The sequence below is a fragment of the Acinetobacter sp. NyZ410 genome, assembly GCF_022828975.1.
Lineage (GTDB): Bacteria > Pseudomonadota > Gammaproteobacteria > Pseudomonadales > Moraxellaceae > Acinetobacter > Acinetobacter guillouiae.
Genome location: NZ_CP094620.1, coordinates 3,573,116 through 3,630,786, shown reverse-complemented (window position 1 = coordinate 3,630,786; position 57,671 = coordinate 3,573,116). Strand labels below are relative to the sequence as shown.

Here is a 57,671-nt window from a genome sequence, read left to right as displayed (position 1 = left end):
TCTATTCAAGGTCAACTGGGTCAAAACAAGGATTATATCCGAACAGTTTATAATTCAGCACGTCAAGCACAAGGAAATGAGGTTAAAATCGGAGGCGCTGAGTTTGTCAGAGAATCAAATAAGATTTTAAAAGACAATTACGCTTCAATGAGCCTACCCTCAAGTGTTAAGGCAATTCTCAAAGATATTGAAAAAGATCCAGATCAATTTACTTTGGGTAAATCTGAAGAGATTATTAAACGTCTTAATAAGGAACACAATTCAAGTTTAAAACTTGATGGTACAGCTTCAAGTGAAACTTATGCTATTGGGCTAGTACGCGATGCATTGAATAATCGCCAAAACATAACACTTCAAAATCTTTCAAATCAAAACAATGCTGCTGCTCAACTATATCAGCTTGGACGTCAAGCGCATGGTTTCAATGCTCAACAAATTGAATCAATGCCATTGCTTCAAGATGCGATAAAAGGGGTGGAACCCGATAAATTATTTAATAAACGTATTCTGGGTGGAAATGTAAATGAATTAAGTAAAACGATTGATTTATTAAAGAATGTCAATCCCCAAGCTGTAAATGACATTAAGCAACAAGTCGTTCAATTCATTAGCCAAAAATCAGTTAATAGCAATGGGCAATTTAGCCCGGCGGGCATGAAAAGAGCTCTCGACAATTTAACTGATCGTCGAATGTTGACGATGTTTACACCTAAGGAGCTTGGTCAAATTAAAGATATTAGCAAGGCTGCCGATTACTTTATTACACAACCGCCCCATTCTTATGTAAATAATTCCAATTCTGGATCCGCTATAGCAAATTATTTTATGAGTTTATTAAAGCTTCCTGGTGCAAGAGTGCTTTTGAGCTCAGTTAAGGATGTTCCAGACAGTATGGCGGTTTCACAAGCAATGAAACCCTCGATTGCTGGTGAAGCAACTCCATCTCAGGCCAATCAAGATCTGATAGAGAGATTGACTAGAGCAGGCTTGATTTCAGGCTCAAACCTACCAAACCAATAACCGCCAAAAGGCGGTTTTTTAATGCAGGTTCAAAATGACAGCATACCCATTAACACCAGTGCGATATCGAGCCTTTGACAAAAACGGACAGCCTTTAATTGGTGGTCAGGTTTTTGCGTATGAGGCAGGAAGCACAACAAATGAAAAAGATACATATTCTGATAAGGGTATGGAAAGTTTAAATACATGGCCTGTCATTCTTGACGATATGGGCAGTGCATCGATCTATATTTCAGGGGATTACTTTTTTCAGGTTTTCGATGCTGAAGGTAATTTGATTGAGGAAGGTGACGGCATTGCTGATGCTGAGTCGATTGCACAAGCTTTGATTGACGGCAACTCAGGCAGTGCGAGCAATCTTGAGCAACGTGTGACCGATTTAGAGTCAGCGCGTGATGAGCATACAGATCAGATCAATGACCTACTTGACACAACCGCCGATCTACAAGAGCAAGTTAAATCAGAAGTTGAAACAGATCGAGACGCAGCGATAAAAGCTGCTGTTGATGCCGCAAAGACTGCTTTAGCTGATGTATTTCAAGGAAAACTTGATGCTTTAGAAGAGCAATTCGGTGAAGACCTTGAAAAAGTCAAAATCCCAATTGACGGCATTTACATCTCACTTACTAATGTTGATCCAAAAACGATACTTGGATATGGGTCGTGGCTGGCAATATCTAAAGGTCGTGCAATAGTCGGCTTATCCGATGTTGCTGCAGATCCAAACTGGACCAAAACTGTCGGCAGTACCTTCGGTGAGTATGACCACATACTAACAAAAGAAGAATTGCCAAAAATCACTGCCAAGGCGGTAAAGCTTCAGTCTATGTACTGGCAATATGGTCCGCAAAAAAGACCTGATGAAGGTTTTATTCCTAATTGGGATGAGGCTAATTCGATGTCTGGTGAAGATAAAGCGCATAACACAGTACAACCAAGTATGGTTTTTGCCATCTGGAAGCGAACTGCATAAAAATATTAGGGGGTTACATGTCTGAAACGCAGGCAGCAATTGAAGCGAGTGCGGTCGCAATTACTCAGAAAGTTACAGTTACAAGTGGTGCTACTTCATTCTTCGCATTCTTGGCCAAAGTTGATGTTATCGCTTGGGGCGGTTTATGCGTGGCATTGATAGGCTTATTTATTCAGCTGTACTTTGCGATAGCTAAAAATCGACGCGAAAAAGTAGAGCACGAAATGCGTAAAGCAGAACATCAATTACGTATCTTAAAATTAAAGGATGAATGTAATGTCAAAAACTAAAGTTTGGGCAGTTGGTCTAGCAGCTTCGGCTGCTTTTTTTACATCTTTAATTGGCTATGAGGGGTACAAGTCAAAGCCATATTTAGATAGTGCTAAAGTGGCAACGATCGGTATCGGGTCCACATCATATGAAAACGGTACCAAGGTCAAAATGACAGACAAGCCGATTACCAAAGAACGTGCGGTTCAAATTGCCAAGGCTCATATTGCAAAAGACGAAGTAGCTTTTAGAAAGTCATTATCTGGCGTGAAGCTTACTCAGACTGAATATGATGTGTACTTAGACTTCGTTTACAACTATGGCCAAGCCAACTGGAATGGCTCATCAATGCTCCGTAATTTGAAAGCGGGGCAGTATAAGCAAGCTTGTACATCACTTTTAAAATACAAGTACGTTGCAAAGCGTGATTGCTCAGTGCGTTCAAATGGCTGCTATGGTGTTTGGACTCGGCAATTAGATCGATATAACAAGTGTATAGGGGTGCAATGATGCAAGCATTTTTAGCGAAATTCTATGAAACCGTCATTATCGCAATGGCGGTTTTTTTATTGTTGGCCATAACAGCTTTAGGCATTCAATCATGGCGAGTAAATCATTTTAAAAGCGAATACACATTATTGAATGCAAAATACAAAACCGAAGCTGCTGAAGCTAAAGCTATGGTAGAACAAGCCAAAGCCTCAGCAGCACTTAAAGAGAAACAATGGTTTGAACAACAGTTAAAAGCGGAGCAAAACTATAATGCTAAAATTAAACAGATTAAGTCTGATGCTGATCTTGCTCAGTCCAGCGCTGACAGCTTGTCAAAGCAACTCAAAATTGCAGGCAGTCGCTTGTCCAGTAGTTCCAAAGAAACCATCGTTGAGTACACCATTGCCAACAGTGACATACTCGAAAACTGCATTACTGAATATCGAACAGTGGCAGAAAAAGCTGATGGACACGCAGCTGATGCAGAAAGATTGAGGGAGGCGTGGCCCTCTGAGTGAGGGCTTTGTTTAATTTAACTTCTAAGAAATAATTCAAGATTATGGGTTACAAATTTCAAAAATAGTTTTTAAAAGTTGTTTTACTAAGATATGTAGAATTTTAATTATTAAAAAACAATTAATTATAGTTAATGTAGTATCAATTAGGTCATCATGAATCACAGCGGTTAGCATAAAAGATACAATTAAAATAAAAATTAAAAAAAAGAATTTACTATTGAAATATTTTTTGTTCATGCCTTTACTCTGTATATAAGGGTTATATTATAATAATAAATTCTGAAAATTTATATATTTTGTGAGTAATAATAGAGTTTAGAATTTAATTTTAATTTTATTTCTCTATATTTTCAATAACTTAGATATTAAATAAAGCTTATTTATAAAAAAAATAAATATATATATAAGAAAACTTGATTATTTTTATTTTCAGTATATAATGAGCTTAACTAGAAAAAATTATGTTTGGTAAATCTTCTCTAAGTACCGCAGTATTAGTCATAATCCTTCGTTTTTTTCAGATTTTAAGCTCCATTCTTTATTATTTCGATGTTACAGATAGTCAATTAATTGGCTAAAATTTTTAAAAAAATAGGATTTATTATGTCTAATTCAAATATTGTGAAAGGTACTGTTAAGTGGTTTAACGAAGCTAAAGGTTTCGGTTTTATCCAACCAGAATCAGGTCCAGATGTTTTTGCTCATTTTAGCGAAATCGCTAGCTCAGGTTTCAAAACCCTTGCTGAAGGTCAACCTGTTGAATTCAGTATTGCACAAGGTCAAAAAGGACCAAATGCTGTAAATATTATTGCTGTATAAGCAACAATAAGCAGTACTAAATAAAAGCACTAATTAGTGCTTTTTATTTTCTCTTAAAATTATTATTAGTAATTTTATGAATGTCGATAAGATTAAATTTAGGATGTAAATTGTTAAAAATAAATGATTTAATTGCAAAATCTAAAAATGGTACAGAAATTCTTGTGTCTTTAATTCCTCTAAATAAAATACAAAGTACACGTGAAGGTTTTAAAACAGTTGAAGTTGGTAAAAGAGTTCTGCTTTCCTCTGGAATCGAAGTTGATTTAAATTTAGATGGACGTACCTTCTATGCGTCTATAAATCAACTATTTAAATTAAATGATAGAGTTATTTAAATAAAACTCAATAGTTTTTGGATACTTAGGTAGATCCATTATTTCTACCATAATTTTATTAGGATATCGCAATGCTTAAACAAAATATCAGTGTTAAAGATCAGTTTGGAATTAAATATCTCATTCAAGCAACAGTAGATAATTATTTTGCTAATACTCAATGTTTTTCAAATTTAAAATACATAACAGTTGAAGGTGAAGATATACGACCTAGCTTTGAAATGTTTTTTCAAAGTACATTAAGTGGTAAAATTTTTAAGATTGATAAAATTTCTTAAAGATTATTAAACCTTTACAGATGAATTCTGTTAAGTCGTTACAGATATTTTCTTTAAGAAATAATCTAACATTAAGTCTGGTAACAGGCTTTTTTTAATGGGTTGTTCATATGAGTGCAAAAAACTTCAAGTGAGGAGCTTTGAATGCTGCGAAGAATAGGGTCATTAATTAAGGTTTTATTCTTAGAAGAAATTTGGAATAAAAACTATTAAAAATACAAAAAAATTTTGCCAAAACAACAATAAAACTTGCGTATCGTGTATATAAAATTGAGTTTTAATAAAAAAAGCCCACCTAAGTGAGCAATGTTGGACATCATTTCTAATTATTGACCATTCTCTCCAATGGTCAAATTCAGTATATCTTGTTTTATTTTGGATAAAAACGCAGCGAAATGGTTGGTTATAGTCTTCGACCCTAGTTTAAAACTAGTCACGCAGTTTTATGACTACACTAAAAGGGTTGTGGAAATCACAACACCGGGTACTCACAATTCGAGTATCCGAAATAAATCAACTACGAAAATTTCGTAGTTAAATCTAAAAAAAAGGGGGGTATCCATTTTTGAATATACCCAATATCTGCATTGTGATTTCCACAACACAGGCATCATTCAACCATTGGGAAAATCACCATAGTTGGATTTTAAATATAAGAAAATAGTAGTAAGCCCAATATTTGCTACTACAGAATTTAAGTTTTTAAAGAGTGATTCAGGCAGTACAATGAAGGGTGGATATTGTTAAAATACGATTACTTTTAAATACTATTGAAATTAAAGTTCAAGCCGATTTAAAATAAAATGCAACAAGAATGCAACTTTTTGTTGTAAGTATTTGATATTTATAGTTAGTAAAGGCGCTCAATGCGCCTTTTTATTTGATAACAATAATTTAAGAGTTATTTTTTGAATCAAATTTGAAATACAATTTTTTAATGAAGAGAAACATTGCAACAGGATCAAACTTTTGCAACAATGTTAAAGCTTGAGTTCAATCACTAGAATTAAAACTAAGAAATGAAAAAAAGGTAACTTTAATCATAGTGAACTTAGAACTGTTATTAGAAGAATATCGAGATAATGTCTCAATAAACAAGAAAGGTGCAGATATATGTTTAGAAGAATAGTAATTTTCCTAGCCTCCTTATTATTTTTATTAAATTCAGCTTTAGTTAACGCTTCAATTGGTGGATGGACACTATCAAATCCAACCGCTGTTGGTGCATCAATTTTATATGATGGTACAAAAGGGTCGCTTACATCATCTGTGCTAATCTCACCAAATGCATCACAAGTAGCAAAAGTTTTACGTGGAGGTATTGCAGGCATAGCACTTAGTTATGCCGTAAAGCAGTTATTGGGTGCTGTAGATTGGGTGTTGGAACCTGCGAATAATCGGGTTACTTATTATGAGAAACCACCTGTATTAATAACTTTGCCAAAAATTTGGATAGCAAATCAAAGGACGGGTTCTTGTGAGGTTCGAGCATTTGCAACTTTTGAAGAAATAAAACCATACATTGAACAATGTATGAAGAGTACTTATCCTGATTATTCTGACTTACACAAATGTGAACTAACCTCACAGACTACTTTTGCTTGTAAAGTGGCTTTCCATCCAACTAATTTACAGACTGTCACTTATGGTTCTTACACTAATAACCCTGCATACAATCCAAATGTAAAACCTGAAGAAAAATACCTCTCCCTTATAACCGCTGCCCAACAAGTCATTGAGAATGCACAAAACAATAACCTTGATGCACAATTCGCAGTTTTAGCTGCGGCAACAAATATTTTATCTGAAGCTGAACAGGATGATGCTAAAGCTAAACCAATTGAAAAAGAATTAGAAGATAATGCTGATGATAAATGCCGTACACACAATGCATATATGAATGGGCAAGCACGGATTATTGAGGATAGATATAACGAGTTGTTTGTTGATTCTTATGATTTGTATAATAAGTATTATGCATTAAAAAATCCGCTTCAAGGTGTTGGTTCATGGGAGGGACATATTTATAGATATGTGCAAGTTGAACAACCAATTTTACGTCAACGAATTTTAGATGCTGCTTTAGAAGGGTGCTATGAAACTCCAAACGCGTCTAGATGGAAACAAAAATCCCCACCACCTAGACCAGGTATACATTCACCAGGGTAAAATATGATTAAGTTAAATATAGTTAAGCCATCAAAGGGCCAACCTGTTAAAACAATTTATTTTATTGATGAAATGGAATATTGTTTTCGAATTTCTCATTTTATTAGGGAAAAAATAGTTTTAGATCAAGTTCAGGAGTTTAATGGCTCTAAGCAAAAAACTAGCGAAACATTATACAACGAATATTATGAAGTAATTGCTTATCAAGAATATCTAATGGATGCTAATGGTAAATTTTATGGTACTAGAGACTATGAGGTAATTAATGGTCAATTTAAAAAGTTAAATACTGTGTTAGTTGAAGTCGTATCTAAAGAAAATAAACACACAAAACACAAATGGCTTAATGGTTCTGATGAATGTGTTTATATAACTGAGGTAAGTGATCAACAAGAATTTCGATACGTTAAAGCAAATGGAGAAGTGATTGATTATGATAGTCTTCCTGAATTTTTGAGTGTTAATAAACCATTAGAATTTTGTGAAATTAGGAATCAATACCTAAATCAAATCGTAAAAGAAAATAGTTAACCTTAGATAATTGAAATAAGATTTTTGTTTGTGTGCCCAAATTGCGTGCGATCAAATCTTAAAGTCATTTAGTAATTACAAGGGTATGTACAATCTGCATACTCTTTCAACATGGTAACCAACATTCACCATCTTCCCAACTAACACAAAGCTGGGCGAATTCAAACATGAGGTGCGACAGTTTCAAAAGCCTTATGATAATCAACAAGCTGAGCAAACTTCTCTAATGGTGTAAGCCAATCTAACGCTTTTCTAGGACGAGTATTCAGTGACATGGCAACTTGATTTAAATAATGCTGATCTGCCTGATTTAAATCAATCCCTTTAGGTAAATATTGCCTAATTAAACCATTCATATTTTCGCATGTGCCTTTTTGCCAGGGTGAATGTGGGTCACAGAAATATACATCTATGCCTAAATCTTCTTCGAGTTTTTTATGTTCTGACATCTCACGTCCACGGTCATAGGTCAACGTTTTACGCAGTTCTGCAGGTAAATATTTCAGAGCTTCAGTTAAAGCCTTGCGCACGGATTCTGCCTTTGCATCAGGTAATGTTGCCAAGATACAGAGCCGTGTATTTCGTTCAATAAGTGTTGCTATCGAACTTTTATTGTCTTTACCTTTAATTAAATCGGCTTCCCAATGACCCGGTATTTTTCTTTCTTGAACTTCGGCTGGGCGCTCATGAATAGTTTTAATATCCTGTAATATAGAATCTTTTTTAGGTTCACCGTTAGCTTTTCGCTTTTTATTTTCATGACGCAGACAGGATAATAAGTCTTTTTTCAACTCACCCTTTGGTAATGCTCGTATAGTTGAGTAAATCGTTGTATGGCTTACATTCATTGTTTGATCCAAATCAGGAAATGTCTTTAAACGCTTTGCTATTTGCTGAGGAGACCATAAACAACGGATCGCTTCAACAATAAATTTCCAAAGGATTGAATCGATTTTGAGTTTTCTATGACCACGTCTACGTCTAGCGAAGGTGTGATCAGAAGCATATCGGGCTTGATAAACGTCATTGATGCTATTTCTTTTAAGTTCACGATAGATCGTACTAGGATGTCTTTTAATAAGTTCAGCAAATTTTCTGGGTGAAAAGCCTTCTTTTCTTGATTCAAGCATTAATGCAGTACGATCTTCAAAGTTAAGATGATGGTATGACAATTTTATATACTCCATAAACCCTTTAAATTAATTAGGTGGTTTATGTCGCACTTCAAGTTTTACTCTGCCCTGGTTCCTGATTTAGGTCTATCCAAAAATGGCTATACCCAATATCTGTCTGGTGATTTTCACTATAATTTAACTGATACTCAGCTTGTGAGTATCAGATATAGAACTTATGTAGCTTTCTTAACAAAAGTACGGTCAATATCTAACTAAAAGGTGTCTACATAATCATTGGCTATTCAAGACATAGTTTTAATGAATGTTCTGTTTATTTTTAAGCGCAAAAACAAACGCCAAGCTGGCCAACAAGATAATCATACAAATATAGACATCTGCAGTAAAAATTAAGCCCACTTTATTGACAAAGTATCCAGCAATAATCGCAGGTATACTAAAGGCTAAATAACTTTCAACAAAAAATGCGGCCATTAAACCTGCACGTTGTTCAGGTAAAGCTAAGGGCATAACAGCACGAATTGCACCCATAAAACCTGTACCAAAGCCAATCCCAGTCACCACAGCACCAATAAACAATAAAATTGGTTGCACCAGATGAATGCCAAGCAAAATAACACTTGAACCTGAGACAATTGTAATTGCAGCAGTGACCAAAATTTTAAATGTTGGCGCATTGCGCAGGGTTAAAATCCCAACAGCCCCTGAAACTGATAGAGTAATAAACATCATGCCATTCAGCCATGCCGATTGCACATGGAAAGCTTGAGCCAGCAATGAAGGCATTAACGAGAGGAAGAACCCACTGACCATCCATAACGAGATATTAATTGGACTTACGATCAAGAGTGCTTTTCGGGTTTGTACTGGAACAGTCAGTTGCGGTTTTAATGATGCCAAAGCACCCACACGTTTAGTTGCTGTTTCAGGGCTAAAAATTGCGATAAATGTGGTAGATACAAACAGAAAAATGAGTATTTCAAAAATCAGTGTCAATGGAACAGTCGAAAACTCTAAAACAATGCAGGTCATTAGCATACCCGCAGCCATACCAAGCATTGGAGAAATACTATTAATTAAAGAACCCTGTGTTTTACTCAGATCAAGCAAAGCTGCTCCAAACGTAGATGCGGCTAAAGCTGTGGCAATACCTTGCAAACCTCGTGCGATAAACAGCATTTCGATATTGGATGCAAACAAGAAAAAGGCCATGGACAGAATTTCTAACATCAAAGCCACAAAAATAACCGGCTTACGTCCAATATAATCAGACAATGATCCTGCCACCAATAAGGTTAATAGCAATGCAAATGCATAGGTGGCAAAGATAAGCGTTAATAAAACAGGAGAAAAATGGAAGTGTTGTTGATACAAGCGATATAACGGTGTTGGTGCGCTTGAGGCTGCCAAAAAGGCCATTAGGGTAAAAGTATGTGTGTACAGTGCAGCATTATGGCTTAATTTATAGGAAGTCACTTGACGATTAAAATTAGAGTTGCGCATAATCAACATGTACATAAAAGCTATTAATTAGCTTTTATACCGTATTTTGGATTAAACACAAAGGTTTAGCTAAGATGATTTTTGATTAAAGCTGTTCTTCAAGCATTAACCCATTGATAGGTTTTCATTTATAGATTTGTAGTGATTTGCTGATGACGAAAGTGATTACAGGTTTGCGTCCCGGTGGGCGCAGTGCACGAATACAAGCTGCAGTTCATAATGCGGTGCAAACATTACAGCACAATGTTGCTGTGGCAGATTTGACGATTCCGATGATTGCTGAATATGCAGGAGTCACCCCCTCTACGATCTATCGACGGTGGGGAGATTTATCTCAACTGCTTGCAGATGTTGCCTTTAATATTTTACATCCAGACAGTGTACCAGCGGATCTTGGGAGTTTTAAACAAGACTTATATGCATGGATGGAGCAATATTTTGAGGAATATGCCTCACCCGTTGGGCGTACAATCTTAAGCGATATTGTGGCGGAAAATGATTCGCCGACCTCTGGTAAGTGTTATGACTTTTTGATTCAACAGTTAGACATTATTCAGCAACGTGCCCAGCAAAGAAATGAAACAAGCATCGACAATCAACTGATTATTGAAATTGTGATTGCACCCATGTTGCATCGGATTCTATTTACCGAACAAGAATCGAGTTTGGACTATATTCACCACTTATTAGCGCGTTTGTTTAATTTTGCGGATGTCTTAAAAAACACGACATCCGATTTTGAGTCGTAAACAGGTGCAATCATTTCGGCTTTGAGAAAAACTTAAAGCGCGCCTCGAATCAACGGATAGACATTATCGAGTAGAATTTTCTGTGCAGTTGCATTGGGATGGATCAAGTCTTTTTGCATCAAACTTTTATTGCCTGCAATTCCATTCATAAAAAACGGATGCATTTTTACTTTGTATTGTTGGCTTAGGGTTTGGTAATTTTTCTCAAAAGCTTGGCTATAAGCTGCACCATAATTTGGTGGAATTTTCATTCCCAATAAAATGACCGTGGCTTGGCTTTTTTGGCTTTGTTGAATTAATTGCGCAAGATTTTTTTGAATCATTTGTGGCGGTTGACCGCGTAGACCATCATTGCCACCCAACTCAATCACCACAATATCAGGTTTATGGCTTTGTAATAGTTTTGGAAAACGCGCCAAGGCACCACTGGTGGTTTCACCACTTACACTGGCATTTACCACAATATGTTGTTTGGGAAATTGTTGGTTTAAACGTTGCTGTAGCAAGAAAACCCAGCCTTGTTGAGGGCTAATACCATAACCCGCACTTAAGCTATCACCTAAAATCATGATCGTTTTTGCAAAACTACTAACGGGCAACAGACAGATTATGCTAAAAAATAAACAATGAATTAGATTTTTCATCATTTTCAAATTTAACAATTTTTTGATTTGCATATAAGGTACTTTATGATGTCTAAGGTTCAGGATGATTCAACTTCTCCCATCATGCCACAAGTGATAATTTCTGCACAGCAACTTACACAAAAGATAGAATTACCTCATCAAACGCTTACAATTTTTGAAAATCTAAATCTTAATATTTATACAGGTGAACAGGTCGCGATTACTGGACGTTCTGGTTCAGGAAAATCAACTTTATTGGGCATCCTTGCTACTCTCGATCAAGCCAGTGCAGGTCAACTCAGTGTTTGTGGTGAAGCGATTGAGCATTTAAACGAAGAACAACGTGCGTTGATTCGGCTTCAATATATTGGTTTTGTATTTCAATCTTTCCAGTTGCTCCCACATCTCTCTGCCTTAGAAAATGTGATGTTACCATTACGTTTACAGAAGAATTTTAACTATGCACACGCAGAACAAAAATCCTTAAGCTTATTGGCCAAAGTCGGTTTAGAACGACAAAGCCAGCAAACCCCGAAAGTATTGTCTGGTGGGGAGCAACAACGGGTTGCCATTGCACGAGCTTTAATTTCTGACCCCAAAATTATTTTTGCCGACGAACCTACAGGCAATTTAGATGAACATACTGCATTTGAAATTGAACAACTCTTGTTTGATTTAAATAAAGAGCTCGGTACAACCTTAGTGCTTGTCACTCACGATTCGCAATTGGCCGCACAGTGCCAACGTCATTATGAATTAAAAGATGGTCAATTGATTGAACATGCTCAAACGCCTCAATCGAATGAGGTGGTGTAATGTTGACCTTGTTTAAACCCTTATTTAGGCAAAGTTTTGCCAGTTCAGGTATATATCTGCTAATTATTGCATTGAGTTTAGCCATTAGTGCGACTACTGCATTAAAGTTTAGCAATGATCAAGTCAAACAAGCAGTGACCTTACAAGCTGCTAAAATGCAAGCTGCAGATTTACAGCTTAGTGATACAGATCCAATTGACCAACAATGGATCAAACAGGCTGATGATTTAAAATTAAAACAGTCCCATGTCACCATTTTTGGTTCAATGGCCTCTACACAGGACCAGTTTGTTATGGTCAATGTGAAAGCCATTGACACAGCATTTCCCTTACGTGGTGAATTAAGGATTGCGCCAAAACAAGCCTTACAAAGTGGTGGGGTTTGGTTAAGCAAACGCGCACAAGAATTATTAAAATTAAACCTAGGCGATAGCGTTCAAATTGCCAATGGTCAGTTTAAAGTTACTGGTATCATTGAACATGATTCAAATCAAGAATTAGGCTTTTCTGCCTTTTCGCCAACCGTGATTATCTCTCAAGCAGATGTTGCAAAAACGGGTGCAATTCAAGTTGGAAGTCGAATTGAATATCGTTTGTTGATGGCAGGGGATGCTGAGTCGATTGCAACATATCAGCAATTTTTTAAGACATTTAAAGCGCAAGAAAAGCAGAATGTGAATCCAAAGATTGCACAAAATTCGGATGCAGATTCAGCTTTAAGTGCATCAAGTGCCAATGCATTGACTGAAAACACATTGACTGAAAAGCAGCCAGCAACACACTCACAAACAGATCAATCCATACAAGATCAACAAAATGCGGATAATGAATTAGATGCACAAAGTAATTTAAGACTACGTAATGCAGATGAGGGCAATTCACGCCTACTTAAACCGATTGAAAACCTCGATACTTTCTTACAATTGGCCAATATTCTGACGATTCTTTTATGTGGTTTAGCCATCGCTTTAACCAGTCAGCGTTATGTACAGCAGAACCAAGATCATATTGCGCTGATGCGTTGCATGGGTGCAACGAAACGGCAGATTTTTCAAACCTATCTCGGGTTACTGAGCGTTGTTATTTTAATCGCCATTGTCATTGGCAGTATTTTAGGACTGATTTTAGGTTATTCATTATTGCAATTGATGTTGCAGATGATTCCGAACCTAGAGTTGCAATTTTCAATGTTGCAGATGCTGGTTGGTCCTTTACCTATTGCAATTTTTACCAGTGCAATTGTATTGATTGGATTTATTTTACCGAGCTTGTGGCAACTGTTAAATACACCGCCTATTCGGGTGATACGCCAACAAGAAAAGTCGGCACGTTCAATGTTGTGGATGATGGCTACAGGTTTAGTGAGCTTAATTATTTTTAGTTTGGTCTTGACCGAAAATCTGATACTCACTGCGTTGGTGATGGGTGCAGTCATTGTGTTAACAGGTTTGTTATATGCAGTGGTTTGGATGATTTTAAAGACTTTAAAATCAATGAAAAATAGGCTCTCAGCCTATATCCGAACCCCTTCGCAAACCGCTTTACAAATTACCGCTTTGGCATTGGGTTTAAGTCTGATCACGGTACTTGCTGTATTGAGAACTGATTTATTAGAGCGTTGGCAGCAACAATTGCCTGAGGGGACGCCTAACCAGTTTATTTATGGTCTACCACCATTTGAACTGGAGGCTTTTAAACAACAATTGGCACAGCAACACTGGAAAAGCACACTGTTATATCCCAATGTAAAAGGGCGCTTATTGGCAAAAAATGGTCAAGCTTTTCCTGCCAAATTGGTGAAAACCAATAATTCTTTACGTCGTGAGTTAAATCTCACCCAAGCAGATCATTATCCACAAGACAATATCATTGTTGCTGGAGAGGCTCAATTGACTCAAATTGGGCAGGTGTCTGTAGAGGCCAAACTGGCTGAAGAATTGGGTATTAAAATTGGTGATCGTTTAACCTTTAGTTTGCCTGAAGGAAATTTGAACGCGCAAGTTGTGAATTTGCGTACAGTGGAATGGCAAAGCTTTAGCCCAAATTTTTTCTTTATTTTTACCCCAAAGACGTTAGATGAAAACGCAGGTAGCTATTTAGGGAGCTTTTATGTGCCGCCGAGTGAAAAAATTAAGATGGTTAATCTGATTCAGCAATTTTCCAATACGGTCTTTATTGACGTCACTTTAATTTTTGATGAAATTAAAAACTTGGTTTCTGTGTTGGTTAAAATCATTACGGTTTTGGCAGTATTGGTGAGTTTATCTGGCTTTTTGGTACTGATTGCCTGTATCAATTTGCTGATGGATGAGCGTAAAAAAGAAGTGGCATTGTTACGTTCTTTTGGTAGTTCAAAGCGTCAGTTAAAAAATATGATGAGTTTTGAAATCGGTTTTATTGGATTATTGGCGGGAATCGTTTCCTGTTTCTTTGCGGAGGTGATTAGTGCCGTTGCCAGTTATCGTATGGAAATGGTGATGCAATTACATTGGGAAATTTGGTTGATTTTACCAATTTCGATGGCAGTGTTGTGTGCATTGATTGGGCGTTACCGATTGAGCTATTTATCTGAAATTCCACCATTGCAAAGTCTACGAGAGTTGAATTAAACCGCTTTGTTTAAGTGGTTTTATCTGGCTGTTTAATTTCAGTTGAGTCTTTAAAAGACTGCCCAGTGAAGACAGTAAATTAAAAAATGGCGACCTATAGGCCGCCATTTTTTATACTTTTGAATTGAGTGTACTCTGCAATGTTTTATTACGGCATAGACAAGCTATTTTAGAGATTAAAAGTTTAATTGCTCACGCATTTGTGCAATGGCTTGTTGCCAAAGTGGGCTAAGTGGTCCAACGAGATGCTGGCAATAGAGATAAACGCCATAGGTTGCTGCAATCCCTAAAATCACAATGATAATATTGGCAGCTTTACCCATTTTGGCACGTTGTGTTGCATACCAAGCCAAAGCCATAATCGCACCCATTAACATCCCACCGATATGGGCAGCATTGTTAATTCCAGAGGCTAAAAAGCCAAAAGCTAAGTTGATCGCAAGTACGGTTAAAAGTGATCTTTTATCTAAAATGAATCTTTGATTCGGGGTAGGTGGGAACAACGACAGGAGTGTCAGTGCACCACCAAGTCCCATTACAGCACCCGATGCACCTGCAGATACATGAGGAAAGAGTTTTTGATCAAAATTTTGCAGCAGTTCGTAGCTATTTCGAATATCCAAATAACCACTTAATAAACTTCCCATGAGTCCAGCAAGGATATAAAGTCCAAGGAAATAAAACTTTCCTAAAGTTTTTTCAGCAACATCACCAAAAATATACAGTGCCCACATATTCATCATTAGATGCAGGATACCAAAGTGAAAAAACATACTGCTGAATAAGCGATATGGTTCCTCTAAGAAGGTTAAAGGTGCATAATCAGCACCCCAACGCAACGCGTCCAACGTTGTCGGGTCAGTAATGTTGACACCTGATAAGACTTGGATGGCAAATAAACCGACATTGATGGCAATCAGCAATAAGGTTATTTTACCAATAGAATTGGGTTGGCTATAAGTTGAAAGATCTTGATATTTAGACATGCTATTGCTTAGCTTTTTATAGATAGATTCAGCTTAACATGAAACGTCAGAATTTTCGGAGTAAGCGGCTGACATGAAAGCTTTTATTGTTCGTGCTTTGTTAATTGTGGTCAGTATTTTGATCATGATTCAGCTATGGATTTTCTCAAGTTTAATTTATTGGCGTACTCATGATGTAGAAACCACCATGTTTATGCGTTGGACATATTTGTCTGATTTTGAGCCGATTCAACATCAATGGCGCGACTATGACAAGATCAGTGATAACTTTAAACATGCAATTGTCGCAGCCGAAGATGCCAAATTTCTCGATCATCATGGTTTCGACTGGGATGGTATTGAAAATGCACTACAACGTAATCTTAAAAAAGACAAAGTAGTCGCCGGTGGTTCAACGATCTCTCAACAATTGGCTAAAAATTTATTCTTCTATAATCGTCGCTCATTTATTCGCAAAGGTCAGGAAGCGATTGCCACCACCATGATGGAGCGGATGTGGACGAAACAGCGCATTTTAGAAGTCTATATGAACTCTGTTGAATTTGGAGATCATATCTATGGTGTTGAAGCTGCATCACAACATTACTTTTCTAAGAGCGCGGCAAGTTTAAGTCGTGAGCAGGCCGCATTTTTAGCAGTGATTTTAACCAATCCGAAGTATTATCAAAAAAATCGTGATGATTCTAAGCTTCAATACCGTAAGCGTTTGGTTTTGAAGTATATGCGTTATACCCGTATTCCAGATTGACGCTAAATAAATGAATTTAAAAAAGCACAAATTGATGTGCTTTTTTTATGAAGCGATGCTTTTTTTATGAAATTGTCACAAATTTGAAGCATACTAGAATTAAGACATTTTTTTTGATGCAGGTTTATTGCATGAATACCGCAGTGACGACAACAACGCCTACAGAATATTCTTATAATGAACGATATATAAATCGTGAGCTTTCAATTTTAGATTTCCATTTACGTGTTTTAGAGCAAGCTGTTGATCCTTTACATCCCTTGCTTGAACGTATGAATTTCTTATTGATCTTTTCTCGTAATATGGATGAATTTTTTGAAATCCGTGTTGCAGGAATGATGGAGCAATTAACTTTAGGGAATGAAAGTCGTTCACCAGATGGCTTGACGCCAAAACAAGTCTTAGACCAAATCTCTAAAACTGCACATGAAGCGATTGAGCGTCAGTATCGCATCCTCAATGAGGAAATTTTTCCTAAGTTACGTGAAGAAGACATTTGCTTTTTACGTCGTGGCGAGTTAACGCCTGCACAGTCTGTGTGGATTAAAAAATATTTCCAAGAACAAGTTGCACCAGTGCTTACTCCCATTAGCCTTGATCCTGCACATCCATTCCCACGATTGGTCAATAAAAGCTTAAACTTTATTGTGACTCTAGAAGGGAAAGACGCATTTGGTCGACAAATTGATTTAGCAGTTGTACCAGCGCCACGTTCGCTTCCGCGTGTAGTGCGTTTACCTGATGAGCTTACAGGCGGCAAAGAACATTTTGTGATGTTGTCTGCGATTATTCATGAGCATGTATCGGATTTGTTCCCAGGGATGACAGCTACAGGTTGTTATCAGTTCCGTGTTACACGTAATGCAGATTTGGCGTTGAATGAAGATGTAGAAGACTTAGCCAAAGCATTGAAAGGCGAATTGAGTTCACGTCGTTTTGGTCGTGCAGTACGTTTAGAAGTGACAGAAAACTGTCCAAAACATATTTATGAATATTTGCTTGAAGAATTTGATCTAGAACAAGAACAACTTTATAAAGTGGATGGGCCGGTAAATCTGGCACGTCTTGTGTCAAATTTTAAACGTCCACATATGCGCTATGACTCGCATGTACCCGCGATTCCAAAAGTATTGAAAAAGTCTGAAAATATTTTTTCAGCAATGCAAAAACAAGACATTCTTTTACACCATCCATTTGAATCATTTGCACCAGTTATTAACTTGTTGCGTGAAGCTGCACGTGATCCCCAAGTGTTAGCCATCAAACAAACCTTATATCGTAGTGGTGCTGACTCTGAAATTGTTCAGGTACTTGCAGAAGCGGCACGTAATGGTAAAGAAGTCACCGCTGTGATTGAGTTACGGGCGCGTTTTGATGAAGAATCGAATATCGCCGTTGCCAATGTATTACAAGAAGCAGGCGCTGTTGTGGTTTATGGCATCGTGGGCTATAAAACCCATGCCAAAATGATCTTGGTGGTACGCCGTGAGAATAATAAGTTAGTACGTTATGTGCATTTGGGTACGGGTAACTACCATGCAACGAATGCACGTATCTATACTGATTATGGGCTGCTCACTACAGATAAAGAGCTTTGCGAAGATGTACATCGTATTTTCCAAGAATTGACCGGTATGGGCAAAATGGCGAAGTTGAAAAAACTGTTACATGCGCCGTTTACGCTACATGCTCAGTTAATTGCTTTCATTGATGATGAAATTGCCAATGCCAAAGCGGGTAAACCTGCGCAAATTATTGTGAAGGTTAACGCGTTAACTGAAGTTCAATTGATCAATAAATTATATGAAGCTTCGCAAGCAGGCGTGCAAATTGATCTGATTATTCGTTCAATTTGCTGTTTACGTCCTGGGTTGCCAAACCTGTCTGAAAATATTCGAGTACGTTCAATTGTCGGGCGTTTCTTAGAACATACCCGTGTTTATTATTTCGGAAATAATGGCAATCCACGTATTTACTGTTCAAGTGCAGACTGGATGGATCGTAATTTATTTAATCGTGTAGAAGTGTGCTTCCCGATTGAAGATCCAGCATTAAAAAAACGTATTTACCAGCAAGGTTTAGTCAACTACTTAAAAGACAATATCCGCGCTTGGCTGTTGCAAGGCGATGGTACTTGGACTCGTGTGCAACCTAAAGAAGGCGAGGCAATTTACAATGCACAACAAACTTTGCTTGAGCACTTTGTAAATGGTTAAGCCAAGATAATTTGATTGTCTTAAGCCCGATTAAAATTAATCGGGCTTTTTTGTATCAATCAATCGGATTTTAATGAAATTGAATGACTTGGTTGCTATAGATTTAAGTTTATTAAATCAGCAATCAACGCTTCTAATAAAGCATAGAAGTTCTTAAATACTAGGATGACTTAAGCTGTTGTGGTTTTAAACTTGATAAAATTGCAGGTAATGCACTTAAATAAATCATCGCGACAACCAACCATATAGCGCCAGTCCATTGTGTTTGGAAATGAAAGAAAAGTGTAGAGAATAACAATGGGGCAATAATCGAGGCCAAACTAATGGTTGAGGCGATAACACCTTGAAATTGTCCTTGCTGTGCAGCTGGGATTTTTTGTGAAACAACAGCTTGTAGTGCAGGAGTGCCGATACTTCCTAGGGCAAAGATTGGCATTATTGCAAAAATGATCCAAGCGTGTTGGGTAAAAGCCATGATGATTAATGCCATACATATACATGCCAGACCGATCAGCACGGTATTTCTTTCACCAAAATATCGGACGGCATGTTGCGGTATAAATGACTGAACCAGTACTTGGCATAAACCAAAAGTGCCTAAAGAAAGACCAACCCAAAATGTATTCCATTTAAAGGTATCGTGTCCCCAAAGTGCCCAGCAGACACCATAAGCTTCACCGCAGGCGCTAAACAGAAAAAATATCAGCAAAATCGGCAATATACCTTTTTGAGCAAGGATAAAACCAAAACTTTTCAAGGGATTTATTTTTAAACTCGAACGTTGCGAAATAGAAGCTTGAGGGGGGACTAGGAGTGGATTGTTACTTCGGGATTCAGGGAGTAGCCAGAATGCGATAAGCAAGTTAACTGTTGTTAAAATTGCCGCAACGAAAAAAGGTAGCCGTAACCAATACCCGCCCAATAATCCACCGAGTATAGGACCGATAATAAATCCAATACCAAACATGGCACTCATTAAACCGAAGTATTTTGCTCGATTTTCTTCTGACGTGGTATCAACGATATAGGCTGAAGCCACGGGCATATTGGCACTACTTATTCCAGCAATGATCCGTCCAATGAACAGCAAGATAAGAGAGGGTGAGCAAGCAAGAAAAAAATAGTTGATTGCAGAACCCGCAAGTGAAATCAGCAGAACAGGTCTTCGACCGATACGGTCACTCAAAGCACCTAAGATCGGGGAGAAAATAAATTGCATAAGCGCATACAGGCTTAGGAAAACCCCCATTAACAAGGCAACATTATGCTGATGGCTCAGGTCTTTCAGTAGTGAGGGAAGCAGAGGGAATACGATGCCAATGCCAATTGCATCTAAGACAATCGTTGAAAAAATAATATATAAAGGTCGGTTCATACGCGTCCTATCGAAAATTCAGGCACAGAAAACTGTGGAAACCTGTTAACGATGCTTGGAAGATTCAAGCCCTATGGAACGCTGACCAATGCAAAGGATTGGATATGTGTCGACGAGATGGATGCATGCTTTGAAAAAACAAGCTGAGGATAGGTCGATTTTTCGCGATTTTTATCGTAACAATACATACAAAAATAAGCGAGTATTTTGTACTGGTCAAATATTATCATGCTTGATCCAGTAAAAACAAGATCGTTTTAATTATGCTTATGCTGAGGTGATCTATAGACTTTTTAGATATTCAATAAAAAAGGAGTCAATCATGACTCCTTTTTAGTATTGGAAAATTAACGTAAATTTGGCGTAATTTTTTGAAGAATTTGTACCAACACATCAAATTCACTTTGTAGTGGTGTACTTTTACGTGTAACTAAAGCCAAAGTGCGTGATGGTGCATTCTCAATAGGTTTAACCACAATCTGATCATTGTTTTTCAGCATATGTGCATGAATTGCAATCTGAGGAAGCAGTGTATAGCCTAAGTTTGAACTGACCATTTCCACTAAAGTTGGCAATGAGCTCGCTTTTAAACGGTGATCATTTTTACGCTCACCGATTGGGCAAACACTTAAGGTATGATCACGTAGGCAATGACCTTCTTCAAGGAGCATAAGATGAGAAAGATCTAAATCATCTAAGCTTCTTGCATTCATCGCATTTTGATCTGCTTTATTGCAGACTAAGAATAAATCTTCTTTCGCAATTTCAGCAACTTTCAAACCACGTGTGTCGAATGGTAAAGCCAGCATGATCACATCTAAATTGCCATGCTCAAGTTTTTCAACAATTTTTTCACTTTGTGCTTCATGCAGATGCAACTGAATTTTTGGAAGTTGTTTATGCACTTCTTCCAAAAGCTGCGACAAAATGAAAGGGGCGATGGTTGGAATAATCCCTAAATGCAAATCACCAGTTAACGGTTCACTCATTTCTCGACTTAACCGCATCAAGTCCTGAGCATCGGCGAGTAGAACACGGGCTCGGGCAACAACTTGCTCACCTAGAGGAGTTAAACGTACGTTTTGGCGATCACGTTCTACGAGTACGCCACCCAATAAACGTTCTAACTCCATGATTCCACCAGATAAAGTAGATTGAGTTACAAACGAACGGCGCGCTGCTTCAGTGAAGTGCAGCGTCTCAGACAATGTCACTAAATATGACAACTGTCTTAGGGATGGTAATGCAGCCATAGTGTCCTAATGCTTATGATTTAAAATGATGTGCAAATAACCCGCTAAGTTGAGGAACAAAATGCGGTGGGATATCATGCCCCATTCCCTCAATTAATTCAAATTTAGCGCCTGAAATTGCTTTAGCAACAGCCTTACCATGACTTGGAGGTAGTAACCGATCTTTAGAGCCATGTAACACTAAAGTTGGCTTTTTGATCTGCTTATCCAATTTAAGTAAGGAACCTGTACATAATATTGCTAAAAACTGTTGAAGTACACCCGCTGGATGATAACTACGACGATATAATTTACGTGCAGTTTGAATTGCTTCAACTTGGTTGATATAACCAGGTGAACCAATCATATGAAAAACCTTCAAGGAATGATTCACAATTCCTTCTTCATCACGCGATTCAGGTTTACCAATAAGACTAAAGAGTTGTTTTGGAAATGGTGGTGGTAGCAAAGGTTGATTATTACTGGTAAAGAGTAAACCGACTTTATCAATTTTCTCAGGATATTTTGCTGCTAAAATTTGAGAAATCATACCACCCATTGAAGCACCCAAAATATGTGGTTTTTCAATGCCTAAACGATCAATCAATAATGCAACATCATCCGCCATATCAAATAAGTTATAAGGCGCGCCGTCATTTGGTAAGCCCAAAGCAAAGCGACCCATCAGCTTATAAGAGTTTAAACGTGGACCTTGGTGGCGAATTTTTGAAGATAAGCCAATATCACGATTATCAAAGCGAATCACATGAAAGCCTTGATCAATCAGTGATTTACAAAAAAAATCAGGCCAAAATAACATTTGCGCACCCAAACCCATAATCAACAGAATGGTCGGGTGTTGTGGATTCCCTCCAGTTTCAACATGAAGTTGAATACCATTACCTAAATCGACTTTGGTTTCATTCATGAACGAGGCATAAGGTGAAACTTGAAATTGAAGTGCGCTATTCATTGTTATTTTCCTAAGCAAGGATATTCTTTGATTAAAAAATATCCTTGCTATTAAAACCTTAAACCGATGCAGGAATCAAGTCTGGAACCAGTTTTGTTAATGTTAAACGCTGTTTTCCAGCAGTTGCACCTAACAATACAAAACCACGTAAGATACCTTCAGCATCTGTTGCTTTAGATAACATCCCATCTTCAAACTCTTCATTCTCCCATGTAACATCTACATCAATTGGAGCAGGAAGTACAGTCAAAGGTGCAGCTGGGGTTTTCACCGCGACTGGCATTGCAGGGTAGTGTACAGTGGTGGTTTGTCCACTCAAGGTTTTGGCCAATGCACGCGCTTGTTGCATGATTGGCATGACAAATGGCAAGAGTGTACCATTCACTTCGGCACAGTCACCGATGGCAAAAATATCTGCTTGACTGGTTTCGAGCAAGGTATTGGTAATCACACCACGACTGGTGTTGATTTCTGTAGCTTTAGCCAAGGCAATATTAGGTTGTAAGCCAATCGCAGAAAGCACAACATCCGCGAGCAAGGACTGACCACTGGCCAATGAAACGATATAACCACGCTCAGATTTAGAAACTTTTTCTACAGTGGTGCCCAAGGCAAATTTAATTCCTGATTGTTCAAGATTGTCTTTAAACGCTTGTGCAACATGATTAGGCAGTAAACGCCCTAACGGCTGTGGTGCTAAGTCGATCACCGTAACCTGATGCCCAGTATTTTGTAAGTCATTGGCAAATTCACAACCAATTAAGCCTGCACCTAAAATCACCACACGCTTGTTGCCACATTCACCCGTGCTGCAATTGTCTAAAGTTTCACGGAATGCGCGATAGTCAATCAGTGAGTTAACCACATGAATATCATCACTTCCGTCACCAGCAATCGCTAATCGAATCGGATTTGCGCCCACGGCGAGAATAAGTTTTGAGTAGCCTTGAGTTGAAGATTGTCCATCTTTTTCAAGGGTTAATTCATGTTTCTCTGCATCAATACTTTTAACCCATGTTTCTTTTTCAATCCGCATGTTCAGTTGGCTACTCATCTTTTCAGCATTGCCTAAACCAATTTGTTCAGGTGCTTTTTTCCCAACCAATGCATTAGATAGGGTAGGTTTTGCATAATTCACCGCATCATCTGCGCAAATCATCACCAATTCCTGTTCGGTGTTTAACTTACGAAATTCTCTTGCAAGGGTATAACCCGCCATGCCAGAACCTATGATGATGATCGGTTGCATATCTTTCTCCATACCTGTTTCAAATTTAGAGGTGAATTGAATAATTTTGTATTGTTGAAAATAAATGTAAAAAAGACCATGTAAACATGGTCTTTACGCAATATCTTAGATTTCTACCATTTCAAAGTCTGCTTTAGAAACACCGCAGTCTGGGCATGTCCAGTCATCAGGAATGTCTTCCCACTTGGTACCTGCTGCGATGCCATCTTGTGGCCAACCTTCTGCTTCGTCATAAATCCAACCACAAACGATGCATTGATATTTCTTCATCTGATTCTCCGATATCTGACAGATGCATTGTTTTTTCTGTCAGTAAAATTCCTTCTGCTGCTTGACTCAAATAATATGCAAATAAAATGTGTACATATTCCTCTAAATTCTTACGCAGTTCTGTATCTAAAGTAAAGTAAATATCGGAGTTTATCTAACTAATCTTAAAGCTGAATGGCAGCTCAGGACAAAAGCGATGTTTATTATGCCAACTTTGTCAGACAATTTTAATTACAATCCTGTCATAACAAGGGATGAGCGCTGTTATAAAAGTTTAAAAATATTTGAATTTAGACAAAGGTCTAGATGAATATTTTAGCCAAAAATATTAAGCTAAAATTAGCTCATTCTATAGCCATTATTTTGTGTGAAAATGGACTTAATAAATTCAATAACTTAGCGTGACTTTAATATTGAACAGGTAGCGGGCTGCTGTCAATTTTGGCTAATAAACGTTAAAATTCACGTATTATTTATCTTTTTTAAATCTCCCTCCCATGATGAACATTTCTACTGCTTTGTGGTCAAGTATTCGTACTGTCCAAAACTTCCCAAAACCAGGTATTTGTTTTTATGATTTAACCCCATTGTTTATGAACAATCTTGTGGAGTTAACCGATGCCTTGATTGCAAGTATTCCTGTAGAGCAATTGGATGCCGTGGATAGTTTTGTTGCAGTTGAAGCACGAGGTTTCGTTTTAGCCAGCTTATTGGCACAACGTACTGGCAAAGGCTTATTGTTGGTTCGTAAAGCAGGTAAGTTGCCACCTCCAGTAGTTGGTGTGGGTTATAGCTTAGAATATGGTTTAGATCGCTTGGAAATGTCAGCGGATATCGCAGCACAAAAAGTGATTATTGTAGATGATGTATTGGCTACAGGTGGTACTTTAAAAGCTGTCAATCAATTGATGCATAAATGCCAACATACGGTATTGGGTGCAAGTATTTTTCTTGACCTGCCTGATTTACATCAAGATCTTGGTTTAAAGATTTGGTCAGTGCTCGATGAGCATTCCAAGCCAGTTGAAAAAGCGGTTGCTTAAAGGCAATAACAGGTTAAGTTTTCGGGCTACCTGCTTGTGATTAAATACTTAAATCATTTGTTTGTCTGTCTTGTCGTGAAAAAAGCCTTGTAAATACAAGGCTTTTTTAGTTAGAGAGCAGCGAACTGTACTTTGAAAATTTTATTTCAAGCAATAAAGGTTTGTTCCATATATTCAATTAAATGATTTAGGTTTTCAGGTTGGACTAAACGATGGTGTCCACCTTCAACAGCTTTAATCTGCATATATGACTCTAGTTGTTCAAGCACTTTATACATATCTAAAACCTCATCACCCAGTTCCAGATAAGCAATTTGTGGAATGTCATGGTCTAAATCATGTTCATCAATCGCTGCATAGTCTTCACGGAAATCTGGATTTAAGCTTGGATTGGCAAGGATTGCAGGAATTCGATGTTGCTGTGACATTTTTAATGCCCAATACCCCCCTAAACTATGACCTACCAGTAAATCGGGTTTAATCTTTTCGATAATATCGTGATAAAAACACTCAACCGTTTTGTAGTTAAGGTTACGATAATCCACGTTAATACAATATTTTTTTTCAGCATTGATGGCATGGAATTTTGTCGATTCTTTAGATGAATCTAGTCCATGTAAAAATAAGATTTTAGAATGAATACTCTTCATTGTTATCGTTTTCATATGGTCTTTCTTTATTGAGCAAAGGTAGAAATTGAACAAAGCTAGAAAAAGTTATCAATGGATTTAAAATTTTCCATTTAACTATTTTTATATTCAAATATTCTACTTAGCTGCACTTTTTTAAAAACTTAGATTTTGGTCTAAGAGTGTTGTGTAACAGATCAATATGCTTGTTATTTATTGTTTAACATATTGAATGTTTAGGTTTAAATTTTTTAGGTGATGGATTTTTATTAACAAAAATTAATCATTCTGGGTTTTTATTGTACTAAGCTATAGATTGGATCAATAAAATAAGAGAAAGAAATGATGACTTTAAGCTATGACATTGTCATTCAAGCGAATGCACAAACAGTATGGAATATCCTGTGGGATACCCATACTTATTCCAAATGGACCCAACCGTTTTCGGAAACTTCGCGAATGCAGTCTGACTGGAAAATTGGCGGGGAAACCTTATTTCAGGATGCCAGTGGTAATGGTATGGTCGCCACCATTGTAGAGTTGGAGCAGTTTAAAAAAGTGGTATTTAAACATTTGGGTGTTTTGAAAAATGGTGTTTTAGATTCAACAAGTGCAGATGTTCAAAGTTGGAGTGGCTCTTTAGAAAAATATTTCTTAAATGAACAGGGTGCAACAACCACATTATCTGCTGAAATAGAAACCTCTGAGGAATATAAGGACATGATGGATCGTGCTTTCCAGCAAGGGTTTGCCATAGTCAAATCATTGGCTGAACAAAACCATTAAGAAACTTAGCACTTTCATTATTGTTTAATGGCATTGAATAATCAGGGGTTGTTCAATAGAAAATGATTTTGCCACACCATTTTCATTACGTGGTTGGAAGCGAATTTTTTCTAGTAAAGGTTGCAGTATCGATTTCATTTGTTCGTGAATTAAAGGGCTGTAACGGATATTTAGGATTTGCCCTTGTGTATCTACCAAAAATTTTGCTGAGAGCGAGATATTACCTTGTTGATCAAATTTAATTTTATTCTGAGATGGTGTCTTACTTTGGTCACAAAAGGGTTCTAAAGCGCTTTGTACTTGTGAAAAGTTGGGTTTTATGGCGTATTGGATGCGAGTTGGAAATTTAATAAACAGAATGTATTTCCCATAATAATATTTTATTTTTGCGATGTTTTGTTCATCAACATTGAGGGTTTTATTTTTAAAATCATTACTGACTTGTGGTAATTGATCCAGAGTGAGTTTTTTTGCCAGTTCTAAAGCCCTTAAATTGAGTGCTTTTTGAGTGGGGTGTGGATTCATTAATTTGACTAGGCTTTGTAAACTGGTTCGATTTGGAACGATTTCTAATTGCCAAATATAATCTTGATTATTGAGATTGGTGCTTTCAATTTTTATAGGAAGATCTTTTTGAGTATTGCTCATAACAACGATTTGCTCGGCATCAACCACAGTTGAAAACCACAAAACATTGAAAAGAATGATACTTTGGGCGAATCCTTGCCAGTATTTATTCATGATTTTTAATTTTTACATGGTTCGTAGAGTTATATTCATACGCATTATGTTGTAAATCTGCTATGCTATGCAACTTCCGTTTTTTAATATAATCGAGGCAGAGATGACGCAACATAACGCTCAATCGACTTCTGAACAACACATTTCCGAAAACGATTTAATTGCACAGCGTCATGCCAAGTTAAAGCAAATTCAAGATCACGCCAAGGAAATAGGTGTTAGCCCATGGCCAAACACATTTAAGCGTGAGCATTATGCGCAAGATCTACAAGAACAATTTGCAGATCAATCTAAAGAACAAATTGAAGCAGGCGAGCAAGTTCACGTATCTGTAGCGGGTCGTGTGATGTTGAACCGTGGTTCATTTATCGTGATTCAAGACATGACGGGCCGTATTCAATTGTATGTGCCACGTAAAGAGCTTGCACCTGAAGTTCTAGAAACGGTGAAAAGTCTAGATCTTGGCGATATTATTGCTGTTCAAGGTTATATCGGTCGTTCTGGCAAAGGTGATTTATATGTTCATATTGAACATTTTGAATTATTGACGAAATCGCTTCGTCCACTTCCAGACAAGTTTCATGGTTTGAATGACACAGAAGTAAAATACCGTAAACGTTATTTAGACTTAATTGTGAATGAAGAAACACGTAAAACTTTTGAAATTCGTGCAAAAGTTGTGTCAGGCATTCGCAACTATCTCATCAATGAACGTTTTATGGAAGTTGAAACTCCGATGATGCATGTGATTCCAGGTGGTGCGTCAGCGCGTCCATTTGAAACACACCATAATGCATTAGATATGCCATTATTCTTGCGTATTGCACCTGAGCTTTACTTAAAACGTTTGGTTGTTGGTGGTTTTGAGCGTGTATTTGAAATTAACCGTAACTTCCGTAACGAAGGTGTTTCAACGCGTCATAACCCAGAATTCACCATGATTGAATTCTATCAAGCTTATGCTGATTACAAAGATCTCATGGCTTTGACAGAGGGTATGCTTGAAAAATTAGCAATCGACATCTTGGGTTCAACAGATGTTCCTTATGGTGAAGAAGTGTATAGCTTCAAAGGTCCATTTAAGAAAATCTCGATGTTTGATGCGATTCTTGAGCATAATCCAAATTTCACTGCTGAAAATGTTTCGGATCGTGAATTCTTGGCAACATTTATTCGTGAAGAGTTAAAAGAGCAAGTTAAACCAGGTTTTGGTTTAGGTCGACTACAAACCATCGTATTTGAAGAAACTGTTGAAACTCAATTACGTCAGCCGACATTTATCACAGAATATCCTGCGGAAACTTCGCCGTTAGCACGCCGAAATGATGATAATCCACATATCACAGACCGCTTCGAATTCTTTATCGGTGGTCGTGAGTTGGCAAATGGTTTCTCGGAATTAAATGATCCAATTGACCAAGCTGAACGCTTCCAAGCGCAAGTTGCCGAAAAAGATGCAGGCGATGATGAAGCAATGCATTTCGATGCTGACTTTATTGAAGCATTAGAATACGGTTTACCTCCTACAGCAGGTGAAGGTATTGGTATCGATCGTTTAGTGATGTTATTTGCCAATGCAGCAAGTATCCGCGATGTGATCTTATTCCCACATATGCGTCATAAAAATTAATTTATGATGTTATAAAAGATGTTGTAAAAAAAGCCACTGAATTCAGTGGCTTTTTTTACTTAGATAATCAGCGCATTTTAGAAATGAAATACGCCTAAACCATTTTTGATTTCGTCTAAAGTATCTTGAGTGATGATACGGCATTTTTCCGTACCAGTTTTTAAAATATCCATGATGTAATCTGGATCTTTTGCTAGTTCCATACGACGTTCACGGATTGGTGTAATCAACTCTTTTAACACACTTTCAAGACGTTTTTTCACAGTACCATCGCCTAAACCACCACGACGATAATGTGCTTTAAGTTCTTCAACTTCTTCTTTATTTGGATCAAAAGCATCTAAATAAGTAAAGACAATATTTCCTTCAACCTGACCTGGATCTTCAATACGCAGATGGTTTGGATCGGTATACATTGCATTGACTGCTTTTTTGATGTCTTTATCTGTTGCATCTAACACGATGGTATTGCCCAATGATTTCGACATTTTGGCTTTACCATCAAAGCCAGGTAAACGGCTCATATTGGATAAAAGCGCTTTACACTCAGGTAAAACCTCTTGTCCAATTTGACGGTTTAAACGACGAACAATTTCATTGGTCTGTTCGATCATTGGAATTTGGTCTTCACCAACAGGTACGACTGTGGCTTTAAATGCAGTAATATCGGCAGCTTGTGCAACAGGGTAGCAAAGAAAACCTGCTGGAATATCACGCTCAAAACCACGTAATTGAATTTCAGCTTTGATGGTTGGATTACGTTCTAAACGAGAAACCGTCACAAAGTTTAAATACAACATGGTGAGTTCATTCAACGCGGGTAAGCAAGATTGAACACAGATTGTGGTTTTTGTTGGGTCAATGCCGACTGCTAAATAGTCTGTTGCTACTTCAAGAATATTACGACGAACTTTTTCAAAGTTATCCGCATTATCTGTTAAAGCCTGAGCATCTGCGAGAAGGAGGTGTTGATGATGAGAATCTTGTAAGCCTACTCGTGAGCGCAAAGAACCTACAAAATGTCCCAAATGTAGTTGTCCAGTAGGACGGTCGCCTGTCAAAATCACAGGACGATTATCTTGATTCGTCATTATCGCTTCCAAAGTCTTTGTATAGACAGTCGTGTTTTATGAATGGGCACTATTGTACGAGATAATTTATTTTAATGTCAGCGAAAAATGGTGTAGAACCAATTTTTATCAATAAATGTGAAAATCTACAAAATTTTATATAGAAAAATGAATTTTCACTTTAAAATGACAGGATAACTAAAATTTTGGATAAAAAATGGCAAGTAGTCTATTAATATTATTAGATGATATCGCAGCAGTGCTCGATGATGTTGCAGTCATGAGTAAAATGGCGGCTAAAAAAACTGCGGGTGTTTTAGGTGATGATTTAGCACTGAACGCACAACAAGTGAGTGGTGTAAGAGCAGAGCGTGAGCTTCCTGTGGTATGGGGTGTCGCGAAGGGCTCATTTATCAATAAATTAATTTTAGTGCCTTTGGCTTTGCTGATCAGTGTGGTTGCACCATGGTTGATTAACCCATTGCTGATGATTGGTGGTTTGTTTCTTTGCTATGAAGGTGTTGAAAAAGTTCTACATAGTTTGCAGCATAAAAAAGCCAAAACCGGTGAAGCTGCGCAAGAGGAACTTGAACAAATCGAAACTGATTTAGCCACATTTGAAAAAGATAAAATTAAAGGCGCGATACGCACAGACTTTATTCTCTCTGCTGAAATTGTGGTGATTTCTTTAGGGACTGTTGCGGCTGCAACATTTGGTACCAAAGTGATGGTGCTATCTGTCATCGCAATTTTAATGACCGTCGGTGTCTATGGCTTTGTCGCTATGATTGTAAAGATTGATGATTTAGGTTTGTACTTAACCCAACAAACATCAAATGTTAAACAAAGCATTGGCCGTGGTTTACTGGTATTTGCACCAAAGTTAATGAAAACATTAACGATTGTTGGAACCATTGCAATGTTCCTTGTCGGTGGGGGGATCATCACCCATGCTGTTTCAACTTTGCATCATTGGTCAGAAGAAGCCGTTGATCATATTCAACATATTCCAACCGTTGGTAGTGTTATTGGTGCATTAACACCAACGTTAATCAATTTACTGATTGGTATCGTCGCAGGCTTAGCCGTGGTATTGGTTGTTGGACTTATTCAAAAAGTTCGTGGTAAATCAACAACAGCCTAAATGCAAAGCACATCCTAAACGATAGCCAATTTAAAATAAAAAGGACCGATCTATGCGTTGGAAAGGACGTAGAGAAAGTGATAATGTCGAAGATCGCCGTGGCGGTGGTGGCGTAAAAGCGGGTGGGATTAGTATCCTGGGCTTAATCGTCGCTTTTGTTGCATGGAAATTCTTTGGTGTTGACCCACAGCAAGCCTATCAAGCGACCAAACAGGTGACTTCGGCTGGAGCAAGTCAAAATTCTGAACCCACAAATTTAACCCCTGAACAGCAGGAAACGGCATCTTTTGTTAAAACCGTTTTGGCAGATACCGAAGATACTTGGAAACCGATTTTCCAACAACAAGGTGTACAGTACGTTTCACCTAAACTGGTAATGTTTAGTGGTGCGATACAATCAGGCTGTGGTACGGCTCAATCTGCGATGGGGCCATTTTATTGCCCAGCAGATCAAAAAGTGTATATCGATACCCAGTTCTTTAAAGATATGCGCCAACAGATGGGCATCTCTGGAGAAAAAAATCAATCCGAGCTTTCAGCTAAAGATGAAGCGGGTGATTTTGCACAAGCCTATGTAATTGCGCATGAAGTTGGGCACCATGTACAAAACTTATTGGGAATATCGTCTCAGGTTCAACAAGCACGCCAGCGTGCCAGTGAAACTCAGGGCAATCAACTTTCAGTACGTTTAGAATTACAAGCGGATTGTTTGGCTGGGGTTTGGGCCAATCGTACACAACAACGCACGCAGTTTTTAGAACAGGGTGATATTGAAGAGGCGATGGATGCTGCTGAAAAAATTGGTGATGACTACTTGCAGAAAAAAGCACGTGGTTATGCGGTACCAGACAGCTTTACGCATGGCACCAGTCAGCAACGTATGCAATGGTTTAACATCGGTATGAACTCTGGTGATATCAATGCGTGTGATACCTTTAAATAGACAGCTATAGATTGTTGGGTTAAAGAAGAGAACATCATGTTCTCTTTTTTTCTCAATCAATTTTTTTTAAGCGCTTTTTATGTTAAAAAATATAACCAGTAATCATCATATTTCAGTTTTTTTTGTACAATTATCTAGATTGTTAAATGGTCTCTTATTTTATATTTTATAAAAAAATGATTGAGTGTTTGATGTGCATTTAAATTAAAAATCTAAAACAGGTTTCGGATGGGTAACTATTTCTTTCTTCAGGTCTTTACAGTCATTTTTGCGCTTTCTATTGCGACTACAATTTTTAATAAGCGAATATTAGGTTTCCCTCAAGCCATTGGTGTTCCCATTGTTTCTGCAATTTTTGTCTTTATTTTGCAATGGGGTGCCAGCTTACTCAATGGCAATCAATTTATCTCGATTAATATTCATAATATTGAAGAAGCTGTACGGCATGTCGATTTTTATGATTTTTTAGTCAATGGTGTCATTTGCTTCATTCTGACTTCTTCAGCACTTAAATTTAAGGTTTCAGATTTAAAAGTTTATTGGAAGCCGATCAGTATCTTGGCAACGATTGCTTTACTGCTCTGTGCTGTATTTTTTGCAGGATTGGTGTTTGGTTTCCAATTCTTGATTGGCAATCCCGTTCCAATTTTAGTTTTGTTGTTACTGGGTTCTGCCTTAGGTGCGACAGACCCGATTGGGATCAAAGGTGTGCTTAGTTCAGTACGTGCGCCGCATCATCTGATTGTTAAGTTAGAAGGTGAGTCCTTATTTAATGACGCAATGTGTATCGCCGTTTTCATGACTTTATTAAATGTTCTTGAAGGAGAGCATTTTAGTTTAGCTGCAACACTACAAACTTTCTTATATGAAATTGTGGTTGCGGTGATTATTGGTTGGGCTTTTGGTCTGGGAATCTTGCGTTTATTACGTGGTAAACATGAGATGGAGTCCTTGATTCTTACCACTGCATTATTGGCATGTGGTTCTTATCTGGTTGCATTATTTGCCCATGCATCCGCTCCGATTGCCTGTGTGATCGGTGGTTTAATTGTCGGTAATAAATGGAAAGAAATTTTACAGGATCGTGAAATTCGTGAGGTCAATCATTTTTGGCATACAGTAGAAGGGATTATTAACTCTTTTCTCTTTACCTTGATTGGTCTAGAAATCTTTATTTTAGATTTAAGCACAAGTCTGATTCTTGGTGGTATTTTTGCTTTCTTTGCCTTGCATCTCTCTCGTTTTGCTGCAAATTATTTAGCTTTTGCATTTTTCCCATCATTCCGCAAAAAAAGCTATAACGGTAGTCTGGCTATTCTTTCTTGGGGAGGGGTTCGTGGGGGGATTTCACTTGCACTGATTCTTGCTGTGGCAAACGTCCCTGAGTTACGTGACTACAGTAGTATTCTAATTGGTTATACCTTTATCAGCGTATTACTTTCAGGTGTCGTCTGTGGTTTGGGTTTACCTGCAGTCATGAATGCCTTTTATTACAATCCAAATGAAGAAACCCAAGGTTTCAAAGGTTGGTATCAGCGCATGTGCAATAAGATGAACCGTAAAGGCATCAAATATATTGTGGGTGAAGATAACGAAGGGCATGAAACCATCACCATTTATAACCCAGAAGCGTTGGTTGACAAGAAAGCTGCAGATGGTGTGGCCTCTGTACATCATCCTGAAAAAGCGCAGGAAATGAAGCGATTGGAAAATCCTGGTAACTTCTAAATGCAGTGCATTCAGTCAAATGAATAGTTAAGGTATAAAATTAAGAAGCTATAATCAACCTGTCAAAAATATCAGGCACAAGAATATAATTTATCTTAATTAATATTTTAATTAAATCAATTGGATGGAGGTAAATTGTTGATTGTAAAAAAGCTTGCAATGCCACAGCTTACATTAAAAGTTTAAATCCCTTTGCGTAGGCGATGCCTCACTTTTCAGAGATGAAAAGTGACAAAAATCTTCTATTGGGCGAGGGGTACGTCCTGTACCCCCGCCCAACGGCGACATCCATGTCGCCACACGGTAGGATCACCATCTAGAATTCAAACTTTCAAACAGTGAATTGATAACCAACAGTTTATAAAAGTTCATACAAAAACATCAGCTTCATTTCTGATCAATGACTTGATGCACATCAGTCGTATGAATAATTAGATAGTTTGACTATGAAACTTCAATATTCTTAAACGTTGTCGCAATAAAAAAGCCAGTAACAATACTGGCTTTTTTATTGGAGCTGTTATTTTGCGTTTTTGCCTAAGAAATCGAGGTAAGGTTTCACCAAAAGTTGTTCTTGTTCTAAAATCGGTAAATGCCCGACTCCTTTTAGAATGATTGGCTCTTGTGCATTTTTCAATAAGCCTTTGAGTTCAGCCGCAGCTTCAACATTGATAATTTGGTCTTTATCTCCCCATGCAATCAATACCGGCTGGTCAATCGAACGTGCTGCAATGGCAAAAGAATCTGGGGTAAATAATTTAGACATCACAATCAGTTGCTCAACCAATTTGGTGGTGTTTGCCGATTGGCTGATCATCAATTTCTCTTGAGCATCTTTTAATTCTTTAGGAATGAAAGGCGGTAGACTGGTTGCAATTTTCATTAAACGATCAAAATCGCCAGGTTTGCTGACAATCATATTACGTAAAGTTGTCGGATCTTTTAAATAAGGAGTATTGGCAGATTTAAATACACCTGCACTATCAATTAAAAATAAAGATTTGGTATCAACAGGGTATTGTGCTGCGTAAAGTAAGGAAATCGAACCACCCATCGAGTGACCAGCGACATTTAAGCCATTGTCTACTTTAATGGCTTCAGCAAAACGACGTAATTTTTCAGTGAGATTGGGCAATGAATAATCAAAATCGTTAGGGACTTTACTGTCACCTTGACCAGGAAGATCTGGAATAATCACATGGTAATAAGGCGTTAAGTAACGTGCCACACGATTCCAGTTGTCGCGACTTCCAGCTAGGCCATGAACGAGCATAATGGTAGGTTTGCCAGCTGCTCCGCCTTCACTATAGGCCCAATCAATATCACCGACTTTTACACGTTTGGTTTCCATGCCCGCCCATGCACGTTCTTGTTGAAGTACACTTTGAATGTCAATCGCTGGAGCAGCATAGCTTGTGGTCGATAAGCCCACTGTTACCACAGAACCCATTGCCAATGCCGTCGATAAAATCAGTTTGTTGAAGATTCCTTTCATCTTTGAATACTCTTGTTGTTGTATTTGAGGTACGATTTAAGATTAGATTATGTACAGTCAAATTACATTTGCCTAAAATGTTTAAAGCCTATTTTCAAAGTCAATTTAACGCTGTTTGCCAAGATGATTATGAATATTATTTTTTATTACTTGATTGATCTAAAAAATGTCAAATCATGAACTCGCTCAGATGATTTTAAATGTCATCATACAAATTCCCCAAGGTAAAGTTGCCAGTTATGGTCAAGTTGCCAAATATGCAGGCTTACCCAAACATGCACGGTTGGTTGGGCGTGTATTGGGACAGTTACCTGAAGATCATGATATCCCTTGGTATCGCGTGGTTAATTCACAAGGCCGAATCAGCTTAAAAAAGCTGGATGAAAAGGGAATGTGTATTCAGACTGCAAAGTTAATGGCTGAGGAAGTTGTGGTTATTGATGGCAAAATAAATCTAAAAAAGTATCAATGGGTACCTTAGTTCCTCACTATAAAGATAGTGAGGAATCTTTAAAACAAGTGGTGAAAATTATTTAATTACTAAAACAGGGATTTGTAATTCAGTTAATAAGCTTTGCGCTACGCTGCCCATAATAATTTTTTTCAGTCCGGTACGACCATGTGAACTGAGGATGACCAAATCAATTTTTAAATCCTGCACAGCTTGATTTAAGGTATGTGCAATATTTTCACCTTCGAGTAAACGTGTTTCAACTTGCACACCTTCTGCGGCAAATTGATCTTTTGCCACATTGATATTGGATTGAATAAATTCACGAGCACGTTCAATCAGCATATTGCTTTGACCATGTGCCAAATATTCTGATGCAATATAAGGGTCTAAAGTCATCACCTGTACAACCGTGATTTTACTGTTAAATGCTTTGGCAAATTCAACCGCATGTTTCACAACAGATAATGAAGTTTCTGAACCATCAACAGGAACGAGGATGTTTTGATAAGCCATGTCTTTTTTCCTTATTTTACCGAAAAGCTGAGTTGAATATTTATTACAATTCTAAGTCTATAAAGTCATCATAACGTGAATATGAGATGAATAAAACCGAGTAAATGTGTAGGGATAATTCATATAAATATCATAAATTTAATTAAAAGCATTGGCATCAAGTTACATCGTTTTTTTACTTGCAAATGCAGCTGAATAAAAAGATAAATCAATCAATAAAATAAAGATCGAGATGCAATCAAGCATGATCAAAATCAAGCTTTAAATTGTTTAAACAAAAGCCATACACAATTGAGAAAATATAGAGGCTGAATGAAACAATTGGCAAATTGTAAATCCAGTTCTTCCTTTAAAATGTTTTAAATATACATACTGAAAATAATAGGACATTACAATTTAAACCATGGATTAAAAGGAAAAGACAATGGAATATCAAACAATTATAGTCGAAGAAAAAAATGCAGTTGGATATTTGAGCTTAAATCGACCTGAACAATTCAATAGCTTTACACCGCAAATGTGCCTTGAAATTGTAGAGGTCTTAACACAATGGAAAGATGATACCGAAATCCGCATTATTGTGATTGCTGCGATTGGAAAAGCATTTTGTGCAGGTCAGGCGATAAGCCCAGATTTATTTGGTGGTGGTGCTATAGACTTGGGTTTGGTCTTGGAAAAATACTTTAATCCCTTATTAGCGCTCATCAATACACTACCAAAAGTGATTATCTGTGCTGTAAATGGCGTTGCAGCTGGTGCGGGAGCGAGCCTGGTCTTGTTATGTGATATCGTGATTGCGGCAAAGTCTGCAAGCTTTTCACAAATTTTTAGCAAAATTGGCTTAATTCCAGACTGTGGTGCAACTTGGTTATTGCCGCGTATGATCGGCTTTGCCAAAGCCAAAGCGTTGATGCTGACTGCCGAAAAAATCAGTGCAGATGAAGCGGAACGATTGGGAATGATTTATAAAGTGGTAGAAGATGATCAGTTACAGATAGAGGTTGTTACTTTAGCCGAGTATTTGGCAACCCAAGCCAGCCTGAGTTTTGCCTTGATTAAACAAGCGATGCGGGTCAGCATGCAAAATGATTTTACTAGCCAAGTTAAAGTTGAGCAGGATTTGCAAAGACAGGCAGGGCAGTCAGCAGATTTTTTAGAAGGTGTTCGCGCTTTTTTAATGAAAGATAAGCCAAATTTTAAAGGACGATAAATAACGATGTTTATCCTTAAGATGCAATCGATCAAGACATTAAAATGGATGATGTACGCTGGACTCTTGTTTTTCTCACAGCAGGCAATTGCGGATCAAATCAAAGCAATTCCATGGGTTAAAATGAATACTGAAACAGCTCAAGTCACGCACATTTACCAAGCATTAAAAATAAGCTGTACTAACAATGCAGAGGTTTGGAAAAAGAAAACCATTAAAGATAATCGCTTATATATAATAGATAAAACACCTCAATTAATTGAATTCGTAAAAGAAAATAATCAGTATGTCATGCTGAATTCTTGGAATTTCAAGCATTATCAACACCATAGTAAAAGTCCTATGGATGAAGTGTTAAGTAGTGATGGTATTCGTATTTATCCAGCATTTTATCCTTTAAATCGTCAAAAGTTCGCTATTGCTGTGGTAAAGCGCTGGAGCGTGAGTTATTCAGGCGGTGGGCGATTGGAAGAGATTGCAGACTTTGTCATGTTAGAGCCGAATGGTGTATATAAACTGGCTCTGGCTGATACACCTTTTCATTCTTATGAGCGGATTCGAGCGTGTTTTTCTCAAGAGGAATATGAAAACTCAACAGATTGCCATGATGAAAGTAGTTCAAATTTATCCATTGAGTTTAAGAACATTGGGAAAACGTATTATCAATGGATATTGAATTATAACGATTTAAGTTGGGAAGCGTTTCAACCTGAAACATCAAAGCTAGTAGAAAAGTATCATAATAATGTAATGCTATTTGCGCGAAAATAGTATGCTCGACGTTATTAGAATAAGAAATAAAATTACACATAACATAATTTGATTATGTATTGCATAAATTAAAGCTTTCTTGTAGGATAAATTTAGAGTTAAGCGTCAGTGTAAATGCAGCTCAAGGTTAGCGCTTTACATGGACTAAATTATGGAAAGGAAGAGTTCAAATCAGGATATTTTGTCGATTGACCTAAATACCTGTGATCTTTTCTCGGCATTAAAAAACGGATGAATTTATTCAAATAAGGGAAACTAGATGGATATTTTAGATAACCCATTAGAACTATGTGGCTTTGCTTTTATTGAGTTTGTTTCGACGGAAAATGGATTAGATCAAATCTTTGAAGCAATTGGTTTTGCTAAAGTCGCAAAGCATAAATCAAAAAAAGTTTATTTATGGCGTCAGGGTAATATTAATATTATCTTGAATTATCAACCTGAATCTTATGCATCATTCTTCTTTAAAGAACATGGCCCATCAGCATGTGCAATGGGTTTTAGAACGCGTGATGCAGCTAAAGCTTTTAAAAATGCAATTGAACTTGGCGCAGAGCCAATGTATTCGCAAGCAGGACCAATGGAATTAAATATCCCAGCGATTAAAGGAATAGGCGGTATGCCAATTTTCTTGGTCGATCGTGATATTTATGAAAATGATTTTGTATTCTTTGATGACGAAAATCGAAATCCACGTGGAGCTGGTTTAAATGAAATTGATCATTTAACCCATAATGTCTATAAAGGACGCATGGATTATTGGGCAAATTTCTATGAAAAAATCTTTAACTTCCAAGAAATTCGCTATTTCGATATCAAAGGTGAATATACGGGTTTAACTTCTAAGGCGCTGACTGCACCTGATGGGATGATTCGTATTCCTTTGAATGAAGACTCAGACAAAGGCAATGGGCAAATCGCCGAGTTTTTGGCTGACTTTAATGGTGAAGGCATTCAACATATTGCTTTTATTACCGATGACTTAATTTCAACATGGGATAAGTTAAAAGGTTTAGGGCTGAAATTTATGACGGCACCTCCTGAAACTTATTATGAAATGTTAAAAGATCGTTTACCTGATCATGGTGAACCGACAGAAGAGCTGCAAAAGCGCGGTATTCTGTTAGATGGCAATACCAAAGACGGTCAGAAAAAACTGTTATTACAGATTTTCTCTGAAAATATGCTTGGACCTGTATTCTTTGAATTTATCCAACGTAAAGACGATGATGGTTTTGGTGAGGGCAACTTTAAGGCATTGTTTGAATCAATTGAACGTGACCAAATCCGCCGTGGTGTATTAGAAGCCAAATAACAAAATCGTACTCAATAGAAAAAAGCCAAGAATTAAATTCTTGGCTTTTTGCGATCTTTCACTAAAAAATTAGCGTGTTTGTATGTATTGATTCATCGCAGCAACTTCACGTTTAAATAGTTCAAGTTTTTCACTACCCGCGTTGACTGGTAAAAACATTTCACTGTCTAATGCAACAATACAAAATTCCATTGCAAGATGCGCATTGAAAATAGGTAAACCCACAGCATTGATACCAACAAGTAAGTCACCTTGGGCAATTGCCATACCTTGCTGTAAAGTATTTTCTTTTAAAACAAGAAATTCGTCCCAGTTGGTGGGTTTGACCTGACTATGGTTCAGTGTTGCTTTTTCCCATTCGGCGTGCATCAATGGTTTGATTAGCGCTTCAGGTAAATAGGAGGCAAAAACCCGCCCAGCAGCTGAATTGACTAAAGGCATGATCGAACCGACTTTGGTCACAATTGAAATCGGATGATTTGATTCAATCGACTGTACAACTAATGGGCCTTTAGGTGACCATTTGCTGATTTGAATCCCGCAACCAATTTTACTTTGTAGTTCATAAATAAGATGCTGAACAAGCTGTAAAACATCGGTGTGTTGGATACAGTTTAAACCTAAACGCCAAGCTTGATCACCAAGCGCATACTGACCATCTTCAAGTTGTTTTGCATAATTCATCCGAATTAGACTGACAAGATAACGGTGTACCTTGGCTGGATGCATATCAAGTTTACTCGACAGCTCTTTTAAAATAATCGGCTTATTATGTTCCAAAAGGGCATTGAGAACGGCTAAGCCCACCTCAAGTGATTGAACCCCACCAGACAACTTTTCTTCAATCATTGAATAACCCTTAATCTGCATACGATCTAGCAGTGTTGATGTGCTGTCGATATTTGATTTACATATTTAACACATAGTGCCTGAGCATTGTACAAAATAGAACTTATCTTTTTAAATGAAATCTCAACAGAGTCTCAATGAATGTTATCAGCATACAATTGTTTTTGTAGTGCTGCATATGATTTATTAAACAACAGGACATCATCAAAAGGTCTAGACCATTAAAGTTGAGCCGATAAAAAACGGTATTGGAGTCACAACGCTTCAATACTGATGAGTTCTAGCATTGTCCCACAGCAATATTTTAAATGCTGATGGCTGTTGTTAGTTGAAGGTTACATAAGCTCCAGCAAAACGAGCATTGTGTGCCATTAAAGCTGCTTAATATCGTGTTCAACTAGATCTAGGATGCCAAATCACGAATCATTCGATTAATAAACTGAGTAAGTACTCAGTTGGCTTTGGCACCCAGATATACTCAATTGAGCATGATTATGCTCCCAATTCGTCTTCATGCAAAAAATGAGTATGCTGAGGCGCACGTTTGGTACGGCTCCACTCTTCCAGCATTTCTAATTTCATTTCTTCGGTAATTCGTGCAATTTTTGCATCTGCATGCACATCGTTATAGGTCAGTTCTAAACGATGACCATTGGGGTCAAAGAAATAAATCGAGTGGAAAATGCCATGGTTGGTGACACCAAGAACTTTAACACCCTGTGTTTCAAGATGTTCTTTTGCAATCAATAACGTATCGAGGTCTTCGACTTCAAATGCGATATGTTGAACCCATTGAGGGGTATTTTCATCACGCCCCATATCGGGTTGAGTAGGCAGTTCAAAAAATGCCAATACATTGCCTTGTCCAGCATCTAAGAATAAATGCATATACGGATCAAAGGCTTTGGTCGAAGGCACATGGTCTTCAGCAAAGGCCAAAATAAAATTCATATTGAGCATTTTTTTATACCATTCCACGGTTTCTTTGGCATCTTTACAACGATAAGCCACATGGTGAATTTTTTTAATCGCAAAGCTCATGATAAAACTCCTTTATCTTTATTCCCAATCTGGTTGTTGTTCTGGGGCTGCATTGAAGAAAGCAGGAAGGGTTAAACAGTGTTGACTAATTGACTCAATCTTTGCAAAAGCGCTTAAATCAATTTTAAAGCGTTTGGCGTTATAGACTTGAGGAATCAAACAACAGTCTGCAAATGTCGGTTGTGTACCAAAACAGAATTGCCCATTTGAATCTTGTAGTTGGGCTTCTAAGCTGTTAAAGCCCGCTATGATCCAGTGTTGGTACCAGTGTTTTTTTTGCTCGTCACTAAGACTGAGATCATTTTGTAAATACTTTAAGACTCTTAAATTATTTAACGGATGAATATCGCAGGCGATCGCTTGTGCAAAAGCACGTACTTTACTGCGCGTGACGATATTGTCAGGCAACAATGAAATTGCTGGATAACGTTCTTCCAGATATTCCAAAATACTGAGTGACTGTAAAAAGCTTTGATCTTCATCCACTAAAGTTGGAACACACTGACTTGGATTAAGTGCTTGGTAACGCTCTAGCAGTTGCTCATTCTTGACCAAATGCACGGGCTGTATTTCATAACTCAGTTGTTTGAGGTTCAGTGCAATTCGAACTCGATAAGCTGCAGAGCTACGAAAATAACTATACAGTTTCATAGCTCAAGTCTTCTGTTTGATGAAAGTTAAACTGGCGAGCTGGCAAAATGCTATTGGCAACCTCACCAAAGCCCACTCGGATCCCTGCTTTTTCACAATAGCCTTTCATCACAACACGGTCACCATCTTGTAAGAAACCACGTTTTTCGCCATTCGAGAGGGTGAGCGGTTTGGTGGTATTCCATGTCAGTTCAAGCAAACTACCATAAGCATCTTCTGTAGGGCCTGAAATTGTGCCTGAACCCATCAAGTCACCGACTTGGACATTGCAACCGGCAATCGTGTGGTGGGTGAGTTGCTGTGCCATTGACCAATACATATATTTAAAGTTGGTCTGGCAAATCACATCAGCTTGTGCTGATTGAGGGCTTTGAACTTCAATACTGAGATGAATATCATAGCTGTTGGCAATATTTTCTTCTAAATAGCAAAGTGGTTTAGGCTGTTGTTCTGGACCTTTGACTTTAAATGGTTCCAGTGCTTGCATGGTTACTACCCAAGGTGAAATTGCACTTGCAAAAGTCTTGGCGTTAAACGGGCCTAATGGTACGTATTCCCATTGTTGAATATCACGTGCCGACCAGTCATTGAGCAAAACCATACCAAAAATATGCTCCCAAGCATCTGTAATCGCGATAGGCTCACCCAATTCAGTTGCTTTACCAACGATAAAGGCGGTTTCTAATTCAAAATCGAGTTTACGTGTTGCAGAGAAAACAGGACGTTCTTGATCTGGTAATTTGATTTGCCCAGAAGGGCGAACAATATCTTTGCCACTGACAATCACAGAGCTTGCACGACCATTATATCCCACAGGAAGTTCGCTCCAGTTTGGAAGCAACGCATTCTTAGGATCTCTAAACATGGTTCCGACATTGGTGGCGTGTTCTTTGGACGAGTAGAAATCTGTATAGCCAGAGACTTGAATAGGTAAGTGTAAAGTGACTGTATTTTGCTTAAACAATGCGTTTTGGCGTAAAACCACATCATCACGAAGTGTTGGATTTTCAGCAGAGAGTAGACTTTGTAATGTCGTACGAACCTTTTGCCAGTTGTGTTTACCCGTTTCTATAAATTTATTCAGAGTCGCTTGATTAAAACAATCTTGATGTCCATTGATCGCTAATAGTCCATGTGCCTCTAAGTGGGCAAGGTCTATGACCCAATCTCCAATGGCAACACCTACTCGTTTGGTGCCTTGGGGTGTTTCACTAAAAATACCGTAGGGCAAATTATGTATTGTGAAATCTGATTGTGAGTCGATTTCAAGAAAACAAGTTAAATGTGAGCTCATGATTTGCTTTCCTTATCTTTAATTTTGTTAGGGGTGATCAAAATCTTTAATATATTTTCTTAAGTGTTTGAAAAACAAATAAATATAAAGTTACTTAGATGCCTTGTTCAAATGACTCAAGCAAGCTGTCAGTGTCTTATCATTTCTATCATACTGAAAATATTTGATTACGCAATACATAATTTAATTACACAATTCATAATAATTGTTATTTGTTGAATTTTCTGCTTATATGCGCGGTTATGAGAAAAGTAAATCAATTATTTTTCGATTAGATATAGGCATTTTTGATTAACTTATGATATACGTAATTTTGAATACAAAAATTACGAGACAAGGATGAGAATAATCATATGTCAAAACATGAGCAAGGAAACCTGAAACATGGTTTAAGCAATCGGCACATCCAGCTTATCGCGCTAGGTGGTGCTATTGGTACAGGATTGTTTCTGGGTATTTCGCAATCGATTAAGCTTGCAGGTCCTTCAGTCATACTCGGTTATGCGATTGCTGGATTTATTGCGTTTTTAATGATGCGACAGTTAGGTGAAATGGTGGTTCAAGAACCGGTCAGTGGTTCATTTAGTCACTTTGCCTACAAATACTGGGGCTCATTTGCAGGTTTTATGTCTGGCTGGAATTATTGGGTACTCAATGTTTTGGTATGTATGGCAGAGCTGAGCGCAATTGGTCTTTATATTCAATATTGGTGGCCTGAAATTCCGACTTGGATTTCAGCATTGGTGTTTTTTGTTTTAATCAACGGTATCAACTTATTGCATGTTAAATTTTTTGGCGAAATGGAGTTTTGGTTCTCTATCGTCAAAATTTTGGCAATCTTAGCCATGATCGGCTTTGGTTCCTACTTACTTGCAACAGGTACAGCAGGGCCACAGGCAAGCATTAGTAACCTTTGGGCATTGGGCGGGTTTTTCCCATTTGGTGTGGAAGGTTTAGTCATGGCAATGGCTGTGATTATTTTTGCCTTTGGTGGGATTGAGCTATTTGGTATTACCGCAGCAGAAGCGCGTGATCCTGATAAAACTCTGCCTAAAGCAGTCAATCAAATTATTTACCGTATTTTGATTTTCTATATTGCAACACTGTTTATCTTATTTGCACTTTTTCCATGGAACCAAATGGCAGAAGGCGGTAGTCCATTTGTAATGGTATTTGCTTCACTGGATAGTCATGGTGTTGCGACCTTACTGAATTTTGTCATCCTTACTGCAGCTGTTTCGGTGTATAACGGGACCAGTTATTGTAGTAGTCGGATGTTACTTGGTTTGGCGCAACAGGGTAATGCACCGAAGTTCCTTAAGCATATTAATAAGCGTGGTATTCCAACCAATGCAGTCTATGTTTCAGCTTTTGTCACAGTTTTATGTGTACTACTCAATTATGCATTTCCAGAAAAAGCATTTGGTTTATTGATGATGTTGGTGGTTGCTGCAATTGTGATTAACTGGGTGGTCATTTCATGGACGCATTTAAAGTTCCGTAAAGCCATGCAAACACAAGGGCAGACCACCAAGTTTCCAAGTATTGCTTATCCATTCAGTAATTATCTTTGCATTATCTTTATGTTGGGTATTCTGGTGGTAATGTCATTCACCGAGAATATGCGTATTGCGGTAATGATGATTCCAGCATGGATTCTTTGTTTGATGCTTGCTTATTATCTGAAACAACGAAAGTTAAAAAATGCACAGCAAAATGTTGTGTTAAATTCTGATGTATAGCAAAAGATTTTAATCTTTGCAAAAGGGCTAAATTGATATTTAGCCCTTTTTGCTTTCTGTTTGATTATTAACCTATACCGAGGAAATTATTCTGCTGCTTTTAAAAACTCAATCAATTGATTGATATCATCGCCTTGTAATTGTTCACGAATTTTTAAAATCTGCTTTTCATCTAAATCATACAATTTAACTGACTGTAATTTTTCAATCTGATCCTGAGAAAACCGATATTTAATGAGTTTTGCCGGTACACCACCGACAATTGCATACGCTGGCACGTCTTGAGTGACGACTGCACCTGTAGCAACGATGGCACCTTCACCTAGCGTTACCCCTTGCATAATCATGGCACGACTGCCAATCCAACAACCATCGCCAATCACCGTATCCCCAGCGGGTAAAAAGCTACGGGTATCAAAAGGAAATGTAGAAATCCAGTCAGGGCGATGTAATTGATTGCCACCCATCATGATCACACATTCCGCCCCAAAACAAACAAAGTTACCAATATATAACTGGTCAATTGGTTTCTCTACAGTTGATGGCTTATCATGCAAATAACGCACCACGCAACGTTCAAACCCCTGATCCCAATATGCCGAATAATAAGAATAATTTCCTTTAATATGAATATTGGGATTTTTCACAGTCTTAGAAATAAACTCAAATTCGCACCAGTGTTTTACGGGGGAGTGAATAGCGTCAGTCATGGGAGTACAAAAGCTTAAGTGCAAAGGCTAGAGCGCGCATTGTAACCTTAGATTGAACTTAGATCTTGATCAGCAATTAAAAAATATTCAGTGTATTGGGTTTAAACATCAATTCTTCAGCTATTCCTTGGCTGGTATTCAAGTATTAACCTATTTTTAAATGGATCAAATGCGTGGCATGGGTATGACGAATATGATCAGCACGATGGTTAAAGTAACGATGGGTAATGTCTTTTCCTGATAAATCTTCAACCACCTGATAACCCATCATTTCAACTGCATGATGCAATGCTTGCGAAGCAAACGCACCAATCAAAGGCTCTTTTAAGAAACGGGTAAACTGTGACACTGCGAAGCTACCCAAACGCTCAATACCTTGTAAGGCTTTATAATCAATCGAATAATCCATCACGACTTGGCTATTTTTGCCAGTAAAGGATGCAATGTTGTGTAAGGTTGCTAGGGTTGCTTGTGGGGTTAAATAATGGGTTGTGCCCAGCCATGAAAAAAATGCGGCTTGGGTGCTTTGAAATCCACTACGCGCCAAAGCATCAGACAGTTTTTCTTTTTCAAAATCAATCCCTACAAATTCCACATTGCTTGGGAGCTCACCTGTATTACTGAGCTTTTTTAATTTTTCTAATTTGGTTCTTTGTGTATCAGGATGATCAATTTCAAATATTTTGAGTTGAGGGTATTGCTGGGCCAAGCGTAATACAAAAGAGTCTAGACCAGCGCCAACCAATACATACTGTTGAATATGATCATGTTCAATCGCTTGCTTTAAAAGATCTTCTGTATAGCGAGAACGTCCAACCACTTGTCCAGTCAATTTACCAAAAGTTTGATTCATCAAATTGGAATTTAACGCTTTACGTAGAAGGGCGTTATTTAAAAGTAAGCGCCATTGTGAATTGGTCATTTCAAATGCATAAGGGTCAGAGAATACTGGATCGTTGGCATTTAAATGGTGATTGGCCCTAATTGCTGCTGCCGCTTCAGCAGTTTTACTTGCTCGTCCTGCTTTCATCCTCGTCCTCAATGAATTTTAATTTTTCCTCAATGTAATGCATAGAAAATATTTAACAATGGCAATTTACTTTGAACAGTTGGTGATAATTGCTAGTTTTCTTGGTGTCTATATGGCTGAGGCATCTTATTTAGCTTGGCGCAAGATCTGAGCGATGTATGGATGATGCTTGATGTTGATTAAATGGATATGCGATCAGTGTTATTTTCTAGGTGAATGCAGGGTTATTCTGATCTGACTGTTTTTAAATTTTTTTATCTATAGTCACCCTTCACTTGTATTAATAATGAGGTGGTTTGACTATATATCTTGAGTTTTTGACACAAAATATTTTGAGTCTGTTTGTCTTAGTCAATGATTGATGACCGAATATACAAGTGATTCGTTTTTGTTATTCATTTTATATATTTAGCCCAATAAAAAGGGCTGAATCATCAGCCCTAGTATGTGTTAAATATATTCAACACTTACCACTTCATATTCCACTTCACCCTGTGGTGTGGTGATTTTGGCTTCGTCGCCTTCATTCTTACCAAGAAGACCACGCGCAATAGGTGAGTTCACTGAGATCTTATTGATCTTAAAGTCAGCTTCATCATCACCTACAATTTTATAGGTTTTCTTTTCTTCAGTATCCAAATTCTCAATGGTTACTGTCACACCAAAAACCACACGACCTGTTTGTTCGAGTCCTTTAACATCAATGACTTGGCAAGCACCAAGTTTACCTTCGATGTCTTGAATACGACCTTCACAAAAACCTTGTTGCTCGCGCGCTGCATGGTATTCTGCGTTTTCTTTTAAATCCCCATGTTCACGTGCTTCTGCAATTGCAGCAATAATACGTGGACGATCAACAGATTTTAGCTGTTGCAATTCTTTCTCTAAGGCGACCTTGCCTTCAGGAGTCATAGGATAACGTTGCATTGTTGTCCCTCAGTTCAGTATTTTAAAAATACAGGTTTATAAAATGAAAAAAGCCCGCCACCGATAAGATGGCGGGACTTATCGGAAACGAATTAACCTAGTGTTTGCAAATCTTGCAAGCGATATACATCCATTGGCAATTTAATTGCTAAAGCTTGGCATACAGCATCAGCACCATTCAAGGTTGTTGTGTAATACACTTTACCTTGAAGCGCAGAGCGACGGATTGAGAATGAATCCTGCTGAGCTTGTTTACCTTCTGTAGTATTGATAATGAGGTGAATCTCGCCATTTTTCAAGCGGTCGACAATATTTGGGCGACCTTCTGTTACTTTATTCACACGTTCACATTCAATACCAGCGTCTTTAATGACATCATAAGTACCGCCAGTTGCGATAATTTTGAAGCCTAAATCAACCAATTGTTTCGCAATACCCGCGGCACGAGGTTTATCTGAATGACGTACTGAAATAAATACGTGCTTCACTTCACCTTCAGTTGGTTTACCCGGTAAGCGATCATTAGAGCCTAACACAGCTTTATAGAAAGCTTCACCAAAAGTTGTACCAACACCCATCACTTCACCAGTAGATTTCATTTCTGGTCCAAGGATCGGGTCTACACCTGGGAATTTGTTGAACGGGAATACTGCTTCTTTCACAGCAAAATGCGTTGGGATAATTTCTTTTGTGAATCCTTGAGATTCTAAAGATTGACCCGCCATACAACGTGCTGCAACTTTTGCTAATGATTCGCCGATACATTTAGAAACGAACGGTACTGTACGAGACGCACGTGGATTCACTTCAAGAATATAAACGTCATTGCCTTTAACAGCAAACTGTACGTTCATCAAGCCAATCACACCAAGCTCTTTCGCCATAGCAACGGTTTGACGACGCATTTCATCCTGAATCTCTGTAGAAAGAGAGTAAGGCGGAATTGAACATGCTGAGTCACCTGAGTGAATACCCGCTTGTTCGATATGCTGCATAATACCGCCGATCACCACATCTTTGCCGTCAGATACACAGTCAACATCGACTTCTGTTGCATCATCAAGGAAATGGTCAAGCAGTACAGGTGCTTCGTTAGACGCTTGTACAGCATCACGCAAGTAACGTTTAAGTTCGTCGTCGTTGTATACGATTTCCATCGCACGACCACCAAGAACATAAGATGGACGTACAACCAACGGATAACCCACTTTAGATGCTTCAGCCATACCTTCTTCAGCAGATTTAACAATGCTGTTGCTTGGTTGACGAAGATTCAAACGTTGAATCATCTGTTGGAAACGTTCACGATCTTCTGCACGGTCAATCGCATCTGGAGACGTACCGATAATTGGTGCGCCTGCTTCTTCTAAAGCACGAGCCAATTTCAAAGGTGTTTGACCGCCGTACTGTACGATAATCCCTTTGGGTTTTTCTGTACGTACGATTTCTAAAACGTCTTCTAAAGTGATCGGTTCAAAGTACAAACGATCAGATGTGTCATAGTCAGTTGAAACCGTTTCAGGGTTACAGTTAACCATAATGGTTTCATAACCATCTTCACGCATTGCAAGGGCAGCGTGAACACAGCAATAATCGAACTCGATCCCTTGACCAATACGGTTAGGACCACCACCGATCACCATGATCTTGTCACGGTTAGATGGATTCGCCTCACATTCGTCATCATAAGTTGAGTACATGTAAGCAGTATCTGACTCAAACTCAGCTGCACAGGTATCTACACGTTTGTAAACAGGGTATACACCCAAGTTCCAACGGTGCTTACGGAATTGCTTCTGCGAAATACCCATCAAGTCTGCAATACGTAAATCAGATAAGCCTTTACGTTTAAATGCACGGATATTGTCAGCGTTCAAATCACCAAAACCTAAAGTTTTGATTTGCTCTTCAGACTGAATGATGTCTTGGATTTGAATCAAGAACCAACGATCAATATTGGTTGCAGCAAATACTTCATCTAATGTGAAGCCATGACGGAATGCGTCAGCAACATACCAAATACGCTCAGGACCTGGCACTTTAAGCTCTACCAAGATTTTATCTTTCGCGCCTTCAGTACCCACCGCAATTTTCTCATCGAAACCACAAGCACCGACTTCAAGACCACGAAGTGCCTTTTGTACAGATTCTTGGAAGTTACGACCAATTGCCATGACTTCACCCACAGATTTCATCTGTGTTGTGAGTGTTGCATCAGCTTGTGGGAATTTCTCGAAGTTAAAGCGAGGAATCTTGGTTACAACATAGTCGATTGCAGGTTCAAACGATGCAGGTGTTGTTCCACCAGTGATGTCATTTTTCAATTCATCAAGGGTATAGCCCACTGCAAGTTTTGCTGCAATTTTGGCAATAGGGAAACCTGTTGCTTTAGACGCAAGCGCAGAAGAACGAGATACACGAGGGTTCATCTCGATCACAACCATACGGCCATCTTTCGGGTTGATACCGAACTGAACGTTTGATCCGCCTGTCTCTACACCAATTTCACGTAGCACTGCTAAAGAAGCATTACGCAGTAATTGGAACTCTTTATCTGTCAGAGTTTGTGCAGGTGCAACAGTAATGGAGTCACCTGTATGCACACCCATTGGATCGAAGTTTTCAATGGTACATACAATGATACAGTTGTCGTTTTTATCACGAACAACTTCCATTTCATATTCTTTCCAGCCAATTAATGATTCATCAATCAATAATTGTTTGGTTGGAGAAAGATCGAAACCGCGTTCACAGATTTCAATGAATTCTTCTTTGTTATAGGCGATACCACCACCTGAACCACCCATTGTAAATGATGGGCGGATAATCACAGGGAAGCCGAAACGGGCTTGAATTTCAAGCGCATGTTCCATGCTTTCTGCAACATCAGCACGTGGGCATTCCAAACCAATTTTGCGCATTGCGATATCGAAAAGTTTGCGATCTTCCGCTTTTTCGATGGCTTCTTTGGTCGCACCAATCAATTCAACATTGTATTTTTCTAAAATACCGTTGGCATCAAGTGCCAATGCACAGTTTAATGCCGTTTGACCACCCATTGTTGGAAGAACCGCATCTGGGCGTTCTTTCTCAATGATTTGTGCAACAGTTTGCCACGTAATCGGTTCGATATACGTTGCATCTGCCATAGTCGGGTCAGTCATAATGGTGGCTGGGTTAGAGTTCACCAAAATAACACGGTAGCCTTCTTCACGAAGGGCTTTACATGCTTGCGCACCTGAGTAATCGAACTCACATGCTTGCCCGATGACAATCGGACCCGCACCAATAATTAAGATGCTTTTAATGTCTGTACGTTTAGCCATGATCGCTTCCTTAATTACTTCTTAGATGCTTCAATAAGTTCGATGAAATGATCGAACAATGGGGCACAGTCATGTGGACCAGGGCTTGCTTCAGGGTGACCTTGGAAGCTAAACGCAGGTTTATCTGTACGATGAATACCTTGTAAGGTTTGATCGAACAAAGATTTATGCGTAGCTTTGAGGTTTGCAGGTAAAGTTTCTGCATCTACTGCGAAGCCATGGTTTTGAGAAGTAATCATCACTGTACCATTTTCAAGGTTCTGTACAGGATGGTTTGCACCGTGGTGACCATGTGGCATTTTCACAGTTCTAGCGCCAGAAGCTAAAGCTAGAATTTGATGACCCAAACAAATACCGAAAACAGGTAGGTTTGTAGTTTCAACAATGGTTTTTACTGCCGCAATTGCATAATCACATGCTGCTGGATCGCCAGGTCCATTTGACAAAAATACGCCATCTGGATTTAACGCCAATACTTTTTCAGCAGGTGTTTGTGCAGGAACAACAGTTAATTTACATCCGCGGTCTGCAAGCATACGTAAGATGTTGGTTTTGACACCATAATCGTATGCAACAACATGAAATTTTGCTTCTGGTTGAGAAAAGCCTTGGCCCAATGTCCATGAGCCTTCGGTCCATTCAAAACCTTCTGGGTCACAACATTCTTTCGCAAGGTCTAAACCATCTAGACCACCAAAGGCACGTGCTTTTGCAATAGCTTCTTCTTCAGTAATATTATCGCCGGCAAGAATGCATCCGTTTTGTGCGCCTTTGTCACGTAAAATACGTGTCAATTTACGAGTATCAATATCTGCAATGGCAACGACATTATGTTGTTGTAAATATTCGCCAAGAGACTGAGTAGCTCGGAAATTGCTGTGTAATAACGGTAGGTCACGAATGATTAAACCATTCGCCCAAACTTTATGAATTCGACCTGATTCAGCGTCTTCTTCATTACAACCAGTATTACCGATATGAGGATAAGTTAAAGTTACAAGTTGCTGTGCATAACTAGGGTCGGTCAAAATTTCTTGATAACCAGTCATGGCAGTGTTAAAAACGACTTCACCAGTCGTACTTCCCGTAGCGCCGATCGATGTACCTTTAAAAACAGTACCGTCAGCAAGGGCTAAAATGGCGGGGGTGCTCAAACCATAGCTCCTGAACTAAAACCACAAAAATAGGGCTGTAAAAAAGCGAGTAGACGAAAAAAAAGGAAGGCTTACTAAATCCTACCCTCCTCTTGTCTGCTCGCTTGTAACTTAACAGCGCATTATACGCATGAGCCTCTCGAAAGTCTATTTTATTTCGAGGGATAATCTAAGATAAATACCTTGCTATTTAGCATTAATTCTGCTTTTAAAGTGAATTGTTTGAAATTGTAAGTATTTAAATATTGTCAGACAAATCAAAATCTAAAATTTATCCTTTCAATGTATCTTATTGACTCACATTCCAGGGGGAATCAATATGACTATATCTAAAGAAACTGTTACAAATAAAGTAACAAAAGAGACTGCGGCTTTGAAAGAAGTTGTGACTGAAACTACAGAAAATTTAGAGAAGTTAGGTAAAGAAGCACAGCAAAAAGTTGCTGAAGCGGTTACCGAAACTAAAACTAAACTTGAAGCAGAATCAGAGCAATTAACTGAGCAAGTTCAAGATCAAGTACAAAACTTTAAACAAGATTTGGTACAACGTCTTGATGTGATCAAATCACAATTTTCAACTTCACAAAAAGATTTGGTTGAATTGGCTGATTTCTTAAAAGCAGAATTAAGCATTTTAGTGAAAGAGTTAACTGAAGTTGGTAAAGAAATTCGTGAAGATGTTTCACAAATTTCGAGCAAACATAAAGTACAGTTAACTGAAACTTTAAAGCGTTCAAAAGATCATACTTTAGAAGTTTGGAATAAAGTAACTACAAAACAATAAGATATGTAAAGCTTATGTTTTGAGGAAGGCCATTTTTAAAGAGAAATGGCAATAAAAAAGTGAGGCTAGTTGCCTCACTTTTTTATTTTCAAGCACAGTTTACATAAGCGTATTTTAAAATGTATGTAACCAATCACGTTTATTGTGAAAGTCGGCTTGTTGGCCACTGTGTTGCATGGCAAAGAAATGTTGACCTTGCGTGGTATTTAAAACAGCGCTTAAACCCAAAAATAAGTTTGACCATTTTAATTTATTGGCAAGCATGAACTCGCTAAGATCTATGCTGACATTTAATCCATAATGCGTGCGCTTTAACTGATTTAATTCAATATCATAAGCAGCGACTGGTGGCATATTTTCAGGATAACGATATTCTTCAAATTGGTAAGCTTGCCAAGCTTCAGAAGGGGATAGATTAATTTCACGATAATAATCTTCACCTTGCACACCAATAAAAATCTCAAAACAGGTATTTTCCCAAAGAAAATCCTGACGTGGATTAGCTGTAACCAGTTCAGGATAAATTATGAATTGATTGGGATCTCTTAACCAATAACCGACATTGAGCGTATATGGGCTAATTTGTTCAATCGCACCAACTAGGGAGATACTTTGAAAACGACGATCAAATGCATTCAGTTCGAAACTTGCCATGAAAATAAATCTTAATTTGAAAGATGAGCGTGGCGAACTAAATTAGACAATTTTGGATTTTGTTTCGCAGCCTTTTTATAAAGCAATGCAATTTTACCAATTGTTTGAACAACTTCAGCACCAGTGACATTGGCAATTTCAGTAATCGTTGCAGCACGTGCTTCGCGGTCTTCACCTGTAACCTTGACTTTAATTAACTCGTGATCATTTAAAGCACGGTTTAATTCTTCAACGACACTTTCAGTCAAGCCTTTATCGCCAAGCATTACAACAGGGTTTAACGCATGTCCGATTTGACGTAAACGTTTACGTTCTTGGATAGATAGAGCCGCCATAAAAGATAACCTAATTTTAGAAACGACTTAGTATAACAAAAGCCATATCACTACGCTGTAAATTCTGTAGAAATAATCGATGAAGCTTATTCAAAAAAACATATCAATATCTGTCGATTTAAATCAATATGAATACTGCAATGAGAATTTTTTTCACGTACAATCAGAAGTTAGTTATCGGTTTAGATCAAGAGAGTTATGGCTACACGCATTACCAACCAGAAGTTATCCAAAAGTAGTCGTGCGTGGATGAGAGAGCATTTAGATGACCCTTTTGTGAAAAAAGCACAAAAAGAAGGTTACCGCGCTCGTGCTGCATATAAACTTCTTGAAATTCAAGAAAAACACAAAATGATTAAACCAGGGATGACCGTGGTGGACTTGGGTGCTGCACCAGGAAGTTGGTCGCAAATCGCAGGTAAACTGGTCGGTGATAAAGGTTTAGTGATTGCTTCAGATATTTTAGAAATGGATGCTTTACCTGATGTTACCTTCTTACAAGGTGACTTTAGAGAAGAAGAAGTTTTCGAAAAATTGTTAAATATTTTAAATGGACGCACTGTAGACGTTGTAATTTCAGATATGGCCCCCAATACATCAGGTAATAGGGCTGTAGATCAACCTCGCCAGATTTACTTGTGTGAACTTGCATTAGATTTTGCCAACAAGGTTCTTGGACCAAAAGGGCAGTTTTTAGTTAAAGTTTTCCAAGGAACTGGTTTTGATGAGTTCCGAAAGCAAGTCGTGGATAGTTTTGATGTGTTAAAAACAGCAAAACCAGCTGCTTCACGTGCACGTTCAAAAGAAGTTTTTTTAATTGGACAGGGCCGTAAAAAAGTTTCGCAATAGCTGGTGTTTTTGAGGTATGTTCATTCTTCGTAATGAATTGCCAACAAATGCTTGCCAAGTTGTTAAAAATTGTGCATTTTGTACCTTTTTAACCTTTATTGCGAAATTCATTACTCGCTTTTTGTTACGATCAAGCAAGATTGAGCCTGATCAAAATAGTTATATATGGGAATAAAGCTTTGAGCGATTACTTCAAAAATGCCGTATTGTGGCTGGTCATACTGGGTGTGCTGATCTTAATCTTCAGCAATCTCAGTGACCGCAGTAAGCCTTCTGCGATGAATTATTCAGAATTCGTCACAGCGGTGAATGCTGGTCAAATTAGTAAAGTCACAATTGATGGTGAAAGAATAAGCGGCGAAAAAAAGAACGGTTCGAACTTTGAAAGTATTCGCCCAGCAGTTCAAGATCCTGAATTGATGCCTACACTCATCAAAAATAACGTTGTTGTTGAAGGTACTGCACCTCAACGTCAAGGTTTATTGATGCAACTTCTCATCGCAAGCTTTCCTGTGCTTTTAATTATTTTATTGTTCATGTTCTTTATGCGTAACATGGGTGGTGGTGCAGGCGGTAAAAATGGTCCAATGAGTTTTGGTAAATCTAAAGCAAAAATGCTTTCAGAAGACCAAATCAAAGTGACCTTTACCGATGTTGCTGGTTGTGATGAAGCAAAACAAGAAGTTGTGGAAATCGTTGATTTCTTGAAAGACCCTGCAAAATTCAAACGCTTAGGTGCAACAATTCCTAAAGGCGTATTGATGGTTGGTCCTCCAGGTACAGGTAAAACTTTACTTGCGAAAGCGATTGCTGGTGAAGCCAAAGTTCCATTCTTTAGTATTTCAGGTTCTGACTTCGTTGAAATGTTCGTTGGTGTGGGTGCATCTCGTGTGCGTGACATGTTCGAACAGGCGAAACGTCATGCACCATGTATCATCTTTATTGATGAGATTGATGCAGTTGGTCGTCATCGTGGTTCAGGTACAGGTGGTGGTCATGATGAACGTGAACAAACACTCAACCAAATGCTTGTTGAAATGGATGGTTTCGAAGGGAATGAAGGGATTATCGTCATTGCTGCAACAAACCGTGCGGATGTACTAGATAAAGCATTACTTCGTCCGGGGCGTTTCGACCGTCAAGTGATGGTGGGTCTGCCAGATATTAAAGGTCGTGAACAGATCTTGGCAGTGCATTTGAAGAAACTTCCTTCGGTAACAGGTGTTGATCTTAAAGTATTGGCACGTGGTACACCTGGTTTCTCTGGTGCGCAATTGGCGAATCTTGTCAATGAAGCTGCATTGTTTGCTGCTCGTCGTAACAAGAACACCGTCGATATGCATGACTTTGAAGATGCAAAAGATAAGATCTACATGGGCCCTGAACGTAAGTCGATGGTGATCCGTGAAGAAGAACGTCGCGCGACTGCTTATCATGAAGCAGGTCATGCCATTGTTGCAGAAATTCTTCCAGGGACTGACCCTGTGCATAAAGTAACAATTATGCCACGTGGTTGGGCTTTGGGTGTAACTTGGCAGTTGCCAGAACATGATCAAACCAGCCATTACAAGTCTAAGATGTTGAATGAACTTTCAATCTTATTCGGTGGTCGTATTGCTGAAGAAGTTTTCATTGATCAAATGTCAACGGGTGCGTCTAACGACTTTGAACGTGCAACCAAAATGGCACGCGCAATGGTGACCAAGTACGGTATGTCAGACAAAATGGGCGTGATGGTCTATGAAGATGAAAACCAAAATGGTTTCTTCGGAAATGTCGGTAGCCGTACGATTTCTGAAGCAACCCAACAACAGGTTGATCAAGAAGTACGTCGTATCCTAGATGAACAGTATCGTGTTGCGCGTGATATCCTTGAAAATAACAAAGATATTGCGCATGCAATGGTAAAAGCCTTGATGGAGTGGGAAACGATTGATCGTGATCAAATCCGTGACATCATGGAAGGTCGTGATCCTCAGCCACCTAAGGTTTATGTGGCTGAAAATCCAGTGCTTGATGTAACCCCTACAGATGGTCCATCAACACCACCGCCATTGCCAGCGACCTGATCAGTCAGTGAATAAACAAGAGCCTCAATCGAGGCTCTTTTTTTATACGAAAAAATTCACAGATGAAAAAAAATCACTGTGCTACTGATTTGAATTGTTAAACTAGCCTGAATTGAATACGGAGAATTGACATGCAACTGATGCCACTACCCAAGCAAATTTTGCAATGTGGGCGTTTGAGTCTGGATTTATCACAAGCACATGTCATGGGTATCTTGAATGTCACTCCAGATTCATTTAGCGATGGTGGGAAGCATGATCAAAAAGATCAAGCTGTTGCTTATGCCAAGCAAATGATGGCTGATGGTGCGACAGTGATTGATGTTGGCGGTGAATCTACACGCCCGGGTGCATCTGTAGTCGAGATTGCCGAAGAAATACGTCGTGTTGTTCCTGTGGTTGCTGAATTAGCCAAATTGGATGTCATTATTTCAATAGATACCTCACAGCCTGAAGTCATTCGTGAGGCGGTTAAAGCAGGTGCACATATTTGGAATGATGTCCGTGCCTTAACTCGTCCACATGCCTTAGAGACTGCTGCAGAGCTTAATATTCCTGTGATTATTATGCATATGCGAGGCGAGCCAACCACAATGAATCATCTTGACCACTATGAAGATGTTACTCAAGAGGTAATTGCTGAATTACAGCAACGCGTAGATGATGCACTACAGGCAGGAATTCAGCCTAAAAATATTATGATAGATCCTGGTTTTGGTTTTGCTAAAAATGCGCAACAAAATTTAAAGCTTCTCAATGAGTTTTATCAACTGAACAACATGGGTTATCCAATTTTATCAGCCTTATCTCGTAAGCGCTTCATTGGTGAAGCTTTAGATGGTGCAGATGCCAATCATCGTGCTGTAGGTAGTGTTACTGCACACTTGCTCA

The 57,671-nt window shown here is 38.2% G+C and carries 55 protein-coding genes (2 of these 55 running past the window's edge); 30 read left to right on the top strand and 25 right to left on the bottom strand.

Annotated elements, in window-relative coordinates:
• The 10 genes from MTO68_RS17235 to MTO68_RS17190 form a co-directional block, all read left to right on the top strand.
• Window positions 1-1,020, top strand: the final stretch of a protein-coding gene (locus MTO68_RS17235) for a hypothetical protein (protein WP_004823282.1). The gene continues 1,167 nt to the left of window position 1, outside the view; the window shows 1,020 of its 2,187 coding nt (coding positions 1,168-2,187); its start codon lies beyond the left edge, outside the window; its stop codon occupies window positions 1,018-1,020.
• Between the two features lie 34 nt (window positions 1,021-1,054).
• Window positions 1,055-1,993, top strand: coding sequence for a hypothetical protein (locus MTO68_RS17230; protein WP_004823280.1), 939 nt, complete (start codon window positions 1,055-1,057; stop codon window positions 1,991-1,993).
• A 17-nt stretch (window positions 1,994-2,010) separates the two neighbouring features.
• The gene (locus tag MTO68_RS17225; protein ID WP_004823278.1) at window positions 2,011-2,283 is read left to right on the top strand and encodes a holin; all 273 of its coding nucleotides are present in this window, start codon (window positions 2,011-2,013) and stop codon (window positions 2,281-2,283) included.
• The gene (locus tag MTO68_RS17220) at window positions 2,270-2,773 is read left to right on the top strand and encodes a lysozyme (RefSeq protein WP_004823276.1); all 504 of its coding nucleotides are present in this window, start codon (window positions 2,270-2,272) and stop codon (window positions 2,771-2,773) included. Before MTO68_RS17225 ends, MTO68_RS17220 begins: the two co-directional genes overlap by 14 nt.
• Window positions 2,770-3,273 carry a hypothetical protein gene (locus MTO68_RS17215; protein ID WP_004823275.1) on the top strand — a complete coding sequence of 168 codons (504 nt, stop codon included), beginning with the start codon at window positions 2,770-2,772 and terminating at the stop codon, window positions 3,271-3,273. The genes MTO68_RS17220 and MTO68_RS17215 overlap by 4 nt, the downstream gene beginning before the upstream one ends.
• Before the next feature lie 603 nt (window positions 3,274-3,876).
• On the top strand, window positions 3,877-4,092 hold the full coding sequence (locus MTO68_RS17210) for a cold-shock protein (protein WP_004823273.1): 216 nt from the start codon (window positions 3,877-3,879) through the stop codon (window positions 4,090-4,092).
• 110 nt (window positions 4,093-4,202) lie between these two features.
• Window positions 4,203-4,430 carry a hypothetical protein gene (locus MTO68_RS17205; RefSeq protein WP_035371050.1) on the top strand — a complete coding sequence of 76 codons (228 nt, stop codon included), beginning with the start codon at window positions 4,203-4,205 and terminating at the stop codon, window positions 4,428-4,430.
• Between the two features lie 71 nt (window positions 4,431-4,501).
• On the top strand, window positions 4,502-4,708 hold the full coding sequence (locus MTO68_RS17200; protein ID WP_004823271.1) for a hypothetical protein: 207 nt from the start codon (window positions 4,502-4,504) through the stop codon (window positions 4,706-4,708).
• Window positions 4,709-5,821: 1,113 nt separating this feature from the next.
• Complete coding sequence (locus tag MTO68_RS17195; RefSeq protein WP_244013595.1) at window positions 5,822-6,877, top strand: hypothetical protein; 1,056 nt, start codon at window positions 5,822-5,824, stop codon at window positions 6,875-6,877.
• Between the two features lie 3 nt (window positions 6,878-6,880).
• On the top strand, window positions 6,881-7,408 hold the full coding sequence (locus MTO68_RS17190) for a hypothetical protein (RefSeq protein WP_244013593.1): 528 nt from the start codon (window positions 6,881-6,883) through the stop codon (window positions 7,406-7,408).
• A 161-nt stretch (window positions 7,409-7,569) separates the two neighbouring features.
• Here MTO68_RS17190 and MTO68_RS17185 read toward each other — a convergent pair whose 3' ends face one another.
• Window positions 7,570-8,538 carry an IS30 family transposase gene (locus MTO68_RS17185; RefSeq protein ID WP_235663160.1) on the bottom strand — a complete coding sequence of 323 codons (969 nt, stop codon included), beginning with the start codon at window positions 8,536-8,538 and terminating at the stop codon, window positions 7,570-7,572.
• 300 nt (window positions 8,539-8,838) lie between these two features.
• Window positions 8,839-10,044 (bottom strand): MFS transporter, encoded by a 1,206-nt coding sequence (locus tag MTO68_RS17180; protein ID WP_244013592.1) that lies wholly within the window; start codon window positions 10,042-10,044, stop codon window positions 8,839-8,841.
• A gap of 152 nt (window positions 10,045-10,196) precedes the next feature.
• Between MTO68_RS17180 and MTO68_RS17175 the strand changes: the two genes are divergently transcribed.
• Window positions 10,197-10,793: a TetR/AcrR family transcriptional regulator gene (locus MTO68_RS17175; RefSeq protein ID WP_004823266.1), complete on the top strand. Its 597-nt coding sequence runs from the start codon at window positions 10,197-10,199 to the stop codon at window positions 10,791-10,793.
• A 32-nt stretch (window positions 10,794-10,825) separates the two neighbouring features.
• Here MTO68_RS17175 and MTO68_RS17170 read toward each other — a convergent pair whose 3' ends face one another.
• Window positions 10,826-11,437 carry an arylesterase gene (locus MTO68_RS17170; RefSeq protein WP_244015993.1) on the bottom strand — a complete coding sequence of 204 codons (612 nt, stop codon included), beginning with the start codon at window positions 11,435-11,437 and terminating at the stop codon, window positions 10,826-10,828.
• A gap of 48 nt (window positions 11,438-11,485) precedes the next feature.
• Between MTO68_RS17170 and MTO68_RS17165 the strand changes: the two genes are divergently transcribed.
• Together MTO68_RS17165 and MTO68_RS17160 are read left to right on the top strand one after the other, a co-directional pair.
• Entirely contained in the window at window positions 11,486-12,235 is a 750-nt protein-coding gene (locus MTO68_RS17165) for an ABC transporter ATP-binding protein (protein WP_096734833.1), read from the top strand.
• Window positions 12,235-14,844: an FtsX-like permease family protein gene (locus tag MTO68_RS17160; RefSeq protein ID WP_244013590.1), complete on the top strand. Its 2,610-nt coding sequence runs from the start codon at window positions 12,235-12,237 to the stop codon at window positions 14,842-14,844. Before MTO68_RS17165 ends, MTO68_RS17160 begins: the two co-directional genes overlap by 1 nt.
• 176 nt (window positions 14,845-15,020) lie before the next feature.
• Here the strand turns inward: MTO68_RS17160 and MTO68_RS17155 are convergent, their stop codons facing one another.
• Window positions 15,021-15,830, bottom strand: coding sequence for a rhomboid family intramembrane serine protease (locus tag MTO68_RS17155; protein WP_034610792.1), 810 nt, complete (start codon window positions 15,828-15,830; stop codon window positions 15,021-15,023).
• 73 nt (window positions 15,831-15,903) lie between these two features.
• Here MTO68_RS17155 and mtgA point away from each other — a divergent pair, with 73 nt between their 5' ends.
• A complete protein-coding gene (gene mtgA / locus MTO68_RS17150) occupies window positions 15,904-16,578 on the top strand; it encodes a monofunctional biosynthetic peptidoglycan transglycosylase (protein WP_004717400.1) in 675 nt (224 codons plus the stop codon).
• A gap of 131 nt (window positions 16,579-16,709) precedes the next feature.
• A complete protein-coding gene (gene ppk1 / locus MTO68_RS17145) occupies window positions 16,710-18,794 on the top strand; it encodes a polyphosphate kinase 1 (protein ID WP_004823258.1) in 2,085 nt (694 codons plus the stop codon).
• 160 nt (window positions 18,795-18,954) lie between these two features.
• Here the strand turns inward: ppk1 and MTO68_RS17140 are convergent, their stop codons facing one another.
• The 5 genes from MTO68_RS17140 to rubA form a co-directional block, all read right to left on the bottom strand.
• The gene (locus MTO68_RS17140) at window positions 18,955-20,169 is read right to left on the bottom strand and encodes a TCR/Tet family MFS transporter (RefSeq protein ID WP_244013588.1); all 1,215 of its coding nucleotides are present in this window, start codon (window positions 20,167-20,169) and stop codon (window positions 18,955-18,957) included.
• Between the two features lie 347 nt (window positions 20,170-20,516).
• On the bottom strand, window positions 20,517-21,422 hold the full coding sequence (gene oxyR / locus MTO68_RS17135) for a LysR family transcriptional regulator OxyR (RefSeq protein ID WP_244013586.1): 906 nt from the start codon (window positions 21,420-21,422) through the stop codon (window positions 20,517-20,519).
• A 13-nt stretch (window positions 21,423-21,435) separates the two neighbouring features.
• Window positions 21,436-22,374: an esterase EstB gene (gene estB, locus MTO68_RS17130; RefSeq protein WP_004823254.1), complete on the bottom strand. Its 939-nt coding sequence runs from the start codon at window positions 22,372-22,374 to the stop codon at window positions 21,436-21,438.
• 58 nt (window positions 22,375-22,432) lie between these two features.
• Window positions 22,433-23,623, bottom strand: a complete 1,191-nt coding sequence (locus MTO68_RS17125) for an FAD-dependent oxidoreductase (RefSeq protein WP_244013584.1) — start codon at window positions 23,621-23,623, stop codon at window positions 22,433-22,435.
• Between the two features lie 105 nt (window positions 23,624-23,728).
• Complete coding sequence (gene rubA / locus MTO68_RS17120; protein WP_004678010.1) at window positions 23,729-23,893, bottom strand: rubredoxin RubA; 165 nt, start codon at window positions 23,891-23,893, stop codon at window positions 23,729-23,731.
• 497 nt (window positions 23,894-24,390) lie between these two features.
• On the opposite strand from rubA, the gene MTO68_RS17115 reads away from it, so the two are divergent.
• Complete coding sequence (locus MTO68_RS17115) at window positions 24,391-24,936, top strand: adenine phosphoribosyltransferase (protein WP_244013582.1); 546 nt, start codon at window positions 24,391-24,393, stop codon at window positions 24,934-24,936.
• A 146-nt stretch (window positions 24,937-25,082) separates the two neighbouring features.
• Here the strand turns inward: MTO68_RS17115 and MTO68_RS17110 are convergent, their stop codons facing one another.
• Window positions 25,083-25,586, bottom strand: coding sequence for a YqiA/YcfP family alpha/beta fold hydrolase (locus MTO68_RS17110; RefSeq protein ID WP_244015992.1), 504 nt, complete (start codon window positions 25,584-25,586; stop codon window positions 25,083-25,085).
• Window positions 25,587-25,907: 321 nt separating this feature from the next.
• Between MTO68_RS17110 and MTO68_RS17105 the strand changes: the two genes are divergently transcribed.
• Window positions 25,908-26,351: an SRPBCC domain-containing protein gene (locus tag MTO68_RS17105; protein WP_239045176.1), complete on the top strand. Its 444-nt coding sequence runs from the start codon at window positions 25,908-25,910 to the stop codon at window positions 26,349-26,351.
• A gap of 24 nt (window positions 26,352-26,375) precedes the next feature.
• Here the strand turns inward: MTO68_RS17105 and MTO68_RS17100 are convergent, their stop codons facing one another.
• Entirely contained in the window at window positions 26,376-27,092 is a 717-nt protein-coding gene (locus MTO68_RS17100; protein WP_244013581.1) for a hypothetical protein, read from the bottom strand.
• A 103-nt stretch (window positions 27,093-27,195) separates the two neighbouring features.
• Between MTO68_RS17100 and lysS the strand changes: the two genes are divergently transcribed.
• On the top strand, window positions 27,196-28,722 hold the full coding sequence (gene lysS, locus MTO68_RS17095) for a lysine--tRNA ligase (protein ID WP_056518084.1): 1,527 nt from the start codon (window positions 27,196-27,198) through the stop codon (window positions 28,720-28,722).
• Window positions 28,723-28,799: 77 nt separating this feature from the next.
• On the opposite strand, the gene trpS is transcribed toward lysS, so the two are convergent.
• Window positions 28,800-29,813, bottom strand: a complete 1,014-nt coding sequence (gene trpS, locus MTO68_RS17090) for a tryptophan--tRNA ligase (RefSeq protein WP_244013579.1) — start codon at window positions 29,811-29,813, stop codon at window positions 28,800-28,802.
• Window positions 29,814-30,009: 196 nt separating this feature from the next.
• Here trpS and MTO68_RS17085 point away from each other — a divergent pair, with 196 nt between their 5' ends.
• From MTO68_RS17085 to MTO68_RS17075, 3 genes are all read left to right on the top strand, one after another.
• A complete protein-coding gene (locus MTO68_RS17085; RefSeq protein WP_151956203.1) occupies window positions 30,010-30,936 on the top strand; it encodes a DUF808 domain-containing protein in 927 nt (308 codons plus the stop codon).
• 52 nt (window positions 30,937-30,988) lie between these two features.
• Window positions 30,989-31,879, top strand: coding sequence for a neutral zinc metallopeptidase (locus MTO68_RS17080; protein WP_244013578.1), 891 nt, complete (start codon window positions 30,989-30,991; stop codon window positions 31,877-31,879).
• A gap of 228 nt (window positions 31,880-32,107) precedes the next feature.
• Window positions 32,108-33,607 (top strand): cation:proton antiporter, encoded by a 1,500-nt coding sequence (locus tag MTO68_RS17075; protein WP_004717371.1) that lies wholly within the window; start codon window positions 32,108-32,110, stop codon window positions 33,605-33,607.
• 520 nt (window positions 33,608-34,127) lie between these two features.
• Here MTO68_RS17075 and MTO68_RS17070 read toward each other — a convergent pair.
• A complete protein-coding gene (locus MTO68_RS17070) occupies window positions 34,128-35,102 on the bottom strand; it encodes an alpha/beta hydrolase (RefSeq protein ID WP_244013576.1) in 975 nt (324 codons plus the stop codon).
• A gap of 166 nt (window positions 35,103-35,268) precedes the next feature.
• Here MTO68_RS17070 and MTO68_RS17065 point away from each other — a divergent pair, with 166 nt between their 5' ends.
• Complete coding sequence (locus tag MTO68_RS17065; protein WP_244013574.1) at window positions 35,269-35,583, top strand: MGMT family protein; 315 nt, start codon at window positions 35,269-35,271, stop codon at window positions 35,581-35,583.
• 48 nt (window positions 35,584-35,631) lie between these two features.
• On the opposite strand, the gene MTO68_RS17060 is transcribed toward MTO68_RS17065, so the two are convergent.
• Window positions 35,632-36,069 carry a universal stress protein gene (locus MTO68_RS17060; protein ID WP_004717364.1) on the bottom strand — a complete coding sequence of 146 codons (438 nt, stop codon included), beginning with the start codon at window positions 36,067-36,069 and terminating at the stop codon, window positions 35,632-35,634.
• Between the two features lie 424 nt (window positions 36,070-36,493).
• Here MTO68_RS17060 and MTO68_RS17055 point away from each other — a divergent pair, with 424 nt between their 5' ends.
• The 3 genes from MTO68_RS17055 to hppD all read left to right on the top strand — a co-directional run bounded on the left by MTO68_RS17055 (window position 36,494) and on the right by hppD (window position 39,365).
• Window positions 36,494-37,279, top strand: coding sequence for an enoyl-CoA hydratase-related protein (locus tag MTO68_RS17055; RefSeq protein WP_151956207.1), 786 nt, complete (start codon window positions 36,494-36,496; stop codon window positions 37,277-37,279).
• A 6-nt stretch (window positions 37,280-37,285) separates the two neighbouring features.
• Window positions 37,286-38,050, top strand: a complete 765-nt coding sequence (locus MTO68_RS17050; protein ID WP_244013573.1) for a hypothetical protein — start codon at window positions 37,286-37,288, stop codon at window positions 38,048-38,050.
• A 259-nt stretch (window positions 38,051-38,309) separates the two neighbouring features.
• Window positions 38,310-39,365 carry a 4-hydroxyphenylpyruvate dioxygenase gene (gene hppD / locus MTO68_RS17045; protein WP_004717360.1) on the top strand — a complete coding sequence of 352 codons (1,056 nt, stop codon included), beginning with the start codon at window positions 38,310-38,312 and terminating at the stop codon, window positions 39,363-39,365.
• Window positions 39,366-39,434: 69 nt separating this feature from the next.
• Here the strand turns inward: hppD and MTO68_RS17040 are convergent, their stop codons facing one another.
• The 4 genes from MTO68_RS17040 to fahA all read right to left on the bottom strand — a co-directional run bounded on the left by MTO68_RS17040 (window position 39,435) and on the right by fahA (window position 43,200).
• Window positions 39,435-40,214 carry an IclR family transcriptional regulator gene (locus tag MTO68_RS17040; RefSeq protein WP_004823239.1) on the bottom strand — a complete coding sequence of 260 codons (780 nt, stop codon included), beginning with the start codon at window positions 40,212-40,214 and terminating at the stop codon, window positions 39,435-39,437.
• 492 nt (window positions 40,215-40,706) lie between these two features.
• Window positions 40,707-41,255: a VOC family protein gene (locus tag MTO68_RS17035; protein ID WP_244013572.1), complete on the bottom strand. Its 549-nt coding sequence runs from the start codon at window positions 41,253-41,255 to the stop codon at window positions 40,707-40,709.
• 18 nt (window positions 41,256-41,273) lie between these two features.
• Complete coding sequence (gene maiA, locus MTO68_RS17030) at window positions 41,274-41,906, bottom strand: maleylacetoacetate isomerase (RefSeq protein WP_004717351.1); 633 nt, start codon at window positions 41,904-41,906, stop codon at window positions 41,274-41,276.
• Window positions 41,893-43,200, bottom strand: a complete 1,308-nt coding sequence (fahA, locus tag MTO68_RS17025) for a fumarylacetoacetase (protein WP_244013570.1) — start codon at window positions 43,198-43,200, stop codon at window positions 41,893-41,895. Before fahA ends, maiA begins: the two co-directional genes overlap by 14 nt.
• A gap of 353 nt (window positions 43,201-43,553) precedes the next feature.
• Between fahA and MTO68_RS17020 the strand changes: the two genes are divergently transcribed.
• Complete coding sequence (locus MTO68_RS17020; RefSeq protein ID WP_004823234.1) at window positions 43,554-44,942, top strand: amino acid permease; 1,389 nt, start codon at window positions 43,554-43,556, stop codon at window positions 44,940-44,942.
• Between the two features lie 86 nt (window positions 44,943-45,028).
• Here MTO68_RS17020 and MTO68_RS17015 read toward each other — a convergent pair whose 3' ends face one another.
• The 5 genes from MTO68_RS17015 to carA form a co-directional block, all read right to left on the bottom strand.
• On the bottom strand, window positions 45,029-45,652 hold the full coding sequence (locus MTO68_RS17015; RefSeq protein ID WP_154129216.1) for a CatB-related O-acetyltransferase: 624 nt from the start codon (window positions 45,650-45,652) through the stop codon (window positions 45,029-45,031).
• A 145-nt stretch (window positions 45,653-45,797) separates the two neighbouring features.
• Window positions 45,798-46,682 (bottom strand): class I SAM-dependent methyltransferase, encoded by an 885-nt coding sequence (locus tag MTO68_RS17010; RefSeq protein ID WP_244013568.1) that lies wholly within the window; start codon window positions 46,680-46,682, stop codon window positions 45,798-45,800.
• Window positions 46,683-47,132: 450 nt separating this feature from the next.
• Complete coding sequence (greA, locus tag MTO68_RS17005) at window positions 47,133-47,609, bottom strand: transcription elongation factor GreA (RefSeq protein ID WP_004717337.1); 477 nt, start codon at window positions 47,607-47,609, stop codon at window positions 47,133-47,135.
• 92 nt (window positions 47,610-47,701) lie between these two features.
• The gene (gene carB, locus MTO68_RS17000; protein ID WP_004823231.1) at window positions 47,702-50,935 is read right to left on the bottom strand and encodes a carbamoyl-phosphate synthase large subunit; all 3,234 of its coding nucleotides are present in this window, start codon (window positions 50,933-50,935) and stop codon (window positions 47,702-47,704) included.
• A 14-nt stretch (window positions 50,936-50,949) separates the two neighbouring features.
• Window positions 50,950-52,089: a glutamine-hydrolyzing carbamoyl-phosphate synthase small subunit gene (gene carA / locus MTO68_RS16995; protein WP_004823230.1), complete on the bottom strand. Its 1,140-nt coding sequence runs from the start codon at window positions 52,087-52,089 to the stop codon at window positions 50,950-50,952.
• Window positions 52,090-52,408: 319 nt separating this feature from the next.
• On the opposite strand from carA, the gene MTO68_RS16990 reads away from it, so the two are divergent.
• The gene (locus tag MTO68_RS16990) at window positions 52,409-52,873 is read left to right on the top strand and encodes a hypothetical protein (RefSeq protein WP_004823229.1); all 465 of its coding nucleotides are present in this window, start codon (window positions 52,409-52,411) and stop codon (window positions 52,871-52,873) included.
• Window positions 52,874-52,987: 114 nt separating this feature from the next.
• Here the strand turns inward: MTO68_RS16990 and MTO68_RS16985 are convergent, their stop codons facing one another.
• Together MTO68_RS16985 and yhbY are read right to left on the bottom strand one after the other, a co-directional pair.
• Complete coding sequence (locus MTO68_RS16985; RefSeq protein WP_244013566.1) at window positions 52,988-53,527, bottom strand: DOMON-like domain-containing protein; 540 nt, start codon at window positions 53,525-53,527, stop codon at window positions 52,988-52,990.
• A gap of 11 nt (window positions 53,528-53,538) precedes the next feature.
• Window positions 53,539-53,862 (bottom strand): ribosome assembly RNA-binding protein YhbY, encoded by a 324-nt coding sequence (gene yhbY, locus MTO68_RS16980; RefSeq protein ID WP_004717326.1) that lies wholly within the window; start codon window positions 53,860-53,862, stop codon window positions 53,539-53,541.
• Between the two features lie 198 nt (window positions 53,863-54,060).
• On the opposite strand from yhbY, the gene rlmE reads away from it, so the two are divergent.
• From rlmE to folP, 3 genes are all read left to right on the top strand, one after another.
• Window positions 54,061-54,711, top strand: a complete 651-nt coding sequence (gene rlmE / locus MTO68_RS16975) for a 23S rRNA (uridine(2552)-2'-O)-methyltransferase RlmE (RefSeq protein WP_004717323.1) — start codon at window positions 54,061-54,063, stop codon at window positions 54,709-54,711.
• Between the two features lie 179 nt (window positions 54,712-54,890).
• Window positions 54,891-56,780, top strand: a complete 1,890-nt coding sequence (gene ftsH / locus MTO68_RS16970; protein WP_004823226.1) for an ATP-dependent zinc metalloprotease FtsH — start codon at window positions 54,891-54,893, stop codon at window positions 56,778-56,780.
• A 131-nt stretch (window positions 56,781-56,911) separates the two neighbouring features.
• Window positions 56,912-57,671 carry the 5' portion of a dihydropteroate synthase gene (gene folP, locus MTO68_RS16965; protein WP_244013564.1) on the top strand. It continues 95 nt past the right edge of the window, so the window shows 760 of its 855 coding nt (coding positions 1-760); its start codon is at window positions 56,912-56,914; its stop codon lies beyond the right edge, outside the window.

Bases quoted from the DNA above. Each gene is read 5' to 3' on its own strand.
- MTO68_RS17185 (WP_235663160.1), bottom strand. From the start codon at position 8,538: ATGCTTGAATCAAGAAAAGAAGGCTTTTCACCCAGAAAATTTGCTGAA.
- ppk1 (WP_004823258.1), top strand. From the start codon at position 16,710: ATGAATACCGCAGTGACGACAACAACGCCTACAGAATATTCTTATAAT.
- MTO68_RS17110 (WP_244015992.1), bottom strand. From the start codon at position 25,586: ATGAAGAGTATTCATTCTAAAATCTTATTTTTACATGGACTAGATTCA.
- lysS (WP_056518084.1), top strand. From the start codon at position 27,196: ATGACGCAACATAACGCTCAATCGACTTCTGAACAACACATTTCCGAA.
- mtgA (WP_004717400.1), top strand. From the start codon at position 15,904: ATGAAAGCTTTTATTGTTCGTGCTTTGTTAATTGTGGTCAGTATTTTG.
- MTO68_RS17015 (WP_154129216.1), bottom strand. From the start codon at position 45,652: ATGACTGACGCTATTCACTCCCCCGTAAAACACTGGTGCGAATTTGAG.
- MTO68_RS17105 (WP_239045176.1), top strand. From the start codon at position 25,908: ATGATGACTTTAAGCTATGACATTGTCATTCAAGCGAATGCACAAACA.
- MTO68_RS17195 (WP_244013595.1), top strand. From the start codon at position 5,822: ATGTTTAGAAGAATAGTAATTTTCCTAGCCTCCTTATTATTTTTATTA.
- MTO68_RS17035 (WP_244013572.1), bottom strand. From the start codon at position 41,255: ATGAGCTTTGCGATTAAAAAAATTCACCATGTGGCTTATCGTTGTAAA.
- MTO68_RS17200 (WP_004823271.1), top strand. From the start codon at position 4,502: ATGCTTAAACAAAATATCAGTGTTAAAGATCAGTTTGGAATTAAATAT.
- MTO68_RS17140 (WP_244013588.1), bottom strand. From the start codon at position 20,169: ATGAACCGACCTTTATATATTATTTTTTCAACGATTGTCTTAGATGCA.
- rubA (WP_004678010.1), bottom strand. From the start codon at position 23,893: ATGAAGAAATATCAATGCATCGTTTGTGGTTGGATTTATGACGAAGCA.
- MTO68_RS17175 (WP_004823266.1), top strand. From the start codon at position 10,197: ATGACGAAAGTGATTACAGGTTTGCGTCCCGGTGGGCGCAGTGCACGA.
- MTO68_RS17230 (WP_004823280.1), top strand. From the start codon at position 1,055: ATGACAGCATACCCATTAACACCAGTGCGATATCGAGCCTTTGACAAA.
- MTO68_RS16990 (WP_004823229.1), top strand. From the start codon at position 52,409: ATGACTATATCTAAAGAAACTGTTACAAATAAAGTAACAAAAGAGACT.
- MTO68_RS17165 (WP_096734833.1), top strand. From the start codon at position 11,486: ATGTCTAAGGTTCAGGATGATTCAACTTCTCCCATCATGCCACAAGTG.
- MTO68_RS17060 (WP_004717364.1), bottom strand. From the start codon at position 36,069: ATGGCTTATCAAAACATCCTCGTTCCTGTTGATGGTTCAGAAACTTCA.
- yhbY (WP_004717326.1), bottom strand. From the start codon at position 53,862: ATGGCGGCTCTATCTATCCAAGAACGTAAACGTTTACGTCAAATCGGA.
- estB (WP_004823254.1), bottom strand. From the start codon at position 22,374: ATGAATAGCGCACTTCAATTTCAAGTTTCACCTTATGCCTCGTTCATG.
- MTO68_RS17040 (WP_004823239.1), bottom strand. From the start codon at position 40,214: ATGATTGAAGAAAAGTTGTCTGGTGGGGTTCAATCACTTGAGGTGGGC.
- trpS (WP_244013579.1), bottom strand. From the start codon at position 29,813: ATGACGAATCAAGATAATCGTCCTGTGATTTTGACAGGCGACCGTCCT.
- MTO68_RS17065 (WP_244013574.1), top strand. From the start codon at position 35,269: ATGTCAAATCATGAACTCGCTCAGATGATTTTAAATGTCATCATACAA.
- MTO68_RS17220 (WP_004823276.1), top strand. From the start codon at position 2,270: ATGTCAAAAACTAAAGTTTGGGCAGTTGGTCTAGCAGCTTCGGCTGCT.
- MTO68_RS17075 (WP_004717371.1), top strand. From the start codon at position 32,108: ATGGGTAACTATTTCTTTCTTCAGGTCTTTACAGTCATTTTTGCGCTT.
- fahA (WP_244013570.1), bottom strand. From the start codon at position 43,200: ATGAGCTCACATTTAACTTGTTTTCTTGAAATCGACTCACAATCAGAT.
- greA (WP_004717337.1), bottom strand. From the start codon at position 47,609: ATGCAACGTTATCCTATGACTCCTGAAGGCAAGGTCGCCTTAGAGAAA.
- MTO68_RS17180 (WP_244013592.1), bottom strand. From the start codon at position 10,044: ATGCGCAACTCTAATTTTAATCGTCAAGTGACTTCCTATAAATTAAGC.
- MTO68_RS17080 (WP_244013578.1), top strand. From the start codon at position 30,989: ATGCGTTGGAAAGGACGTAGAGAAAGTGATAATGTCGAAGATCGCCGT.
- MTO68_RS17050 (WP_244013573.1), top strand. From the start codon at position 37,286: ATGTTTATCCTTAAGATGCAATCGATCAAGACATTAAAATGGATGATG.
- MTO68_RS17170 (WP_244015993.1), bottom strand. From the start codon at position 11,437: ATGAAAAATCTAATTCATTGTTTATTTTTTAGCATAATCTGTCTGTTG.
- carB (WP_004823231.1), bottom strand. From the start codon at position 50,935: ATGGCTAAACGTACAGACATTAAAAGCATCTTAATTATTGGTGCGGGT.
- MTO68_RS17210 (WP_004823273.1), top strand. From the start codon at position 3,877: ATGTCTAATTCAAATATTGTGAAAGGTACTGTTAAGTGGTTTAACGAA.
- MTO68_RS17100 (WP_244013581.1), bottom strand. From the start codon at position 27,092: ATGAATAAATACTGGCAAGGATTCGCCCAAAGTATCATTCTTTTCAAT.
- maiA (WP_004717351.1), bottom strand. From the start codon at position 41,906: ATGAAACTGTATAGTTATTTTCGTAGCTCTGCAGCTTATCGAGTTCGA.
- MTO68_RS17070 (WP_244013576.1), bottom strand. From the start codon at position 35,102: ATGAAAGGAATCTTCAACAAACTGATTTTATCGACGGCATTGGCAATG.
- MTO68_RS17085 (WP_151956203.1), top strand. From the start codon at position 30,010: ATGGCAAGTAGTCTATTAATATTATTAGATGATATCGCAGCAGTGCTC.
- MTO68_RS17190 (WP_244013593.1), top strand. From the start codon at position 6,881: ATGATTAAGTTAAATATAGTTAAGCCATCAAAGGGCCAACCTGTTAAA.
- MTO68_RS17160 (WP_244013590.1), top strand. From the start codon at position 12,235: ATGTTGACCTTGTTTAAACCCTTATTTAGGCAAAGTTTTGCCAGTTCA.
- MTO68_RS17020 (WP_004823234.1), top strand. From the start codon at position 43,554: ATGTCAAAACATGAGCAAGGAAACCTGAAACATGGTTTAAGCAATCGG.
- MTO68_RS17055 (WP_151956207.1), top strand. From the start codon at position 36,494: ATGGAATATCAAACAATTATAGTCGAAGAAAAAAATGCAGTTGGATAT.
- MTO68_RS17225 (WP_004823278.1), top strand. From the start codon at position 2,011: ATGTCTGAAACGCAGGCAGCAATTGAAGCGAGTGCGGTCGCAATTACT.
- MTO68_RS17125 (WP_244013584.1), bottom strand. From the start codon at position 23,623: ATGCAACCGATCATCATCATAGGTTCTGGCATGGCGGGTTATACCCTT.
- MTO68_RS17155 (WP_034610792.1), bottom strand. From the start codon at position 15,830: ATGTCTAAATATCAAGATCTTTCAACTTATAGCCAACCCAATTCTATT.
- MTO68_RS16985 (WP_244013566.1), bottom strand. From the start codon at position 53,527: ATGGCAAGTTTCGAACTGAATGCATTTGATCGTCGTTTTCAAAGTATC.
- MTO68_RS17115 (WP_244013582.1), top strand. From the start codon at position 24,391: ATGATGAACATTTCTACTGCTTTGTGGTCAAGTATTCGTACTGTCCAA.
- MTO68_RS17215 (WP_004823275.1), top strand. From the start codon at position 2,770: ATGATGCAAGCATTTTTAGCGAAATTCTATGAAACCGTCATTATCGCA.
- MTO68_RS17010 (WP_244013568.1), bottom strand. From the start codon at position 46,682: ATGAAAGCAGGACGAGCAAGTAAAACTGCTGAAGCGGCAGCAGCAATT.
- rlmE (WP_004717323.1), top strand. From the start codon at position 54,061: ATGGCTACACGCATTACCAACCAGAAGTTATCCAAAAGTAGTCGTGCG.
- hppD (WP_004717360.1), top strand. From the start codon at position 38,310: ATGGATATTTTAGATAACCCATTAGAACTATGTGGCTTTGCTTTTATT.
- oxyR (WP_244013586.1), bottom strand. From the start codon at position 21,422: ATGGCTGCATTACCATCCCTAAGACAGTTGTCATATTTAGTGACATTG.